Origin of the sequence: Siccirubricoccus sp. G192 (assembly GCF_019084075.1) — a bacterium.
Lineage (GTDB): Bacteria > Pseudomonadota > Alphaproteobacteria > Acetobacterales > Acetobacteraceae > G192.
In genome coordinates this window covers 1,027,501-1,083,705 of the sequence record NZ_JAHREN010000001.1, presented here as the reverse complement: position 1 = coordinate 1,083,705, position 56,205 = coordinate 1,027,501, and the positions used below count along the sequence as shown (strand labels likewise).

Sequence of the window (56,205 nt, the reverse complement as noted above, 5' to 3'; positions counted from 1 at the left end):
TCGGCTCGCAAGCCGTGCAGCAAGCGGCACCCGACGGGCACACGCTGATCTTCACCACGGCGGATACCCATTCGGTCAACCCGGTCGTCTACCGCCGCCTGCCCTATCAGCCGCAGAACTTCGTCCCGGTCTCGGCCGTGGCGCGGCTGGTATTCTCGCTCGTCACGCGGCCCGGCCTGGGTACGCGCAGCGTGCGGGAGTTCGTGGATCTCGCGAAGAGCCGCGCCGCGAACTCGCTCACTTTCGCCTCCTGGGGCATCGCCAGCACCTCGCAGGTGATGATGGAGACCTTCAAGTTCGAGACCGGGACGGAGATGCAGCACGTGCCGTTCCAGGGTGCCGCGCCGGCCGTCACCGCGCTGCTCTCCGACCAGGTGGATTCGATGATGCTGCCGGTCGCGGTGGCGTTGTCGCAGGGCGGCCGCCTGCCCATCCTCGGCGTCGCGACGGCACGGCGCTTCCCGGCCGTGCCGCAGGTGCCCACCCTTACCGAGGAAGGCATCAACCTGACGGGCGATCTCTGGCTCTCCATCCTTGCCCCGCCCGGCACACCGGAGCCGATCGCGGAGCGCATCGCACAGGAGACGCAGGCTTTCGTCCGCAAGCCGGAGGCGCTTGACTTCCTCACCCCCAACGGGCTGATCGCGGACACTGCTGAGCGCAGGCGCTTCATTACCTACCTGCAGGAAGAGGACGCGATCTGGCGTGCCCGCGTCGCGCGGCTGAACGTCCGCCTCGACGACTGACTCTTAACGAGAAGAGAGAACGACATGCGCTCGATCTACCTGGTGCTCGACATGGAGAACGACCTGGTCGCGGAGGAGGGGCCCAACGGCAAGGGCCCGCTCGGCGCGCAGGTCCGTGCCCGCGGCATCATCCCCCGCACCGCCGCCGCCATTGCCAAGGCGCGCGCCGCCGGCGTGCCGATCGGCTATGTCCGCGTCGGCTTCTCCCCCGACTATCGCGAGGCGCCGAGCACCTCGGCGATCTTCAGCGGGGCGAAGCAGCACGGGCTGTTCAAGCTCGGCACCTGGGGGACCGAGGTGCACAAGGACCTGGCGCCGCAGCCCGGTGATTTCGACATCGTGAAGCACCGCGTCAGCCCCTTCTATGCAACGAACCTCGAAGCGATCCTGCGCGCGCACGGCATTCAGCGCATCTTCTGCTCCGGCGTCTCGACCATCGCCGTCGTGCAGGGGACGGTGCGGGATGCGCATGATCGCGACTATGTCGTGACCGTGCTGGAGGATTGCTGCGCCTCCCCGACGGCCGAGGACCATGAGGCGGCGATCCGCGTGCTGCAGCGCTTCGCCACCTTCACCACCTCCGACACGGTGGACTTCTCCGGCTGATCCCGGCGGGGCGCGCCCGATACGGCGCGCCCTGGCCCTTCCACCTTCCGGCGCCTCGGACCTTCGGGTTCGGGGCGTCTTGCGTTTCGGTGGCCCGCCGATCCTCCGCGGTCGTGAATGGAGTTTTCGCGGATGGCATGGTTCATGCGTCTGGACCTCGCACACCGCTAGCCGGTAGCGTCCCGTCGTGCCGCGATGCGGCGCCAAGGATCAACGGCGACAGGACACGGCGATGGGCAGGACGGACACAGTCGAGGCGGCCGACGTGATCGTGGTCGGCGCCGGCAATGCGGCGATGTGCGCGGCACTGTCCGCACAGGAGGCCGGGGCCCGCGTGCTGGTGCTGGAGCGCGCGCCGGAGGGCGACCGCGGCGGCAACAGCGCCCATAGCGGCGGCGCCTTCCGCACCGTCTATGAGGACGCCGAAGACCTGAAGCGCATCATCCCCGACCTCACCGATGCTGAGATCGAGATGACCGATTTCGGCACCTACACGCGCGATACCTTCTTCGACGACTGCATGCGCCTGTCCAACTGGCGCGCCAATGCGGACCTGATTGAGGTGCTGGTGGACCGCAGCCTCGGGACGATGGTCTGGATGCGCGAGAAGGGGGTGCGATTCGTCCCGATCTATGGTCGGCAAGCCTTTAAGGTGGATGGCCGATTCAAGTTCTGGGGCGGCCTGACAGTGGAGGCCGTCGGTGGTGGCCGGGGCCTGATGGACATGCTCTTTGCCTCGGCCGGGAAGCGCGGCATCCGCGTTCTCTACAACTCACGCGCGGTCGGGCTGCTAGCCGGCGATGACGGCATACACGGGGTCGAGGTAATACATGATGGCAAGCGCCGCATACTGCGCGCAAAGGCCATCGTGCTCGGCAGCGGTGGCTTCCATGCGAATGCGGAGTGGCGCGCCCGCTATCTCGGCCCGGACTGGGACCTCGCCAAGCCGCGCGGCACGCGCTTCAACACCGGCGATGGCATCCAGATGGCGCGCGATGCCGGCGCCATGTCCTACGGCCACTGGTCCGGCTGCCACTCCGTCGCCTATGATCGCTGCGCGCCCGAATTCGGCGAACTCGGCCTGGTTGGGCAGCAGAAGAACGGTTTCCCCATGGGAATCATGGTGAACCTGCATGGCGAGCGCTTCTTCAACGAGGGCGCCGACTTCCGCAACTACATCTACGCCACGCTCGGCAAGGCCGTGCTGCAGCAGCCTTCCGGCCTCGCCTGGCAGATCTTCGACCAGCAGGTCGCGCACCTTCTCTCCGATGAGTACCGCATCCGCCAGATCACCAAGGTGCAGGCGGACACGATCGAGGAACTGGCCGAGAAGATGGGCGACCTGGACCGCGAGGGCTTCCTGCGCACGGTGCGCGAGTGGAACGCCGCCGTGCGCACGGATGTGCCCTTCAACCCGAACATCCGCGACGGGCGCGGCACGGCGGGCCTCAAGGTGCCCAAGACGAACTGGGCGAACCCGCTGACCAAGCCGCCCTTCATCGCGATCGGCATCACCTGCGGCGTCACCTGCACCTATGGCGGCATCCGCGTGAATGAGGGCGCGCAGGTGGTCAGCGAGGACGGGCCGGTGATCCCTGGCCTCTTCGCCACCGGCGAGATGGTCGGTGGCCTCTACTACACAGGCTATCCGGGCGGCGCCGGATTGATGTCCGGCTCGGTCTTCGGCCGCCTCGCGGGCAGCGGCGCAGCGGCCCATGCGGCGCGGGCCGGCAACACGGGTAGGGCGTGATGGAGAGCATGGAAGCAGACATCCTCATCGTCGGTGGTGGCGCTGCCGGTTTCGCTTGCGCACTGGAAGCCGCCGAGCGCGGTGCCACGGTGCTCGTGCTGGAGAAGCAGCCCGAGACGGGCGGCTCCTCCGCGATGAGCGGCGGCTGCCTGGCCTTTGCCGGCACCGAAATGCAGCGCGAGCAGGGCATCGAGGACAGCGCCGAGCTGCTGGCCAACGACCTGAAGCAGCTCGGCGGCACGGATGCCGATCCGGCGTTGATCGCCGCTTTTGCCACGCATCAGCTGGAGACCTATGACTGGCTGAAGGCGCATGGCCAGGTGTTCAGTCCGGCGCTGGAAGCCTCCTCCGGCCAGTCGGTGCCGCGCGTGCACACGGTGGATCCGGCCGACATGGTGCGCCTGCTGGCGGCACGCTGCCGCACGACGGGCAAGGTGACCCTGCTAGTGGAAACCGCCGCGCGGCGCCTGCAGCACGATCCGGCGGCCCACCGCGTCACCGGCGTGCTGGCCGAGGGGCGGGATGGACCTATCGACATCCGCGCACGCAACGGTGTTGTCCTGGCCAGCGGCGGCTTCAGCCGCAACCCGGATCTGGTCCGCCAGTTCGCGCCGGATTGCGAGCACGCCGTCTTCGTCGGCGGCGCGGGCAATGTCGGTGACGGGCTGCGCATGGCCTGGGCGCTCGGCGCCGATCTGCGCGACATGGCGCAGATCAAGGGCACCTTCGGCAAGCACCCAACCGATGAGCTGAACAACCACAGCTGCCTCTGTGTCTACAAGGGCGCGATCGCGGTGAACCAGGACGGGCGCCGCTTCGTGGACGAATCCCTCTCCTACAAGCTGCTCGGCGCCGCCTGCCTGCGCCAGCCCTATGGCGCCGCCTTCCAGATCCTGGATGAGCCGATCCTGCGCAGCGGCGACAACGAGGTGCGCATCCTCGACTTCGAGCGCCGCCTGGAGGAGGGCCTGTTCATCCAGGCCGACACGTTGGAGGGACTGGCGCGGCAGATCGAGGTGCCCGAGGAGATGCTGACGAAGACCGTCGCCGACTATAATGCCTATGTTGATTCGGGCGAGGACAGGGAATTCGGCCGGAAGCACCTGGTGCACAACCACGGCGCCCTGCGCCGGATCGAGACGGCGCCCTTCTACGCCTATCCCTCCACCGCCGCTGTCTACGGCACCTATTGTGGCCTGCGGGTGGACCCGGCGATGCATGTCATCGACGTCTTCGGCGAACGCATCGAGGGCCTGCTCGCCGCCGGCGAGGTGGTCGGCGGCTTCCACGGCAATGCCTATATGACCGGCTCCGCGCTGGGGAAGGCGCTGGTCTTCGGGCGCATCGCCGCGCGCACCGCGCTCGGCGCGGCGGCGGGCTGAGGGGCGGGGCGCGATGCAGGTCGTCGTGCTGCTGGCCGGGGTGGTGGACCCGAAATGGCGGCTGGACCGTCTCGGCCTGCGCCCGGGCACGGAACTGGCCGATGAGAGCGGGCTGCCGCGGCGCTTGAGCCCCTTTGACGAGGCGGCGCTGGAGACCGCGCTGAAGCTGCGCGACGCCGACCCGGCGGTGCGCGTCACGGCGGTGCTGCCGGGCGATGTCGGTTCCGACGCGCTGCTGCGCGGCGTTGCGGCGTTCCGGCCGGACCGCGCCTTCCGCTTCGACACCTCCGGCCTGGCGCCGTGGGATCCGCGCGCGGCGGTCAGGCTGCTCGGGCTGGCGGTGGGCGCCGCCTGCGGGTGCCCCGATCTGGTGCTGATGGGGCGGGAGTTCGGCGATTGCGATGATGGCGTGCTGCCCGCCGCCCTGGCCGAGGCGCAGGGCTGGCGCTTCTGCGGTCTCGCCCATGCGGTCGCCATCGCCGATGGCAGGTTCGTCGCGCACCGCATCCGCGGCCCGCGCGAGGAGCTGCTGCGCCTGCCGCCGCCCGCGCTGGTCAGCATCACCAATGACCGCGGCAACCGGCTGCGGCACCCCTTGATGAAGAACGTCATGCTCGCCAAGCGCGGTCCGGTCGAGGTGGTCACGCCGCAAGCGGGGGCGATCCCGCGCGCCGTCGTCGCGCGCTCCCTCGCAGTGGTGCCGCCGCCGCAGCGTGGCGCCGGTGCCTGCCGCATCCTATCCGGCCCGGTCGACGCGCAGGTGGCGGAGCTCGCCGCCTATCTTCGCGCCAGGCGCCAGGCGGCCGCTCCATGATGCGCCGGATCGTCGCCGTCGTGCTGCTCGGCGAGCCGGCCCTGACGGACCCCTTCGGCGCCGTCGCGGCCGCGGCGGAGCTTGCCGGCTCCGGCCGCGCGGAGGCCATCCTGCTTGCGCGTCCGGAAGATGCGGAGGCGGCCGCGGCGCAGGCGGCGCGCGAGGGTGCGGCCGAGATCACCCTCGTCACCGATTCCGGCCTCTCCGACCCGCCGCAGCCAGAGCACTGGCTCGAACTGCTTGCCGGCCTGCTGGCGGAGGACGCGCGGGGGATGCTGCTCCTGCTGCCCGGCGGGGCGGTTGGCGAGGAACTCGCCGCCCGCCTGACCATGCGGCTCGACGCGGTGCCGCTCGGCCGCTGCGGCAGGATCGTGGAGGATGGTGCCCGGCTGATCGCGCATCGCGCCGCCTATGGCGGCCGCGCGGAGCTGGTGCTGGAGACCGGGGCGCCGCGCTGCATCGCCACCATGCGCCGGCCCGCCGCACCACCGAAGCCGGCCGCCGATCCCGTGATCCGGCGCGCCGACCTCGCCATTCCCTTCGCCGCCGATGCACCGCGGCCGGAGGTCCTGCCGGCCGCTGCCGACCGCCCGAAGCGCGTGGACGCCGCCCGGATCGTCGTCTCCGGCGGCCGCGGCATGGGCGGGCCGGAGGGCTTCGCGCTGCTCCGCGAACTCGCCGACATGCTCGGCGCTGCGACCGGTGCCAGCCTGCCGGCGGTGGATGCCGGCTGGGCGAGCGTGTCGCAGCAGGTCGGGCAGTCCGGCGCCTTCGTCGCGCCCGATCTCTATCTGGCCGTCGGTATGTCCGGCACGCCGCAGCACCTCGCCGGCATCGCGCCGCACAGCCGCATCGCGGCGATCAACTCGGATCCCGAGGCAGACATCTTCCGGGTTGCGGAGGTCGGCCTCCTCGCCCCGTGGCAGGAAGTGCTGCCGCGGCTCATTGCAACGCTGCGCGACGGCTGAAGGCGCCGGTCTGCGGGAAGAGGAAGGAAGGAGAATTGGCCATGTCGCAGATCTGCCTGTCGCGTCGCCTGGTGCTGGGTGCAGCCATGAGCCTGGCCCTGCCGGCCGCCCATGCGCGGGCGCAGGACTATCCAAGCCGGCCGATCCGGCTCATCATCGGCTTCCCGCCCGGCGGCTCGAACGACGTGACCGCGCGCATCCTGCAGCCGCGGCTGCAGGAGTTGCTCGGCCAGCCTGTCATCATCGAGAATCGCCCCGGCGCGAACGCCACGCTTGCGGCGGAATTCGTCGCGCGCTCGGCGCCGGACGGCTACACGCTCTACCTCGCCAGCTCCAGCCCGCTGGTCATCGCGCCGCATACCAGCGCGCATGTCTCCTACAACACGGGCAATGACTTTGCCGCCATCACCACCGTCGCAGCCACGCCCTCGGTGCTGGCAGTCGGCCCCGGCACGCAGGCGCGCAACCTGCAGGAGTTCCTGGCCCAGGCGCGGCGCGGACCGGTGAACGTCGCCTCCTCCGGCAGCGGCGGGCTCGCCCATCTCGCCATCGAGATCCTGCGGCGCGAGGTGAGCCAGAACATCACCCATGTGCCCTATCGCGGCGGCGGGCCCGCCGCCACCGACACCTTGAGCGGCAATGTGCATGGGGTGATCGTGGATCTCGCCGCGATCTACGGCCTGATCCGGGAGGGCAAGCTCCGCGCGCTTGCGGTCATGTCGAACGAGCGCACCGCGCTGCTGCCCGACGTGCCGACCTTCACCGAATCCGGCGTGCCCGGCGTGGTGGCGGTGAACTGGGTCGCCGTGCTGGCCCCGGCCCGCACGCCTGCGCCCGTGCTCACGCGGCTGCACGGCGCCCTTACCGATGCGGCGACCGCGGCGCAGACGAGGGAGCGCTTCGCGTCGCAGGGCCTTGAGACAATGACCTTTCCCACGCCGGCGGCGACGCAGGATTTTATCCGCAGCGAGTGGGACCGGTGGGGCGCGGTCGCGCGTGCCTCCGGCGCGCGCGCGGACGAGTAGCTTCGGCGGTCCTGCGGCGTGCCGTGGAACCGAGGACCGCCGCGTCGCGCGACCGCCAGCCTTCTGCGTCGCACGAGAAACGGGCATGTATAGGGGAGATGCTCGCCATGGATTGGCCGGAGCTCGGGCTCGAACTTTATCATGCACGCTGACGGGAGGGAAGCCGACATGCGAAGCAGCGCCGCGACCACGAACGTGAAGAGTCCCGTTTCGGCACCGCCGCTCAGCCGCGCCCTCGCGCGCCTGGTCCTTGACCGGCACCGCCGTGGGCTGCCATCGGAGGTGCTCGCACGGGCGCAACTCCACGCGCTCGACAGCCTTGGCATCGCGGTTGCCGCGCGGCCCGTGCTGCCGATCTGCTGCGAGGTGATTGAGGCCATGTCCTTCGGCGCCGAAGGCGGCGCTAGCGCGGTGATCGGCGGCAGGGAGCGCCTGCCGCCCGCTTCCGCCGCCTTCGTCAATTCCGCGCTGGCCCATGCGCTGGACTATGACGACATCCACGACGTGGCGCGGCTGCATCCCACCACTGTTACGCTTTATGCCACGCTCGCCGTCGGCGGCCCTGCCCGCGCGGATACGGCGCGCCCGCTCTCCGCCATAGCGCTCGGCAACGAGGTGATGTGCCGCCTCGGCGAGGCCTGCTCTCCCGGCGGCGAGGGGCCCGGCTCCGACTGGTTCCTCACCCAGCTCTTCGGCTATCTCGGTGGCTGCGTCGCGGCCTGCATCGCGCTGGACATGGACGAGGAGCGGATCGTCTCTGCGCTCGGCCTCGCCTACATGCAACTCGCCGGCGGCAAGGAGGCCGGCTTCGGGGTCGGCTCCACCGCACGCTCCATCTATCCGGCCTTTGCCGCGATGGGCGGAGTGCAGGCGGCATTGCTCGCGCGCGCCGGCGTCAGCGGGCCGGAGACGGCGCTCGACGGCGCTGCGGGCATGTTCCGCATCTATCTCGGCGCTGATCCCGGCCCCGTCACGCGCGCCGTCCTGCTCGATCGCCCCGGTTGGACCTGGCTCGCCACCGAGGTGAAGCCCTGGCCTTGCTGCCGCCTTTCCCATCCCTACGTCGCCGCGGCGCTGGCACTGCGGGAAAAGCTGGGCGGGCCGCCAAGGAGCGGGCGCATCACCGTCGCGGTGAATGCCTCCGCGGCGAAGCTCTGCCGCCCGCTGGAAGGGCGGCGCGTGCCGGATACGCTGCAGGATGCCAAGTACAGCATCCCCTTCATGGTTGCCTTCACGCTCGCCCATGGACGCGTGGATCTCGGGACGCTTGGCCCTCAGGTGACGCGCGATGCCGAGGCGCTCGCCCTCGCGCAGCGCGTGGACATCATGGAGACCATGCCCGACAAGCCCGGCCACCCGCCGGCGGAGATCACGGCGGAAGGGCCCGGTGGCTCCGTGACCGTCCGCCGCACCGCCGCGCCCGTGCTGGATGCGGAAGGCGTGCGGACCAAGTTCCTGGACTGCATGCATCATGCCGGCCACGGCGCCGATGCCGCGTTGATCTGGGACCGCCTGCTCGGCACGCTCCAGCAGGGCACGGCAGAGGAGCTTCTGGCCGCGCTGCCGCGCAGCAGGGAATGAGCCGGACTGTCTCAGCGCGGGCGGATCGGGATCGGCGCGGAATCCCCGGCGGTCCCGAAATGCGAGGCAAGGAAGTCCACCAGCGCCCGGACCTTCGGCGGGGTGAACTTGGTGCGGAGGTAGACGGCGTAGAAGGTCTGCTCGTCCGTCTCCCAGTCCGGCAGGAGCCGCACCAGGTCCCCCCTGCGGCAGGCGCCCTCGGCGAGCACATCGAGCACGTAGATCAACCCGGCGCCATGCGACGAGGCCTGCAGCAGCGCATCGGTGCTGTTGAAGAAGAGATTGCCTTCCGGCCGCACCGCATGATGCGCCTCGCCCTTGCGGAAGTTCCAGATGCGCAGGTCGCCGCTGGGTGATCCGGCGAAGCCCAGGCACTGCCTGGGCACGATCTCCGCCGGCGAGGCCGGCTCGCCATGCTCCTGCAGGAAGGAGGGTGCGGCGCACAGGATGTAGCGCGCGCGGTAGATCAGGCGGGCGACGAGTTCCCCGGATTCGACGGCCTGCATCCGGATCGCCACGTCCACACCGCGCTTGATGAGGTTGTCCACCTCGTTGTTGAGGCTGGCGATGACGCGCAGATCCGGATGCAGCCGGCTGAACTTCGCCAGCGCGGGGCCGAGCACCAGGTGGCCGACGGCGATCGGCGTCTCCAGCCGCAGCACGCCACGCTCCCGCTCGGTCAGGACGGATTCCGCCTCGCTGATCTGCTCCAGGATGGAGCGGCAGCGCTCGTAATAGCGCGCTCCCTCCTCGGTCAGCCGAACATAGCGGGTCGAGCGCTGCAGCAGGATAACCCCGAGATGGTCCTCGAGCCTGCGTATGAGGGTGGTGACCGAGGCATTTGCGATGCCGAGTTGGGTGGCGGCGCGCGACATGCTGCCGGTATCCGCCGTCCGCACGAAGGCCTCCATTGCCAGGAGCCGGTCCATGGCACTGCTTTCTCCACGCCCCCGCTCCGGCGTGAGGCGGGTGGCAGTTTCAGCCTTCCAGCAGCCACGGACAAGAGCATGGCCCAGCAAGGGCGCAATCAGGACGGCACTGTGAACTTGGCAGAGGGTTGACGCGCTAGCTCCGGCCGGTTCTGTCAGGCTTCGCGCCCGCGACGCTTGGTTTGGCCGCCCGGGCAGCGGCGGGTAGGCTCCGGGCCTGCTGAATACTGGCCAGGGTCTCGGGAATGGAATGCGTCTGCTGCGGTTCGTCCGCTGTCACTGAGCGGCCGGACTGCACCGCCCAGGGCTATCGGCGGTTCCGCTGCCGCGATTGCGGGAAGCAGTTCAACGAGCGGAGCGCCGGCCTGCTGAACCGGGCGCAGTACCCGAGCGACGTCATCGCGCTGGTGGTGCTGTGGCGGCTGCGCTACCGCCTGACCCTACGCGACCTCAGCGAGATGTTCCTCCAGCGCGGGATCGTCTTCAGCCATGAAGCTGTGCGCGACTGGGAAGCGAAGCTTGCGCCCATCCTGGCCGGCGAACTCCGGCAGCGGCGGCACGGCAGGGGCGGCCCCCGCAGCCGTCGCTGGCATATCGACGCAACCTACCTGAAGGTGCGGGGACGTTGGTGCTATTTGTATCGCGCCATCGATCGCAATGGTGACCTCGTGGACACGATGCTGAGCGAGCACCGGGACATGGCGGCGGCCCAGGCCTTCTTCCGCTCGGCACAGTCGGCCACCGGCCAAGTCCCCAACCAGGTGACCACGGACGGGCACGGCTCCTACCCGCGAGCCATCCGCAGCACTCTCGGCCGGCGGGTTGTCCATCGCACCAGCGCTTACAAGAACAATAGACTGGAACAAGATCATCGCGGCGTGAAAGGCCGGATCCGATGTATGCGCGGCTTCAAGAGCTTCGATTCAGCGGAGCGGTTCTGCCGCAGCTATGACGAACTCCGCAACTTCCTCCGCCTCCAGAGCCGCCACAACCAGCACGTCCCCGCCAATCGCCGCCGCCTGCTTCACCTCCGTCGTGCCACTGCTGTGCGCGCCATCCTCGAGGCAGCGTAGGCGGAACTCGCCCTCCAACTCGGGAGGTCAGGGTTGGCGTGAGTGCTGACAGAACCGACGAGGCCACCGTAGTGGTCGATGTGGCCATGGCTGACGATCAGCGCCTGGATCCTGGACGGGTCCGCCCTCAACAATCCCATGTTGTTGATGATCGCCGGCGAGGTGTAGCCGAAGTCAAGCAGGATCGTCCGCTGCTCCTGCTCGCATTGCGATTCCAGGAAGAGCGACAAGCCCCATTGATTGTGCAGGACGTTGCGTGCGTCAGAGCTGCGGCCCGGCCCCGGTCCCTCGTGAACGACACCGTTGACTGTGCTCGACGGCAGAAACTGGTCATGCTGCTGATCGATCAACACGCGGATCGAGAGCCTGTCGATTGTTGGCACGGCAATCGGCGCCGCACTCGCGATCCCCACGCAAGTGAGACCGGACGCAGCAGCACCGGCGATGGCTGCTGAAGTCCTGAGAAGATCACGACGGCGCAGCGACGATGTCATGGGAAGCTCCTGTTGGATGAGGGCGCAGGCACCTTCTCTTCGATATGGAGGATGCACTCGGGTCGAATGCCGCCGCACCAGCTCGGCGGCAGCGGGATCGGCAGGGTGCCGGCGATGCGCCGGGCGTCGCCCTGCGTTACAGCGCCAGGTTCATCCGAAGGCGCTTCGGCTGCGCTGTCGGGCCGGCAGCGCCGATGGTGAACGCCACAGGGACGAAGAGCCGCGTCGCCTCAATGCCCAGCCTCACCGCCCGGAACGGCCTCATGTCGGGCTCCAGCCATCAGGTGCCGCGGCGGAGCTTGCTGAGCCGCTCCATCGCTGCCCACGCCCACAGCAAGCCCAGGACTGGTTCGAGCCTGCGCATGATGGCCATGGCAGCCTTCTCCCGGGGATGACAGCGAAGGCCCGACGCGTGGCATTGGCGGCTTTGCCGCGGATGCCAGAGACGATGAGAGATAGCGTCCGCCTATTGGGACTGGGCGGCAAGGCAATTCGAAGACCGGTCTCCCGGGTGGTTGCTGCCCCGGTAGATGGCCTGCCCAGCGGGGCCGGACCTTACCGCTGCGTGTACGCCGATCAAGCTCCCGATCCGTCTACGCCTGCACCGTCCGAATGCGTCTCCGGCAGCGCCTTGGCCGGGCCGAGGGCGAGGCGTCGGCGCTCCGCGATGCCTTGGGATACAAGCGGGCCCAGATGGCCGGGGAGCGGCAGGCGGCCGAGGCGGAGCGGGAGGCTGCTCGGGGCTGAACTGGCAGGGGCCCACCAGCAGGCCCTCGAGCTATTAGAGGCGGAGGTGGAGATGCCAGTTATCCGGGTCCGTCCTTCTCGCAGGCAGACCAAGCTTAACCGCCTGTCCGAAATCCAGGGACCACCTCAGCCCGGGACCACCTATCTTCCGTTCGATACCTGGCTGGATGAGGGCCACCTGCCGGACCACATGAAGGCGGTGCCGGAATAGGGGTAGGCTAGGGTGAATGATCAGGACATGCCGTCAGCGAAGCCCAGGCTCTCCGCTGTGGAGCGGCGGGCGCGGGACGCAGATCGGCTGGCGGCGCTGCGCCTGCGGATGGCCATCGGCCGAGTGCTGGAAGAGAGAGGGACCGAAGCCGCCGCCGAGACGGTCGGCGCAATCCTTGGGATTCCAGCGCACGAGGTGGAGAAGCTGCTGATCCGGCGCCAATGGCGTGAAGGCGACGTGCGGCTCCTGGAAACCGCTGCCGCCCGCTTGGGGGTGCCGGCCACCACCGCGCAGCAGATTGGGCCGGAGAGGCCGGAGGGGGGGCCCATGACGGCTCGGGACGAGGTCACGGTCCGGGACAGGCTGCGGCGGGCCCTGCTGACCTTCCAGGCCGGCCAGGGGCATCTGCTGGCGACCCATCGCCAGCTGAAGGGCCTTTCGGCAGCCGAAGCCGAGGCGTTCTGGGCCGGCCCTGGCCTGCGGATGGAGAAGGGCCTGCACGCCGCCGCGGCGGAGGTGGATGCCGCGTTCAAGGCGTTCTCCGCGGCCGGACTGGTGGCGGACGCCACCGATCGGCATCAGGTCACCGAGGCACGCCGGCATCTTGCGGACGGCGGATGATCGGTTGCGATTGCTGGAAGGTCCAGGCCGGGTTCGGTCCACCCCCGGGCGCTGGTGGTGGCCTATGCTCCTCCAGCAGGTCGGGGCTCTTGTTCCGCGGCGCGTTGACCGGGTTCGAACACCATCGAGGACCCGACTGAATCGACAACCGGCGATAAGCCGATGACCGGGGCGCTCCGGGGCCGGACACGCATGACGTGGGGGCCGGGTGGGGCGGGCCTCTGCTCGACCGCAGGGGCCCGTCCCACCTTGGCTGCCTTCGGCCCTAGCCTTCTGCGGAAACAGCGCGAAGCTGCTGGCCACCCTGCTTCCGGCTGGGCTGCTGGATCTCCACCTCGTCCCGGCGGACAGTCTCCTGCACCGTCTCGACGTGCTGGGTGCGCTCGGTCCGAACGACGATCTCCTCCCGCAGGCGGACCCGCTTCTCGACCACCGGGACCTCGGCCGTCTCAATCACCTCCACCGTCATCTCGGTTAGGATGTCGCCGGTGACCTTGTCGTTTGCCGGCCGGCGGCGCTCCACGACCACCTTCTCGCTTTGCAGGGTGACCTGCTCCTCGGCCTGGGTCTCGACGACATAGCGGCGGATCCGTGCCGTGCCGCGGTTCTCCGTGCGCTTGCTGACCTCAAGCACCTCCTCGCCAAGCGGGATCACCTCCTCCATGCCGGAAGGCCCTCTGGCGGCGACAGAGCTGCCGGCCTGCTGCATGCTCTGCAGCGCGCCCATCCAGGGCCACATGAACATATCCGTCAGTGCTGATGCTGATGCCGGCGCCAGTGCCGGAGCACGCCGCCCAGTATTGCTGGTCACTTCGGCAGCCCCCGTCGCCAGGCGAGTGACCTGACGCGCGGTTTCGGCGGCGGCCTGCACCGGCGCCAGTGCCGCGTCGGCAACCTGCCGCGCCGCCTCGCGGGTGCGGCGTTCGGCGGCCTGGCTCTGCTCGACCCGCAGCTCGGCCTGCCGGGCCAGGAACTCGGCCTCTTCACGCTCCTGCCGAGCTTTGGCCCGCCGCTCCTCCGCCTCGTCCTGCTTCGCCTGCTCGGCCTCGGCGAGGCCCGCTTCCATCTTCTCGGCGACGTTCTGCACCTGCTCCTCGCTCAACGCCCGCTGCACCGCCGGCAGAAGCTCGCGCTTATCGTCGCGCGCATGCTGCCGGAAGGTCTTCTGCAGATCCTTCAGCCGCTCGGGGAAGCTTTCGTCGTTCTTCGGCAACGCATCGAGCTCGCCGAGCTTCGTCCGCAGCTCCTTGTTGTCCCGGATTGCGTCGGCGACAAGTTCCTTGGTCTCGGCATTCCGCCTGAGGACGGGAAAGAGGTGCTGCTCCTCGAGGCTGGCATGGAGCTCGAGCTCGGCCTTCAGCTCGGCAAACAGCTTCTCCCGGGTCTTCACCGCGCCATCCGAGGTTTCGGACAGCTTGGCGAACAGCTCGTTCGCCTTGGCGGGGCCGGACTGCATCAGGGTTCGGAGGTTCATCGTGAATTCCTTGGCTGCCACGAAGCAAGCTCCGTGGCGATTTGAAGTGATATCGACATGAAAATGGGGAACTGGCGCCCGCACCCGGCAGCTCACGAGGAGCTTGGGAAATCCGGTTCTGGGGAAAAGCTTTGCCGTGCTGCAACATGCAAGCGCATGAGCAAGTGCGAAGTTGCACCGCAGCAAACGGAACGACCACGCCACTGAACTGCGAAAGTGCCAACGACCGCCCCATAAGAGTCTTGTGGCCGCGGCCGTCGTGCCATTCCGGGAGGTTCCAGGCACGGCCTTGCTGCGCCCGCGCTACAAGCACGGGCGCCTTTCGTGCGGTACGCCGCACTGAGATGATCCCGCCCGGCTAGAGCGCGCCCATCCACTGCGTGCTGATCTGTGGCTCGAGAACCGGCCCGGCGAAGCCGGACAGGTCCAGCGTCGAGCGGATCCCGACCGAGGCAAGATCCGCCGTGAGCCAGCGTTCGGCCGCGCTATGGCCAAGCGCTCGCATCTCCTGGAGAAAGGCCCAGCTGGGGTCCTGGTGGCTGCCGATCTTGAGCGCGCGGAACTCCTCCTCAGCCCCGATCACGTGCAGCCGGGCATCCCGCAGACGGGCCAGAACACCTGGCGCGGAGGGCAGATCGGCCAGCAGGCGCTGCGCCAGCGCGAGCGATCGCAGCTCCTGCCGCAGGGCTGAGCCGAAGGTCATCTCCTCAGTCCGCTCGAGCACGGCGGCAGCGCTGGTGGGCAGCTCAGGCCGCTCGTGCCACCCATCAATGCCACGGCATTGCCGATCACGGCGTCGGCCCAGCTATGGGCCGCAGTCGGTGGCATGATCAGGCAGATCATCCCATCCGTTCGTCGGGGCGAAGGGTGACACCACCCCTCGCCGTCTCCGATCAGGCCGCGCGCGCGAACTTCGTCTGCCCGAGGGCCGCCGTCGTGCGCTGCGTCAGCGGGGCATAGACCTGCTCGGTGACTTTCAGAGCAGCCTGTTGCAGCTTCGTGCCCTCGCCGAGAGCCAACTCGACCGATGCGCGGGCGAGGTTCGCCTGGACCGCCATGGCGTCCTTCAGGCTCCTCGCGCCGGCAAACGCCTTGGCGCCCTCAACGGCATGCTGCGTCAGGCCCTGCATCGCCGCGAAATACTGGCGGCTGAGGTCCTGCATGCCCGTCAGGTAGGCCTGCGTGGACTGCGTCACCGCCTCGAGGTTGCCGCGGCCGAATTCGGTCGCGCCGCTGGTAGCCTTGGAGAATGCCTCAGCCGCTGGCTTCCAGCCGTTCTCCATGAGCCCGCGGACCTGAGCCGTGCTCTCGGCAGCAACCTGCTGGACGGCGGCGATGCCATCCGCTGCCATCCTGGAGGTCGTCGCCGTCCGATCCATCGTGTTCTGAGCCGTCATAGTCGTGATCCTTCGCCAAGAGGCCGGTTCGGCGACCTCACTGGCGCCGAATTGCTGCAATGCAGCATTTCGCAGACCTAAGCTCTCAAACGAACAAAAGCAAGGGATTTGTGCAGTGCAGCAATTCCTCTGCTTGGTCACTCCAGCTCGTGCCAGTCGCTCGCGGTGCGCCCCGCCGGAACGCCCGTTCGTTGGCACGGCGTGCTGGAGGCTGATGGACAGCGTGGCGGCCTTGGGCTTCCACAGAGTAGTTCTATCCGGCCCAAGCTCGGCAGTCGGGTGGGGTAATCTGTCCCTAGTGCAGGGCGGCAGCGACGGAGCGGGTTGGCATGACAGTGGCGGAAGCGGGTGACTTGGTGGTGGACGAGCGCGAGGAGATGCTGCTCACGGCCTTACCAGGCGCGGATGCGGAGGCACTGGGGCGATTGCTGGCCCGTGCGCGGGAGCATGGCCATGTCACACAGGCCGAGGTCGCGGTGGCGCTGCCGCCCGAGCAGATCTCCTCGGACCTGATCGAGCATGCGATGAGCCTACTCACCCAGTTCGGGATCGAGGTGGTCGAGGCTGGCGACGAGGAGGATGAGCCTCCCTCCCCCGCAGTCGGAGAGGACAGCCTTGGCGGTAACTTGCGGGGTGATCACGCCCGCACCGACGACCCCACCAAGCTGTACCTTCGCGAGATGGGCACCCATGCCCTGCTGTCGCGCGAGGGCGAAGTTGCGATTGCCAAGCGAATGGAGACGGCGCGCGAGATGATGATTGGCGGCCTCTGCGAACTGCCGACGACCTTCGAAGCCCTCCTGCGCTGGCATGGGGATCTCAAGGCCGGAAAGATGCTGCTGCGAGACATCATCGACCTCGAGGCAACTCTCGGCGCAGATACGGTTGCCGATGCGGCCGGTGACGAGCCTCTCGAGGAAGAGGCCCCCGAGGGCGCTACCCAAGAGCAAGAGTCGAACACCCTCCCAACGGCGCTGGAGGAGAGGCTGCGCCCCGAGGCGCTCGCAGCCTTCGAGATGATCGCCGCTGCGCACGGCCGCCTCCGCGAGCTTCAGGCCCGGCGCATGCGGGCATATGCCGGGGGCGGGACACTTTCGGCCGCGGAGGAGGCCGCCTACGCCGCGCGCCGTGACGAGTTGGTCGCGCTGGTCGGAGGTGTCCGCCTGCACGCCAACCGGGTCTTGGATCTTGTTGAGCGGGTAAGAGTACTGAACAAGCGCCTGACCACGGCCGAGGGGCGCCTGCTCCGACTGGCCGAGGCGGCTGGCGTGAAGCGTGAGGACTTCCTCGCCGTCTATCGGAGCGTCGAGACCGCATCGGGCTGGCTCGATGTCGCCAGAGCGCGGCGGGGCAAAGGCTGGCAGACGTTCGCGGTGCGCGGCGCCGTCGAAATCAAGGAGCTGCGGGCTGGGATTGTCGAGGTCGCGGAGACGGCGGGCCTGCCGCTCGCGGAGTTCCGTGGCATCCAGGCGACGGTCTCCAGGGGCGAGCGCGATATGGTGCAGGCCAAGGGGGAGATGATCGAGGCCAATCTGCGGCTCGTCGCCGCTATCGCCAAGAGATACCGGAACCGCGGTCTACAGTTCCTGGATCTTGTCCAGGAGGGCAACATTGGTCTGATGCGGGCGGTGGACAAGTTCGACTACCGCCGGGGCTTCAAGTTCTCGACTTACGCGACCTGGTGGATCCGGCAGGCCATGACCCGGGGCATCGCCGATCAGGCGCGCACCATCCGTGTGCCGGTCCATATGACGGAGTCGGCCAACAAGCTGGTACGTAGCGGTCGTCAGATGCTCAACGATCTGGGCCGGGAGCCGACCGATGAGGAACTCGCAGCGCGCCTCGGCATGAGCCTACAAAAGGTGCAGCAGTTGCTGATGATCGCCAAGGAGCCGGTCAGCCTGGAGACACCGATGGGCGAGGAGGGGGACACCCAGCTTGGTGACCTCATCGAGGACAGGACCGCTGTCATGCCTCTGGATGTTGCCATCCAGTCCAGCCTTCGTGATGCAACCGCCCAGATACTTTCGTGCCTGAGCGCACGTGAGGAGCGGGTCGTGCGCATGCGGTTCGGCATCGGCATGAACACCGACCATACCCTTGAAGAGGTCGGGCAGCAGTTCAGTGTGACGCGCGAGCGCATCCGCCAGATCGAGGCCAAGGCGTTGCGCAAACTTAAGCATCCGGGCCGCGCGCGGGTGCTTCGCAGCTTCCTCGAGTAGAGCGGCTCCCGCCAGGCCACCACATCAAGGCCAACTCGAGATCGAAGGCTATTCATCTGGATATGGTATTGGGATGTAGAGCAGCCGGCTGCGCTTGGTTTGTCGAAGTTAGTGGATCCGTTTTCGATGGAATGGCCGGAACGGGACTGCGCATTCGGATGGGTACACGTGCCCCATCTACTCCGGCAAACCTGCCCCCCGCAATGCCGCGATATGTCGGGATGTGAAACTCTCATCCGTAAACAGGGCCGAGATCCGGTCCGCGAAGACGCGGGCGCCGGACGGGTTCGCGGCCATGTATCGTATGGCCGCTGCACGGGCCTCCTGATGCCGTCCAAGGCTTTGGAGCGCCGTGACGACAACGCGATGACCGGTCGCCCTGTCGGGCATCAGCGGAATAGCCATCTGACCGGCTTTGAGGGCGTCCTCAAAGCGGTCCGCCTGCAGATAGGCAATCCCAAGACCCGAGAAGAAGTACGTCAGTTCCGGGTCAAGGGGGCTGAGCCGGATTGCCCGCTCGAAGAGCGCAATGGCTCGATCCGTCTGCGCGACATAGGTCAGTATCCAAGCCGCGCTCCCCAGAACCTGAGCCGAGTTCGGGTTTATGGAAAACGCGCGCTCAATCGCTGTGAGCGCACGGTCATAATCGTGAGCCAAAGAGGCAATTGCGTGCGCAGCGCAGCGCAGCGTCGCCGGATCGTCACGGGTATCCGCGAGCGCCTCGCGCGCGAGACGGATGGCCGTCTCTCGTTCGCCCGGCTCTCCCCATCCCTGGATGCCTCGCTTTTCCATGCTGAATGCCGCAAAGGCTTTGGCCATGGAAAACGAGGGATCGAGCAGGAGCGCGCGCTCCAGAAGCAGCAGCGCTTGGTCGCTGTCCTGCTGGGTGTTGGCGTAGTGGTGTGGCAGCGCCTGCAGATACAAGTCATAGGCGTCGAGGTTCTCGGTGGGCTTATGCTGGGCCCGTTCGATCTCGGCCAGACGGAGGCTCGGCTCAATAGCGCCGGCGACGGCTTCCGTGACCTGGTCCTGCAGGGCGAAGACGTCCGCGACGTGGCCGTCGAAGCGTTCGGCCCAGACCGTGTGGCCGATCTGGGCCTCGATGAGCTGGCAGCCGATCCGCACCTGCCCGCCTGCTTTGCGCACGCTGCCCTGGAGCACATATCGGACACCCAGCTCCCGGCCGACTTGGCGAATGTCGACGGCGCGGCCTTTGTAGGTGAAGGCGCTGTTGCGGGCGATGACGAAGAGCGAGCGGATGCGTGACAGCGCCGTGGTGATCTCCTCCACCATGCCATCCGCAAAATACTCCTGCTCGGCGTCACCGCTCATGTTCTGGAATGGCAGGACCACCAGGGAGGGCCGGTCCGCCGGTGGCGCAAGCGCTGCCGGAATAGACGATGCCGGTTGGGCTTCTGCGACTGGCGGCGTGGTTCCCAAGGCCACCGCCGCATCCAGCAGGTAGCCGCGCCGCGGTACGCTGCGTAGCAGGCGCCCGGCCTCGTCCCCGATCGCGCGCCGTGCTTCACGCACCGCCTGGAACAGGCTGTCCTCGGTTACGTGCACGCCTGGCCAGACGGCGTCGAGCAGAGCGTCCTTGCTCATGGTCTGACCCGGGTTGCGGGCCAGCACCACCAATAAGTTGAAGGGCTTGGGCGCCAGCGGGATCTCTACGCCTTTCAGATCGCGCAGGCAGCCGCGCGCACTGTCGAGCACGACGTCGGCAAAGTGCAGAACCTGGCCTGCTACCGTCTCAGTCATTTGGCCTACCAGCCGATCGCCATTTCCTCAGCCAAGCATACACAGGATATCCGCGCGCCTTCAGCAAGCCATCAGGACACCTCTGAGCCCTGTACGCAATGGTGCCAGCGCGGCCGGCGCAGCGTCGGCCGTGTCACGACCCAGGAGGCCACCATGAGCCAGGCCCAGACCGTGCCGACCCGGTTCACTGCAGTGCCGACCGACTGTCCGGCAGACGCCAGTCCCTGGTGCGCCGCGTGGGCCCGCCTTTTGCAAGCCTTTGTCTTGCCCCCGACACCGCGACGGATGGCGACGGGCAGCACCCGGCTGAACCCGCACATGCTCCGTGATATCGGCCTCCTCCCCGAGGAGACGCCACATGCGCCGGTATGGGGTCATGGCGGGATCATGTGGCGCCCGTGAGCCGCTTCGGGTACCGCCCAGAGCTACCCGAGCTTATGGCGGCAACCCCGTCCGGATGACCCTACCTGGGGCCGAGCAACACTGGATCCGAAGGATGGATGCCATGAAGAACGGCGATGCACTGCTTGAACAAACCCGCATTTTCGCGGCCGAGCTGGCGGCACAGCGCTCTGAACGCCAGCGCAGCCGCCAGCTCAACCCGGTAGACTTCGAGCGGCTGCGTGAGATCGGCTTCCATGAGGCGTGCATCCCAATCGCCCATGGAGGTCTGTGGGAGGGCCCGCGCCGCTCCGCACGTATCCTCGCCGAGGCCTATCGAGCCCTGGCTGGCGGCGATCCCTCGCTCGCGCTCGCGGCCTCGATGCATCCTGCCGTGCTCTCCTTCTGGCGGGACGCCGAGGTGCAACCTGACCAGCCCGGTGCGGAGGTCTGGGAAGCGCAGCGCCGGGATGTCTTCGTGACCGCGCTCGACGGTGCTTGGTGGGGCACGATCACCTCGGAGCCCGGTAGTGGCGGCGACATCGGCAACACCCGCGCGGTGGCACGGCGCGATGCGGCCGCCGCTGGTGGCTGGCGCATCACGGGCGAGAAGCACTTCGGCTCCGGCTCTGGCGTCACCTCCTGCATGATCACGACCGCGCTGCCAGAGGGTGAGGCGGAGCCCGCCTGGTTCGTCTTCGACATGCGGGGCGTGCCGTGGGACGGCTCCACCGGCATGGCACTGCGCGCTGAATGGGACGGGCACGGTATGGCGGCCACCAACAGCCATAGCTTCACTTTCCGCGATTTCCCGGCAGCGCAAATGGCCTGGCCGGGGCATTGGCGCCAGGTAATTGAAGGCCACGGCGGCAGTTCCACGATCCTCTTCGTCGCGGTCATCCTTGGTGTGGTGGATGCAGCCATGGCCTACATGGACAGCCAACTTCGCGCTCGCGGCGCGCCAGCTTCAACACTGCCCGCCTTTGAAAAAGTGGAGTGGGTAATGGCCCAGCGCGAGGCGTGGCTAGCGCAGCAAGCCTATGATGGCGCCCTGCATACGCTGGAACGCCATGGCCGGTCGCGGCGCGATGCGCAGATGGCTAAGGCCAATCTGGCCACGCTGGCGGAGTCGATCATGACGCGGCTCTGCCGCATCGCCGGGGGCGGAGCCTACGCCCGCCATTCGCCGCTCGGCTTCTGGTTCGAGGACGTGCGCGCCGCTGGCTTCCTGCGGCCGCCCTGGTCCGTAGCGCTTGAGGGCCTCTACGCGATCGGCTGGGAGGCCACGGCGGCTGTGGTGCCGAACGGATCTTTGCAGGTGGCTCCGAGCGCTGCCGATGCCATGCCCGCTTCACCGCGGAAGGCCGCCCACGACCTGTTAGTCTCGGCTCGGGTATGAATCGGGAAAATGATGCGCATCGCTGTCGTTTCGGCAAGTAGCATGACTTGGGTCACATTACGCGCGTGGGAGGGCGGCTGGGGATGTCGACGCCGCACCACCCAGCCCTCTACGCGGTTCTAGAATCCCACCGCACCGGCACGCCGGGGCCCGCTTGAGACTTGCGCTTTGGCAGATAAGGAGAAGCACGATGGAAAAGACGGCTCATTGTCTCTGCGGCAGATTTTGCGCCATCGTCACCGCCGATCCGCAGCGCGTGACCATTTGCCACTGCGAGGCCTGCCAGCGCCGCTCCGGCATTCCCCTGACCTGCAACGCTCACTACCGGACCTCCGACGTCCGCCTCGAAGGAGCGCACAAAATCTATGTGCGGGACGGCCAGGAGGGACGAAAGGTCCGCCACCACTTCTGTCCCGAATGCGGGACGACGGTCTATACAACCGGCGAGAAATTCCCCGACCTCTGCATGGTGGTCGTGGGCGCCTTCGCGGATCCGACCTATCCGGCGCCCACGGTCTCCGTCTTCGAGGAGACTAAACACCACTGGGTCGTGCTATCATCCGGAATGGAGCACTATCCCCAGGGTCGCCCGCCCAAGTGGACCCCACCTCTGAAGAATGTGGGAGCGGCTGTTGCCGCTGATCGAGGTGGTGTGCGTATTCCAGGTGATCGCGGGCACTGATTCCACGGGATCGTGGGCAGGGTTTCCACGGCAAGGCGGGCAGCGATTCCACGGGATCGCGGGCACCTGAGAGGGGGTGCCGGGGCTGGTCTGGCGACAGTCTGAGCGGGCTAAGGCGGCCTCGTCCCTGACGAGGTCTGCTGGATGCCAACCGAGAGATTGTCGATGCGCCGGATCCGCGATGTGTTGCGACTGAAGTACGAGGCCCGGTTGAGCGAGCGCGCCATGACCGCGGCGCTGGGCGTCAGCAAGGGAGCGATCGGGTCGTACCTGAGCCGAGCCCGAGCGGCCGGGCTGTCCTGGCCGTTGCCGGAGGGGCTGACCGACACGGAACTCGAGCGACGGCTGTTCCCTGGCCCGCCGGCGGCCGAGACGGTCGCCAGCCGGCCGGTGCCGGACTGGGCTGAGGTGGAGCGGGAGCTGCGGCGGCGCGGCGTGACGCGGGCACTGCTGTGGCAAGAGTACCGGGCGCGGCATCCGGACGGCTTCGGCTACTCCTGGTTCTGCGAGGCCTATGAGGCCTGGAAATCCCGCCTGTCGCCGCGCATGCGCCAGAGCCATGTCGGCGGCGAGAAGGTCTTCGTCGACTTCGCCGGCGACACCATCGGTGTCACCGACCCCGACAGCGGCGTGGTGTGGCAGGCCCGGCTGTTCGTGGCGACCATGGGCGCCTCCAACCTGGTCTTCGCGGAGGCCCGCGCCAGCGAGGGGCTGGCGGACTGGATCGGCGCGCATGTCAGCCTGTTCGCGGCCCTCGGCGGCGTGCCGAAGTTCGTGGTCTGCGACAACCTGAAGTCGGCGGTGATCAGGGCCGATAGGTACGAGCCCGGGCTGAACCGCTCCTACCTGGAACTCGCCGAGCACTACGGCACCACCATCCTGCCGGCGCGGCCGGGCAAGCCGCGTGACAAGGCGAAGGTCGAGCAATCGGTGCTGCTGGCCGAGCGCTGGATCCTGGCCCGGCTGCGGAACGCCCGCTTCTTCTCGTTGACCGAACTGAACGGCGCGATCACCACGCTGACCGCCGACCTGAACGCCCGGATTATGCGCGGCTTCGGCGCCAGCCGGGCGGAGCTGTTCGCCGCGCTCGACGCGCCGGTGCTGCGCGGCCTGCCGGAGCGCGCCTACGCCTTCGCCCAGTGGAAACGCTGCCGGGTCGGGCCGGACTACCACGTCGAGGTCGAGGGCCACTGGTACTCGGTGCCGTTCCGGCTGATCCGGCAGGTGCTGGACGTGCGGGTGGCCGAGGGCACGGTGGAGGCCTTCCACCGCGGCGAGCGGGTGGCCAGCCATCCGCGGGCCCGCCAGCGGCGCGGGCATAGCACTGTGCCCGAGCACATGCCGAGCGCGCACCGCCGGCACGCCCAGTGGACGCCGGCCCGGCTGCTGGAGGAGGCGGCCCGGATCGGCCCCGCGACGGTAGTGCTATGCGAGACGGTCATGGCGGCGCGCCCGCATCCCGAGCAGGGCTTCCGCACCTGCCTCGGCATCCTGGCCCTGGCCAGGACCTATGGAGCCGCCCGGCTCGACGCCGCCTGCGGGCGCGGCGTCAGCATCCGGGCGCGCTCGGTGGCCTCGATCCGCTCCATTCTGCAGAACGGCCTCGAGCGGGCCTTTCTGGACGAGGAGCCGGAGCGGCGGCCTCCCCCGCTGCACGGCAACATCCGTGGCGGGGGCTACTTCCACTGACCCGCGGCAGAGAGGACCCCATGCTCGCCCACCCCACACAGGAGCAACTGATCGCGCTCGGCCTGACCGGCATGGCCAAGGCGCTGGACGACCAGCGACGATCGCCCGACATCGCCGCGCTCGGCTTCGAGGAGCGGCTCGGCCTGCTGGTCGACCGCGAGGCCGCCGAGCGCGAGAGCCGGCGCCTGGCAACGCGGCTGAAGTTCGCCGCGCTGCGGCACGACGCCAGCATTGAGGACGTCGACCTGCGCGCCCCTCGCGGCCTCGACCGGGCGCTGTTCCAGCGGCTGGCCGCCGGCGACTGGCTCGACCGCCACGAGGGTGTCCTGATCACCGGCCCGACCGGTGTCGGGAAAAGCTGGCTGGCCTGCGCCCTCGGCCACAAGGCCTGCCGTGACGGCCGGCGTGTGCTCTACCATCGCATCCCGCGGCTGTTCGAGGCTATGGCCCTGGCTCGTGGCGATGGCCGCCATGCCCGCATGCTCAAGGCGCTGGCCCGCGTCGACCTTCTGATCCTGGACGACTGGGGCCTGTCCGTCCTCTCCCAGGCCGAGCGGGAGGACGTGCTCGAGATCCTGGAGGACCGCCATGGCCGCGGCTCCACCATCGTCACCAGCCAGGTGCCGATCGAAGCGTGGCACGAGGTGATCGGCAGCCCAACCCTCGCGGATGCCATCCTGGACCGCCTGGTCCACAACGCACACCGGATCGAGCTGAAGGGGGAGAGCATGCGGAAACTGCGCGCCAAGCGGGCGCCGGCCAGCGAAACGCTTGACGCCGGGCAGCGGGCCTGACTCCATTACCACGTCGGCAGATCAGCCTGCCCGCGATGCCGTGGAACTCGCGCCCACGATCGCGTGGAACGGCTGCCCACGATGCGTGGAATACGCAAGGTGGTGCGCCCGCATGGCAAGACGAAGCACCACGACCTGCGCCACACGATTGAGGCGATCATCTGGCAGCACCGGAACGGAGCGGGCACCTGAGCGGCTGGAACATCTCCTGGTGGTGAAATCCTGACGGATGGTACCCATTGATCCTCCCAGCGGCTCCCCTCCGGGCGAGGTCTGACGAATGGACCACAGGATTGTGGCGGTCTCGAACCACCCCGAGTTCGCGCCAGTCGTCGCCACATGGCTGATTGAGGCCTTTGAGAACCCGAACAGCCGAACGGTCGAAGAGATGACGGCGCTGATTCTGGCGCCGCCGGTCGGTCCCGAAGAGACGTTCGTCTTGTTAGATCGGGACAGGCCGGTCGGGACTGCCAGCCTGGCGCACAAGGATCTGGAGACGCGTCCTGACCTTACGCCCTGGCTCGCCGGGGTCTTCGTCCAGCCTGCTTTTCGTGGGCGGGGGTATGCGACCACGCTGGTGCGGCGGGTGGAGGCGTTCGCATCGGTCGCCTCCGCACCGGCCCTGTGGCTCTACACCTGGACGGCCGAACCGCTGTACGCACGTCTCGGCTGGCAGCGGGTAAGTTTGGAAATGGATCCAAAAAGGGGACGTGAGGTCGTGCTGATGACACGACGTCTGCCCAGTGGGTACCAAGCGTCTGACTTCGACCACTAGGGGCGGCGCAGGAGTGCAGCATCGCGCCAGGTATGGTTTTCCTGGATGGCATAACATCCGGGCGCACCAGAAGGCGGCCAGTGCAGCAGGACTGGCGCGCCGTCGCCACATGCTACGAGAAGACCGCTTGTGCGTTCCTCGGTGTCCTCTGCTTGGCGGCAACAATGGATTGGCTCAAGGTCGCCAAAGCCACGCAGATTGGCGCGCCCACCGCAAGGGTGGGAGGGGGAAGCACATGCCCAACGAAGGCGCGCTCATCGATGCCGTCGTGGTCGGAGCCGGGCAAGCTGGCCTCGGCGTCAGCCGTAAGCGGCCGTTTGAGGCCCGTCTTCCCGCGATGTGGGTGAATGTGCTGGGTCAGTCTGGAGCAGCAGGCTTCCGGGTGACGTTATGGATAGCGTTAAGGACGACGCGAAGGGTGTCGGTTATCGGCGGGTCGAAGTTCTGACGGGGCCTGGCCGGCGGCGGAGTTGGTCTGACGACGAGAAAGCGAGGATCGTCGCTGAGACGGCGGAGTCCGGCGCGAAGGTGACCGAGGTTGCCCGTCGTTGGCAGGTAAGCCCGCAGCAGGTCTTCGATTGGCGCCGGCAAGCGCGTCGTGCGCTGGCGGAGGCCACTGCGCCGGTGACACCGAGCTTCGTGCCGGTCGTCTCCGGACCACCGGCCCCAACTCTTGAAGCGGGGGGTGCAACGGTGCGCCAGGCGCCCTCGATCGAGTTGCAGCTGGCCGGCGTGGTGCTGCGCATTGCGCCTGACACCGATGAGGCTCTGCTGACGACGGTGCTGCGCGCGATCCGGGCCTCGGCGGCATGATCGCGCTGCCGGCCGGTGTGCGGATCCTGCTGGCGAGCAAGCCGGTGGATTTCCGGAAGGGCGCCCACTCCCTGGCAGCGCTGGCAGCCGCGGAACTCGGCACCGATCCATTCTCGGGCGTGGTGCTGGTGTTCCGCTCGAAGCGATCCGACCGGGTGAAGATCCTGACCTGGGATGACAGCGGCCTGGTGCTGATCTGGAAGCAGCTGGAGGCAAACACCTTTCGCTGGCCGCCGATCGTGGATGGCACGCTGCGCCTGACCGCGGTCGAGTTCGCCGCGCTGTTCTCCGGGATCGATTGGCGACGCGTGCAGGCGACACGGGAGATTCCCAAACCGAGCGTGCCCGCATAGAATCGGCGGTACGATGCGCGCCGCGGACAACGACACGCCGACACTGCCGGAGGATCCCGCAGCACTGCGCGCGCTGCTGGTCGAGACACGGGTGCTGGTCGACACGCTGACTGCCGAGCGCAACACGCTGTCATCCAGATGCGGCAGCGTGACCGCCGAACGCGACGCGCTGGTCGAGCGGAACGAGCGTCTCCGCCACCTGCTGCTGAAGCTGCAGCGCCGGCAGTTCGGGCGGAAGTCGGAGCAGCTGACCGACGAGCAACTGCAGTTCGCCTTCGAGGAGATCGAGGCGACGCTGGCCGAGAATGCCGCGGAGGCGGGCAAGCAGTCGCCGGCGACCCGCGAGCAGCAGAAGCAACGCCGCCGGGCCAGCCGCGGCCGCCTGCCCGCGCACCTGCCGGAGATTGAGCAGGTGCTGGCGCCGGAGGCGACGACCTGCCCCTGCTGCCAGGGCCCGCTGGTCGAGATCGGCAGCGACACCGCCAGGCGGCTCGATTTGGCACGTTGATACCCTCCTCAATCTCGTGGGTAGGTCGAGAGATTAATGTGGCGAAGTTCTCCCCGAATAAGCTGCCGGAGCGCATCGATGGTCGCGGGTTCGTCGGGGAACAGATGGAGTTGGTACTTCGATCCGCGAGTGACGGTGATTCGCCCCGTGCGGATCCGGTGGTGGATCCATGCCTCCGAAACGCCGACCGCTTCGGCAAGCTGCGGTATTGTCAGCGCCCCCTCTACCCGGCGGCGCAGTTCCGGCCGGTATCGGATGCCCTGGGCGAGACGCAGCTTGCGGACCGTGTTCACCAGGACAGGTCGACCGTGGGCCAGGCGGTAGCCGCGCTCATTGAGAGTCGCGGCGATTTCGGCGTCAGCGGCTCCGGACCTCGCCATCGTCGCTACGCACCTCTCGATCTCGGCGATGCCGGACAGTTCGCGCAGGGCATGCCCGCCGGTGTCGGCAACCAGGTCGCTCCAGTCGCCGCCACTCCAGACGATCCGGACATTCACCCGGTCTGCTGCCGTGCGCTCCAGGACGACTTTCTCGATGAGGCACCGCAGCAGCGCCTTGCGCTGCGCAGGCGCGAGGCCAGGGTCTGCCCAGAGTGGCGGAAGGCTCTGCTGGATTTCCAGCAACTGCATTCGCAGCGTGGACGACGCAGCGCTGGCCGAGACCTTAGCGCCCTGGGATTCGAGGTCCATCCGATCATGGGCCGCCAGTGCTGCCTCAGCTGCGCGCAACTCGCTGAGGGCGGCCTCCCAGCGACGCTCCAACTCCGAGGCGACGAGGCGATTGTCCGGATCCACCTTGTCGAACTGGCGTTCCGCCAGGAGCGCGCGGTAACGGAGCCGTTCGATCTGCTGCGCGGCTGCGCGCCTGAGCGCGGCCTCGTTCTCGCGCCGCGTCGCCTCCGCCCGTTCGAATGCGTCCACCTCGGCCGGCGCCACGGCCTCGAGGAACGCCGAAGCCACCAGCGCATCCACCGGCGCCACGAGTACGTTCTGGCAGCGCGGCAGGCCCTGGTCGTTCTCGAGACTACGGCAGATGTAGCGCGCCCGGTTGTGGTACTGCACGGTCATCTTGCGGCCGCAGATCCCGCAGTGGACGAGGCCGTGCAGGAGGGCTGCACCGTCGCGCGGCACGCCCCGCGTCCCCTTGCGACAGTAGTCAGCGTAATTATCTTGCAGCGTGGCCACGATCGCCTCGTGCGTCTCCCAGCTAATGTAGGCAGGAAATCGATCCCGGACGACGACGCGCCATTCGGCTCGCGGGCGCGTGCGGGCCTTGGCGCGACCGCCGTCGGGCGGGCGCACCGCAGCTGTACGCCCGTAGACGAACGCGCCCGCGTAGGCCGGCTGCCGCAAGATACTGCAGATCGCATGCTTGGTCGGTGCGCGCCAGCAGAGGCCACCCTGGGGCCCCTCGCGCCTGGGCAGGGCGAGTTGGCGGGCCAGCAGCACCCGAAGTACCGCCTGGGCCGACCGGCGATCGAGGAAAGTGGAGAATACCAGCCGGATGCGATCCGCCACCTCGCGGTCGGGCGTGATGACGACCACCCCCGTGGGGTCGCGTTCGAGGCCGACCGGCAGCGGCAGCGCCAGGTCGCCACGGCCGGCTTTGGCGAGCAGCCCAGCGGTGAGCCGGCCACGAAGCGTGTGCATCTCCACCTCAGAGATCGTGCCCTTGAGGCCAAGCAGCAATCGGCCATTGCCGGTGGAGGGATCGTAGACCCCGTCCCTGTCGGCGATGAGGCAACGGCGGTACCCGCACAGATCGAGCAGGGGGTACCAATCGGAGCAGTTCCGGGTCAGTCGGGTGACCTCGTAGGAGAGCACGATGCCGACCTCGCCCAGGCCTACGCGGGCGAGCAATTCCTTGAAACCCGAGCGGTTGGCCGCGGTCGTGCCGCTCTCGCCTATGTCCTGGTCGATCACCTCGACATCCGCCTCGCGCCAACCGAGATCAACGGCGCGTTGGCGCAGCGCGTACTGCAGGCGTAGGCTCTCCCCGTTGCTCAGCACCTGGTGCGGCGTGGATTGGCGGACATAGATCAGGGCGCGCCGTGACAGGTGCGCCGGCGTGATCAGATCGGAGTGCATCACTCATCTCCCGCAGCGCCGATGCGAGCGCGGCAAGGGCGTACTCGCGTCGGGCGTCCGACAGGCGGGACCAGACTTCTCCGGGACGGATGCGCATGCCAGCGCCTCCCTGATCTCTCGGACGCGGGCAAGGAGAGAGGCCACGGCGTCGCCCGTGAGCTTGCTCCGCGGCGCATCAGCAGCGACGCGGAGACTCGTGCTGGAGATCGGGATCATCAGCAGCGCTTTGCCACCGTGCCTCACGTAAACGTGGCCACGGGTGAGGCGCGAGCCGGTCATGGAAACCAGCGGTAACTCCTTGCCGAACAGCGGATGACGCGGGTCGGTGACGCGCACCGAAACGTCCTCCGCCTCCGCAGCGCCCACCGCATCGGCAGGGGCATCAAGAGATGTTGTCGCTGGAGGTCGAGCCCATCAAGTGGAAGGTGATCCAGACCGTCCGCGAACGGTTCTCCTGCCGTGCTTGCGAGACCATCACCCAGCCACCGGCCCCCTTCCACCCCATCGCCCGCGGTCGCGCCGGGCCGAACCTGCTGGCGATGATCCTCGAGGCCAAGTTCGGCCAGCACCTGCCGCTGAACCGCCAGAGCGAAGCCTATGCCTTGCAGGGCGTCGAGCTCAGCGTCTCGACCATCGCCGGCTGGGTCGGGGCCTGCACCGCCAACCTGGAGCCGCTGGTGGCCCTGATCGATGCCCATGTGCTGGCGGCCGAGCGGCTGCACGGCGACGACACCACCGTCCCGGTGCTGGCCAAGGGCAAGACAATCACGGGGCGGGTCTGGACCTATGTCCGGGACGACCGGCCCTTTGGTGGTCGGGCGCCCACGGCCGCGATGTTCCGCTACTCGCGGGACCGGACGGCCGAGCACCCGAACCGGCACCTGGCCGGCTACGCCGGTATCCTGCAGGCTGACGCCTATGCCGGATACAACGCCCTGTACGAGGCGGATCGACAACCCGGGCCCATCACCGAGGCGGCGTGTTGGGCCCATGGCAGGCGCAAGCTGTTCGAGTTGGCTGAACTGCAGCGCGCGCCGCTGGCCATCGAGGCGGTGCGACGGATCGATGCCATCTTTGACGCCGAGCGCGCCATCAACGGCCTGCCAGCCGAGGCGCGGCTCGCTGTCCGCCAGCAGCACATCGCGCCGCTGGTCACCGAACTCGAAACCTGGATGCGCGAGAGCCGCAGCAAGCTGTCCCGCCACAACCCGGTCGCCAAGGCCATGGACTACATGCTGACGCGCTGGGAGGCCTTCACCCGGTTCCTGCATGACGGCCGGATCTGCCTCAGCAACAACGCCGCCGAGCGCGCCCTGCGTGGTATCGCCCTCGGAAGGAAATCATGGCTGTTCGCCGGCAGTGATCGAGGCGGCGACCGGGCCGCGGCCATGATCTCGCTCATCTACACCGCCAAGCTGAACGGGGTCGACCCGCGCGCCTGGCTCGCCGAGGTGCTGGCCAGGATAGCCGATCATCCCGCCTCGAGGCTGGATGAGCTACTCCCCCTGGAACTGGGCCCAGGCGAGGGAGAGAAAGGCAGCGGCATGACCAGCAACAGCATCGCCCGGCTCAAGATCACCCTCGATGAGGTCAAGCCCGCAGTGCTGCGCCGGCTCGAGGTGCCGCTGACCATCCGGCTTGATCGCCTGCACCTGGTGCTGCAGGCCGCCATGGGCTGGACCAACAGCCATCTCTACGAGATCCGGGCCCGCGACGTGGGCTGGGGTGTGCCCGACCCGGACTGGGGAGGGTTCTGTCAGCACTCACGCCAACCCTGACCTCCCGAGTTGGAGGGCGAGTTCCGCCTACGCTGCCTCGAGGATGGCGCGCACAGCAGTGGCACGACGGAGGTGAAGCAGGCGGCGGCGATTGGCGGGGACGTGCTGGTTGTGGCGGCTCTGGAGGCGGAGGAAGTTGCGGAGTTCGTCATAGCTGCGGCAGAACCGCTCCGCTGAATCGAAGCTCTTGAAGCCGCGCATACATCGGATCCGGCCTTTCACGCCGCGATGATCTTGTTCCAGTCTATTGTTCTTGTAAGCGCTGGTGCGATGGACAACCCGCCGGCCGAGAGTGCTGCGGATGGCTCGCGGGTAGGAGCCGTGCCCGTCCGTGGTCACCTGGTTGGGGACTTGGCCGGTGGCCGACTGTGCCGAGCGGAAGAAGGCCTGGGCCGCCGCCATGTCCCGGTGCTCGCTCAGCATCGTGTCCACGTGGGTTTGGGTTTGCCCCGTCTCGGTGGACATCCACGAAGCTTTCGCGTGAGGTGTCCCCCAATGCCCAAAACCCATCCTGCGTACGCGCCGGAGTTCCGGCGCCAAATGGTCGAGCTGGTCCGTGCCGGACGCGACCCGGCCGACCTTGCCCGCGAGTTCGAACCCTCCGCCCAGGCCATTCGGAACTGGGTGGCTTCTGCCGACCGGCAGGAGGGTCGGCGTGAGGTGAAACCTGCCCCCGCCGAGACCGGCCTGAATGCCACCGAGCGCGAGGAGCTCGCGCGGCTCAGGCGCGAGAACAAGCAGCTGCGCCAGGAGCGCGACATTCTCTCTCGAGCGGCGGCCTGGTTTGCCCGCGAGACCGGGACGATCCCGTCCGGGTCTTCGAGTTCATGAAGGCAAACCAGGCCTCCTTCCCGATCGCCCGGATGGCCCGCCTGCTCGGCGTCTCGCGCGCCGGCTACTACGCTTGGCTCGGTCGGCCTCTGTCGGCCCGTGCCGAGGAGGATGCGGCGCTGCTGCGGCGGATCCGCACCGTGCACGCGACCTCGCGCCAGACCTACGCCGCGCTTACGGTGCATGCCGCCCTGCGCTCTGCCGGTATCCGGCACGGCCGCAAGCGCATTGCACGGCTCATGCGCAGCACCGGGCTGGTCGGTGCCAGCCATCGCCGCGGCGGACCGGTGACAACCCGCCGTGACGACAGCAGCAGGCCGGCGCCGGACCTGGTCGACCGCAACTTCACGGCCAGCGGTCCCAACCAGCTATGGGTCGCAGACATCACGTTCATTCCCACGGCAGCCGGCTTCCTCTACCTCGCCGTCGTGCTCGATGTCTGGAGCCGCAAGGTCGTTGGCTGGGCTACCGCCAACCATCTCCGCACCGAGCTGGTGCTCGATGCGCTCGACATGGCCGTCGGCCAACGCCGGCCGCGCGGCGTCATTCACCACTCGGATCAGGGGTCGCAAGGTGGATTCAAGTGGTCGTCGCAACACCAAGGCGGAGGGTGGTTGCGATGGCGGGTCGGCGGCGTTCGGATCGGGCTTTGCGGGCGAAGTCTCCTTCGCCAGGCCGCCCGGGAGTAGCCCGGCGTGAGGACCAGCGGCGCTTCTGGACGTTGATTGCGGCGGGACAGTCGAGCTGGGACGCGGCGATCGGCGTGGGGGTGTCGGAGGCGGTTGGGTCCCGCTGGTTTCGGGAGGCGGGCGGGATGCCACCATCGACGCTCGGGCGGTCGTCAAAGCCGCCTTCGGGACGATACCTGTTGTTTGCGGAGCGCGAGGAGATTGCGCTGCTGCGAGCCCAGGGCTGTGGAGTGCGAGAGGTTGCCCGGCGGCTGCGACGGGCGGCATCGACGGTCTCGCGCGAGCTACGGCGCAATGCGGCCACGCGCAGCGGCAACCTGGAGTACAGGGCCACGACGGCGCAGTGGCATGCTGAGCGGGCGGCGCGGCGTCCGAAGCCGGCGAAGCTGGTGACGCACCCGGCGCTGAGGGCGTATGTGCAAGATCGGCTGGCGGGTGCCGTGGTCTCTCCAGGCGGGGCTACGGTGCCCGGACCGGCGGTGCCGTGGAAGGGCCGGCGGCATGGACCGAGGCAGCCTCGGCGCTGGGCGAGAGGATGGAGCCCGCAGCAGATCTCGCGGCGGCTGCGGCTCGACTTTCCTGGCGATGGTGCGATGCGGATCAGCCATGAGGCCATCTACCAGTCGCTCTACGTCCAGGGCCGCGGCGCGCTGCGCCGCGAGCTGACGGCCTGCCTGCGAACCGGGCGGGCGCTGCGCGTGCCGCGGGCGCGGAGCCGGGGGCGCGGCAAGTCGCATGTCGCGCCCGAGGTGCTGATCAGCCAGCGCCCGGCGGAGGCGGACGACCGGGCCGTGCCGGGGCATTGGGAGGGAGACCTCATCCTTGGCCTTGGCAGCTCAGCAATCGGCACCCTGGTGGAGCGCACGACGCGGTTCACGATGCTGCTGCACCTGCCCCGCATGCCGGGTCATGGAGAGGGAACGCGCGTCAAGAACGGCCCGGCGCTGGCCGGGCATGGGGCGGAAGCGGTGCGCGACGCCATCACCCGCATGATCACCACCCTGCCGGAGGCGCTGCGCCGGTCGCTGACCTGGGACCAGGGGGCGGAGATGAGCGAGCACGCCCGGCTGCGGATCGACACCGGCGTGCAGGTGTACTTCTGCGAGCCGCACAGCCCGTGGCAGCGTGGCACGAACGAGAACACCAACGGGCTGCTGCGGCAGTACTTCCCGAAGGGGACTGACCTGAGCGCGCACGGCGCCGATGACCTCGCGGCCGTGGCTGCGGCGCTCAATGGCAGGCCTCGCAAGACGCTCGGCTGGAGAACGCCAGCCGAAGCGCTTGACGAGGCGCTGCGATCGGCTCAGGCAGGCGTTGCGACGACCAGTTGAGCCTGGGCAATATACGTCCCTGGCGTTCGGCAAGCGCTGCAGAGAAGCCGGCATCCGGCCGTCCATGGGTTCCGTCGGCGACGCCTATGACAATGCCCTGTGCGAGAGCTTCTTCGCCATCCTGGAATGCGAGTTGCTCGCGCGACGCCGCTTCGCCTCCCACGCCGAAGCGCGCATGGCAACCTTCAGCTTCATCGAGGCCTGGTACAACCCAGCCAGGCTCCATTCATCGCTGGGCTACCGATCGCCCATGACCTACGAAAAAGAGGAGCATCAAGCCGCCACAGCAGACCCGTAATCAACCAAGCCCATCAACTGTCCACCAGAGCGGGACAAACCCACCTCGGGACTGCGGTATGCCAAAGCCAGCGAGGCGAGCGCGGCGGTGACGAAGAGCGTCGTCACCGTCTCCTCGAAAAGCATCGCCATGACCCAGATGGTCAGCGGCGTTACCGCCAGCGCCAGCAGGCCGAACGGCGCCAGCCAGGGCGGGGGCGGCTCAGGGTCCGCCGCGGTATGCGCCAGGACGATCCCGGCGGTGAGCCAGAAGGCGGCAGCATTCAGCAGCTTCATTGCCGGCTCGCCGCCCAGCACATGCGCCCAGGCGAAGAGCCAACCCGCCCCGCGTGGCGTCAGCGCCCGGTCGAACACAGCCGGGTCGAAGTGCCAGTAACCGTGCCAGTCGACCCAACGCACGACGATGAGGTGATTGGAGAGCGCATCGTAGCCGCTCTCCGGCATGGCCGCGTGTAGCGTCGCCAACAGCAGCGCCGCCAGCAGCAGGACCACCGTGGCGCGGCCGGAGCCTGGCGCAGGCCGCGCGGCGAGCGCGAACCATAAGTCCTTGGCCAGGCGTGCGAGATCACGATGCACGGCGACCAACGCCAGCGCGGAGAGGCCAAGATAGACAGGCGCGAAATTCACGCGCAGGTGCATCATCGGCTGCAGTACGGCAACCATGATCGCCAGCCCCGACGCGGAGCGGAGCGCGAGCGCCAGGGGCACGGGGTGCACCGGCGCGCCGAAGGCCAATATCCCCAGCGCGAGAGTCGTTGCCCCAGTCACCAGCAGCATAGCGACCGCGCCGAGGCCGAACATCGTCACCAGCGCAGCGAGCACCATCAGCACGACGAGCCGCCAGCTTCGCCGCGCCGCCCAATTGAGCGCCACAGCCGCGACCGTGCCGGCGACCACCAGCACCAGGAGCTGGCGCCGCTCGTGAAGCGCCACGCCGTGCTCCAGGAGCCCGAACAGCAGCGCCGCCACGCCCAGCAGGCATGCGCCGGTCACCAGCAGGCTGCGCCAGGCTGGTGCTTGCGCGTCGGCAGGCACGGTTTGGGTCGGCAACGGCATGGGCGGCCTGGGGGTCTCGCTCGAGAGGGCGCGAGGATCGCCCGCCGCGCGGCAGCCTTTATATCGGATCGGCCGACGAGCGGAACTCGGATCGCCGGCTCGAACTGGGCAATGGCGCCCATAATCTGCAGCATCGGCATCCCGCTTGGGCCCCCGGGGTGTCGATCGGGTCGCCGGGCGAGCAGAAAAGAGCCCCCCGGCTCCCGGATTCATTGGATCACCTGCAGCAGGTGGGCGAGCGAGCGCGCCATCCGGGCCATCCGGCCCGACACCATCGTCTACACGCTCGGCGACAGGCGCGATCCGACGGTGTGTGTCTGAAGGCAGCCGCCACTGCACAGCATTGCCCGCTGGGCGGGAAAGGCTTCAGCGGGGCCGGCGGCGTGGGCGGCCTCCATGCTACCGCGATCGCGGTGGGCGGCGGGCTTTTCACCGGACCGGCAGGCCGCGAAACCGCTTTGCGGATGCGCCGAAATCTGGGTGGCACACGCGGCGCGTAGAAGGTCTCCAGCGGCCGACCAAGAACGGTTTCGGGCCGACGTTTCAGGAGAGTGGGACATGACACGCATCGCACTTGCAGCCCTGTTGGCGACCGGCTTGGCGGCCGGCGCCGCCCAGGCCCAGGCCCCGTCCAGCGGCGGCGGCAATATCGTGGGGGGCGGCCTCGGCGCCACGATCACCGGCGGCGGCGACAACATGAGCATCCAGTACAGCCAGCCCGGCGCCGGTGGCGGCGGGGCGGGCCTGGGGCAGGCCGGGCGGCTCGCCCGCTTCGGCAGCAACCAGGGCGACGGGGCGCAGGTGGAGTACCTGATGTCCTCGCCCGCCGGGGCCGGCCGCGAGGCCTGGATGACCGGCGGCGGCGAGGACGCCCAGGTGGTCTACGCCCGACCCCGCTGACCGACCGAGAGGCCGGCGCGGTCCCGGGCGCAGGCCGAGGAGCATCCCGACCCTCCGCTCGATGTTGTATCGCCCGCACCGCCGCGGGACCGAGGCCCGGCTAGGCGTCTCGTTCCCCTGGCAGCAGTCCGGCCTTGCGGGCGCGGGCGATGATGTGGGCCACCGAGCCGGGCCGCCAGCGGCTGCCGCCGCGCGGCGTCGGCTCGCGGATCGCCTCCAGCCGGGCACCGACCTGCCGCAGCGTCGCGGCCGGGTCCGAGCGCAGGATGCCCGCCACCACCGCCAGGAGCCGGTCCGGAGCCCGCGCCCGGGGCGCCGGGGCCAGCAGCTGCGCCTCGGCCAGGCCCCTCCGCCACGAAGCGCCGCACCGCCCGCAGCAGGCGTTCCTCGCTCCAGGCCGGCTCGCCCGCGGCGCGGCGCGCGTTCAGGTAGCGCACCACCTCCTCCCAGGCATGGCCATCCGCCCGCAGCCGGCGCACGCTGGGCAGCCAGCGGTCGGCCGCGCTGATCAGCCGCCGCAGAGAGGCCGCCCGCCGGGCCTCCGAGAGCTTCTGGATCACCGCCGGGTCGCGCGCCCGCAGGCCGGGGTTGCCGGCGCGCTGGCCGCGGGCCGCCGCCGCCCGCATGCCGCTCCGGGTCCGCTCGCGGATCAGGGCGCGCTCGAGCTGGGCTGCGGCGCCGAGCACCTGCAAGGTGAAGAGCCCCTGCGGATTGGACGTATCCACCGGATCCTTGAGGCTGCGGAAGAAGGCCCCCCTCCTCTGCAGGCCCTCGATCACCGCGAGCAGGTGCGAGAGCGAGCGGGCCAGGCGATCGAGCGAGACCACGACCAGGGTGTCGCCGGGCTGCACCCGGGCCAGGGCCTGCGCCAGCACGGGGCGGTCGCGGTCGCCGCCGGAGGCGTGTTCCTGCAGCACCGTGTGGCAGCCGGCCGCCCGGAGTTCGTCGAGCTGGCGGTGGGTCACCTGGTCTTCGGTGGACACCCTGGCATAGCCGATCAGCGCCATGCGGCGGCGGGCTTGGCCGGGAATGCAAGCAATCTGGGCTCCACTGCGGGCCTCCGCTCCGGAGCCGCATCGATACCCGCCTCTGTCAAATTCGGCAAGATGCGACGAAAGGACCCTTTGGGTTTCCGTTTCTGTCCCTTTAGCGGCCACGATTAGGCGCGAATCAAGTCGAGCAGTTCCTCCTCGCTCAGCCGCGCGCTAACTTCTGTTCCCTCGAGGAGTTCAGATGCGAGGTCGCGCTTATCGCGATGCAGTTGCACGATCCGTTCCTCAATGCTGTCCTGCATGATCAGCCGATAGATGGTGACCGGGCGATCCTGGCCGATGCGGTGAGCCCGGTCGGAGGCCTGATCCTCGACTGCTGGGTTCCACCAAGGATCAAGATGGATCACGTAATCCGCCGCGGTCAGGTTCAGCCCAGTGCCGCCCGCCTTGAGGCTGATCAGGAAGAGTTCCGCCGCGCCAGCCTGAAACGCCGCAACACGCCGCTCCCGCTCGGTAGCGGGCGTGCTACCGTCCAGGTACTGATACGTAATTCCGCGCGCATCCAGCGCCGTCCGGATGAGTTGCAGGTGGCCGACGAACTGGCTGAAGACCAAGGCTCGGTGGCGGTTGCGGCTCAGCTCCTCGACGAGGTCGAGGAACGCCGTCAGCTTGCCACTTGGCACACTGGCTGAAGGATCGATCAGGGCCGGATTGCAGCAGGCCCGGCGCAGTCTGGTGATCGCCGCCAGGATGTGGATCTTCCGCTGTCCTGCGGCGGCATCGAGCGAGCTAAGCGACTCTACTGTCTTCTGGCGGAGGGCTTCATAGAAGGCACGCTCCTCGTCACCCATCTCGACCGTCAGGGTTTGCTCGATGCGAGGTGGCAGCTCGCTCAGCACCGCCGCCTTTGTTCTCCGCAGCATGAAAGGTCGCACGAGCATCTTCAGCGCCTGGCGTGCGGCAGGATCGCGGTCCCGCTCGATCGGCCCTGCAAAGCGCCGCTGAAAGCCTTCGCGCGACCCGAGCAGGCCAGGGTTGACGAAGTTGAACAGGCTCCACAACTCGTCGAGGTAGTTCTCGACCGGCGTGCCCGTCAGTGCCAGGCGAAACCCGGCCTGCAGCTGCAAGCTGGCCTGCGCACGTTTGGTCTCCGCATTCTTGATCGCCTGCGCCTCATCCAGCACGGCCATCTGCCAGGTCCTGGCGCCGAGCAGCTGCGCTTCCTGGTGCAAGAGGCCATAGCTGCACACGAGCACGTCGCGAGGGCCGAGCCCGGCGACGAGTTCATGGCGGTCAGCGGCGGAGGAGAAACGGTGCACGGTCAGGGTCGGTGCGAAGCGTGCGATCTCGGCCGCCCAGTTCGAGCAGACCGAGGTCGGCGCCACCACAAGGCAAGGGCCCTCGGCCGCTTGGTTCAGCATCACGGCGATTGCCTGGATCGTCTTGCCCAGGCCCATATCGTCGGCCAGGCAGGCGCCGGCGCCCCAGCGGGCCAGCCGTGACAACCACACGAAGCCCTCGACCTGGTAATCGCGCAGCTCCCCTTGCAGGGTTGAAGGCAGCTTCGGGGTCCAGCCCTCGGCGGCCTGAATAGATGCGAGATGGCGCTGCCAGGCCGCATCAGCCTCGACCATGCCAGCCTCCGCCAGCAGGTCGCCGATGGCTGGGGCACCAAGTGCATGCAGCCGGCGCCCGTGGCGGTCGGGCTCCGACACGGCAGCAAGACGCCGCAACTGGCTCTGGAAATGCCGGGTCAGCGCCACGAAGCGGCCGTCGTCCAGCGGCACGAACCGCCCCTGGGCACGATCAAGGCGGTCGAGAAGGAAGCGCATGTCGAGGACCTGGTCCTCTCCCACGGCGACGGTGCCATCAATGCCGAACCAGTCCCTGCCCCGACTGATCTTGAGCTTCAGCTTGTCTGGCGCAATCGGGCTGACCGTCAGTTTCTGCCCTTCCGGCCACTCGATCATCGACGGTCCGGCATAGGTGTGCAACTCGGTCAGCAGTTCGAGGCCGCTCTCCAGGTCGTCGAGAACCACCTCATGGGCACCGGTGCCGCTCCGGTCCCGCAGCGTCGGACAGGCTTCAATGAGGGCCGCGCGCTCAGCCTGCTCGCGCTCCAGGTTCCGGTTGGCCCGCTGCTGCTTGCCGCCAATCATGGCCAGCACCGACCGGCCGCCCAGGCCGGCGACATAGGCCGGTCCTTCCGGGCCAAAAGGCCGGACCATGAGCGTGACATGCAGCGTAGCCCCTTGGGGAACAAGCTGCACGACCGGGTTCGACACCCCCTCCACGGCGGGCCGTTCGATGTCGGCGATCTCCGCGCGGATCGGCAAGGACACGTTCTCGCGCTGCAGCAGGGCCACGACCTGGTCCCGAGCGTGCCGTGGCACGACTAGGCCTCGCCCGCCCAGAAGCTCCTGCACTGCCAGCATCTGCTGCGAGAATTCGATCACACGGTAACGCGTCGGAGTCTCGGCCTCGACGAAGACGGTTGGCTCCTCCGCGCTGTGGGAAAGCGCAATACGGTAGCCACCGCGCTGCTCCGTGATGAGCAACTCCAGAGGATAGCGCACAAGCTCGATGGGCTGGGCCGGCCGGCGTGCGTCAAAAACGACCGGATGCCCGACGAGGGCGGGGAGTGTACGGACAGGATCAAAATAGTAGTGCTCCTCGCCGTACCAACCGGCCGTCTCCTTGCGAATGGTGCGCAGCACCCGGCGATCGTGCTCGGTCAGGTAATCAAGCCGGGGATCCTGCTCATGAAGTCGCTTCATGGCGACGGCGCGACCAGCCGTCCAGCCGTCCTTCCCCTTGGCCGACTGCTCCGCAACCTCGACGCTCGATGTCTCGGGATCGATGAACCAGACCAGGCGCTTGGCTTTCCTGGCCGGCTGCGGCGCCGTCGGTTTGAACCTCCCGATCGTCAGGAAGGTGTCGAGGCTCTCCAGGGCGCGCTCCCATGGCTGGCGCGTCTGGACGAGCCGGGTAAACACCACGCCAACGCTCGGCTCGGCATCGGCGAGAAACGCCTCGTACGGGCCCGGGGCCGCTGCCACCTCGGCCAGAATCTCGGCGTAGATCCGCGCGATGAGAGGCAGGTCGGTCTTCAGACGCTCGAACCGGAACGCCAGATCCTTGTGATGCTTGCGCGCGAGCTCGGCATCGAGGGCGTACTCGGCAAGCGCAACACAGGCCGCGGAAAGCGGCTCCTCCGGCATCACCATCCGCAAGCTGGTCAGCATCTCGCGCGCTCTCGCCTCAAGCCCCTGGACCAACCAGAGCAGGGCCTGTAGCGCCCGAAAGCCGCCGGCATAGGGGGTGAGGTCATAGGGCACTGCGTCGAGCCCGACCTGCATCTCGGCTTGAAGCCCGGGGTCGTTCGCGCGCAGCAGCGCCATCAGGAAGAACAGCCCGTTGCTGCCGGTCAGGAAGACCTTCCGGCGGTTGGCATGCTTTCGGAATAGCTTGATTGATTCCCGAAAGTGAAGAATGGCCTCGTCATTGTGGCCGCTCAGGAAATCGAGTGAGCCCTTCAGCGCCTGCCGGGTGAACTCCTCAGCCCCCCTCGATCTCGTCGATTCTGCGCCGAACGTCCTCCAGATGTCCGGCAAGCAGGTCATACTGCAGCAACGCCCACCGAAAGGCGGCAAAATCCTCCCTCCCCTGCTGCGCCCGGTAATGGCCGACCAGTTCCGGCAGGTCGGAACCGGGGAGGCCAGATTGCAGGAGCGAAGACAGCTTGATGCTGAAGATCGCATACTGGATGGCAAGGCCGCGGCTTGCGAGCCATGCCGTCGTGACCGGAGTCCGCAGGAAGAGCCGCTCGAGCAGGTGCGGGCCGCGGGCAGGCGAGAAATCCTTGTTGTAGCGGTCCAGCTGAGTGCTGAACTCGGCATCGTCGTTCGTATAGATCGCCAGCCTGAAGCGCCGTAGCGCGTCGGGGTCCGCCTGCATGCTGTAGCTGTATTGGTAAGGGCTGCGGGTCTGCGCCGGGAAGGCTTTGCGGGCCGCATCGGCCAGCATGGCGCCCTCCGGGCTGGCCATCGCGTCCACCGCCACAGGATGCAGAAGTTCCGGTACGCAGGAGAGATCCTCGGTCAGGAGACCTTGCCTGGCGAGCTCGTCGAGCTCCGGGTTGAGCGTCCGCGCTGTCCAGGCCTTGCCATCCGGGGCACGGATACCGGTCGTCGTGAGGCAGCCAAGAAAGGCGCCCTTGCCGGTGGGCGTGAACACCAGGCTCTTCAGGCGGAGAATGGTCTTCGGGACCGCGGCCAGACGCGCGTACCGGTCCCAAAGAGCGGGGGTGGCTTTCGGTGTGGCGACAGGTTTCATTGCACGTACGAAGGGTGGTTAGGTCGACGCCGTCGCTGACCATGTTCTTCGCCAAGCAGCCCGGCACTCCGGGCGCGGTCGAGCAGAGCCTTGACCGAGGAGAGGGCCCACGCCTCCCCACTCCGTGGGCGTACGCCCATGCGCGAAAGTTCGGCCCCAACCTCAGCCAGGGAGGCTTTCGGTCGGCCACGCAGGAAGGAGGCGGCCAGCTCCATCGCCCGCCTCGCCTTCGAGTCACGCCGAGGCCGGCGGGCTGCGCCCTCGAGCAGGGTGGGCTCGGCCAGCCCCTCCTCCACGAAAAGTCGGACCGAGCGCACCAGCCGGTCGCGGGTGAAGCGCCGCTGGCCCGGCGGCAGCCGCTCGTTCACCGCCGCGGTGACCGCCTCCCAGGATCTGGTCGGGCGCAGCAGGCGCACGGTGCCGAGCCACTCGTCGGCCCCGGGCAGCAGGTCAGCCAGGCGGGTGCGCTCGCGCGAGGCGGCGAGCTTGCCCAGCACGACCGGGTCACGGGTCCTGAGGCCGGGGTTGCCCCCGACCCTCCCCTGGGCTCGTGCCGAGGCCAGCCCTGCCTTGGTGCGCTCGACGATCAGCGCCCGCTCGAACTGGGCGATGGCGCCCATGATCTGCAGCACCAGCATGCCGCTCGGGCCGGAAGTGTCGATCGGGTCGCCGAGCGAGCGGAAGTGGGCCCCTGTCTCCCGGACGCGCTCGATCACCTGCAGCAGGTGAGCCAGCGAGCGGGCCAGGCGGTCGATGCGGACGACCACCAGGGTGTCGCCGCGGCCAAGCCGATCGAGAAGACGAGCCAGCTCCGGCCGGGCTCGGCTGGTGCCGGAGGCCTTCTCTTCGAAGATCTCGCTGCAGCCCGCAGCGCGCAGCGCCCGGAGTTGCGGCTCCAGGTCCTGCCCGGCCGTGGATACCCGCGCGTAGCCGATCAATGCAGGCATTACGCCTTCCCCAAGGCCGTCACGGTATCTCCAGTCCCTTGCCGTGCCGGCGCAATACCATGGCCAACTCCGTGCCCAATGCGAGGAGTGGCGTCGTGGAGACAACCCCGAGGGCCGGATGCCTCTCAGCCCGCCGGAACAGCGCAGCACAGAGCTCGTCCGGGTTGTGCCGTGAGGTATAGGCGATGCCGTCCGGCGCGTCTGGGTGGTCGAAGAGTGCGTCGGCCCAGAGGCCACACGGACCGTAGGGTCCTGTCGCTATCGAGGCGTCTGTGCCGAGTTCCTGCAGATGCGGTCCCTGCAGGTGCACGAGCCGAAGGGTAGTGGCCGGCCGAAGCAACGAGAGCGAGCGGACGGTGACCTCCCTAAACGCGACCAGGCGCCGTTGTGGGCTGCGCAGCAGGGTCTCGGCGACAGCCGCATTGAGGCTCAGACCGGCGTAGAGCACACCAAAGCGTCCGCTTGCCGGGTCGAAGCGGCCGGTTGCCGGCCTGCCCTCTCCCGGCCCGAAGAAAGCGGGTGCGTGTTCGCTCCGGTGGACGCGGAAGAACGGCTCGCCGGCCGGCGTGACCTCAAGAACCGGCAGGCGGATATCACGCAGCCAGGGGGGGGCGGTGGCGGCGCCGCACCGCTTGGACCCCGGCCATTCATCCGAAGGCGTCGGTCTCGGCCTGCCGCAGGAGGCGCCGCACAGCCGCGAGCCCCTCCCCTCCCCCGCTGCGCAGAACGGTTAGCGGGGTGGCGCCGCCGAGCGCGTCATCGGCGGCGAGCAGGACATCGAGTGTGGCCCAGGGTCCAGCCGCCGCCATGGCCTGGACCATCTCGGGCAATCCGACGACAACGCCGCCGGGGCCTGCCTCGTCGAACTGGCAGGCCGGATAGCGCCAGTCATCGCCGATCCGCACCGCGAGGAGCGCACCGGCTCGGCGGCGCTTGTCGACGGCCTGGCGCGTGATGCCGAGCAGCCTGCCTGCCTCCTCGGCGCCGAGCGCCCCGCCCGCCATCTCGACGAGGTCACGCTTTGCCGTGGCGCCACGGGCCAGCGCATCGGAGAGCGGGTCGAGGCTGGCGACGGCATCACCCACCGCTTTCGGGTCGCCAAGCGCCCGGGCGATCGTGCCGACGTCACTTGGCGCGGCGAGCGCGTCGGCGAGGCGGCCCGGGTCGGCCTGGGCGGCGATACGCTCGAGTGCGGCAACCGAACGCTGGAGGAAAGCACGACGAACGGCATCCTCGGGCAAAGGCGCTCGGCTGCGGTGGCTCGAGGCAGCGGCATGGCCGGGCATGGGCAGGGCTTTCAATGGCACAATGTGGTTTACAAGATATGCAGTCGTAAGGCTCAAGGGAAGTGGTCAACCAACTGGTCCCGCTTTGCCTTTATACAACATAGGAAAGCTGCCTCCAAACGACCGTTTGTCGTGCGTGGCGGACCCGGACAGCGCCGATCCTGGCCGGAAGCCGACAGGCGGCTTTCGGAGAGTGAAGAAGCAGGCCTTGGTTCCTCGTCCGTTGCGCCGCCGGGTTCAACCCTGACGCGGCTGTTCGATGAGGGTGGGCGTCCGGGATCGGACCCTGCGGCGCGCGGCTGCCTCGATGCTCGCCCGCGCCGCATCAGGCCGGCGCGAACAGTTCCTCGACGTCCGCCTCGGTAAGCTGCAGCGCGCTGCCGTGCGCGGCGTCCAACACCGCGGCGACTAGGGCGCGCTTGCGATCCTTCAATACCTGCATCTTCTCCTCGATGGTGCCGAGCGCGACCAAACGATGCACGAAGACGTGCCGATCCTGGCCAATGCGGTGCGCGCGGTCGGTCGCCTGGTCCTCCACCGCCGGGTTCCACCAGGGATCGTAATGGATCACCGTGTCGGCGGCGGTGAGGTTCAGCCCGACGCCGCCGGCCTTCAGGCTGATCAGGAACACCGGCACTGCGCCGGCCTGGAAGCGGCGCACCGGCGTGCTGCGGTCCGCGGTGTCGCCGGTCAGCAGCACGTAGGGCGTGCCGGCCTGCTTCAGCTGCGCCTCGATCAGCGTCAGCATCGAGGTGAACTGCGAGAACACCAGCACCCGCCGCCCCTCGCCGAGCAGCACCTCAAGCAGTTCCAGTAGCCGGTCGAGCTTCGCGGACCCAGCCTTCTTCGCCGAAGCCATCTTCAGGAGCCGTGGGTCGCAGCAAGCCTGCCGCATCTTCAAGAGCGCATCGAGGATGATGATGCCGGACCGCGCCAGCCCGCGCTCGGCGATCGCGGCCTGCACCTTGGTGTGCATGGCGACGCGGATCGCCTCGTAGACGGCGCGCTGCGGCGGCTCCAGCTCGACCGGCTCCACGATCTCGGTCTTCGGCGGTAGTTCCTTCGCCACTTCCTCCTTGGTCCGCCGCAGCAGGAAGGGGCGCACGCGTCGCGCCAGGACCGACTGCCGCTCGGTGTCGCCGTGTTTCTCGATGGGCGTGCGGTAGCGTCTGCGGAAGGCCGAGGGGCTGCCGAGGAAGCCAGGCGAGAGAAAGTCGAACAGCGACCACAGCTCGCCGAGATGGTTCTGCAGCGGCGTGCCGGACAGGCAGAGCCGCTGCCGTGCCTTGAGCCGCAGCGCCTGGCGCGTGGTCTCGGCGTTCGGGTTCTTGATGGTCTGTGCCTCGTCCAGCACCACCACGTGCCAGTCCTGCGCGGTCAGCACCTCCTGGTCGCGGCCGAGCAAGGGGTAGGTGGTGATGACCAGATCATGGCGGGGGATGTCGGCGAAACGCTGCTTGCGCGATGGGCCATGCAGCGACAGTGCGCTGAGCGAGGGCGCGAAGCGCTCCGCCTCGCGCAGCCAGTTCGGCACCAGGCTGGTCGGGCAGACCACCAGCGCCGGCCGGTCCAGCCGTCCCGCGGCCTGCTCCACCACAAGATGTGCCAGGGTCTGCACCGTCTTGCCGAGACCCATGTCATCGGCCAGCACGCCACCGAGCCCAGCGCCGCGCAGGAACTGCAGCCAGCCGACGCCCTGCGCCTGGTAGGGCCGCAGCGTGCCGGCAAAACTCTCAGGTAGTGGCACCGGCGGGATGGCACCGCCGGCCTCGCGCAGCTGCCGCCCGAGCTGCCGCAGTGCCTCGCCCCCCTGCAGCGCGAGGCCCGACCGTTCCTCCAGCCAGGCGAGGTCGGCGGCCTCGGTGCGCATGAAGCCAAAGCGCCCGCCTGCGCCCTCGCCCTCCGCCCCGGTGCGGCCGGCGAACAGCTCGACCAGCGCGGCCAGGATCGGCACCACCTGCCGCGCCGGCAGCGTCAGCAGCCTTCCATCCGGCAGCGGCAGCAGCACCGGCGCGTCGTCCTCCGTCTCCTCTGCCTCGGCCGCAATCAGCTCCGTCGCCTCGCCGCTGGCGATCAGACGGACCAGGGCCGGCACCAGGTCGACCGCCTGGCCCTCGACCATCACGCCGAGATGCAGCTCGAACCAGTCGATGCCCGAGCCTTCCTCGATCCGCCCGGTGATGCCGCCCTCCGGCTCGACAAGGCGGATCGGGAAGTCGGCGGCGACCTCCACCGTCCAGCCCTCAGCGCGCAGGTCCGGGATGTCATCGAGCAGGATGTCGAGCCAGTCGGCCTCGTCCGGTTCGGTGCCCAGCAGGAAGTCGTCGCTCCGCCGCCCGAAAGCCGCCGCGCCGGCATAGCCGAGCAACTGCTGCGCGACCTCGCGGGCCGGCAGGAAGCCGATCTCTTCCAGCCGCTCCAGCGCCGCCCGCTCGCCTGCCGTGTCGCGCTGCACGCGGTAGGGCCGGCCCTGCCGCACCACGATGGGGGCGGAAGCGCGGTCTGAGGCCGCCACCGTGACGGGGCCGTAGCCGAACGCAAGCCGGGCCACCGGCACCTCGCGCGGCAGGTCGGGCAGGAAGGCGAAGCCGCGATGATGCGCGGTCAGGTCGAAGGGCAGCGGCGCCAGCATGAGCCTCAGATGTGGCTGTACCGGGCCGCGCAGCGTCTCGGGCTCCGGCAGCTCCGCCGGCACCGGCAGGGACGGCGCCTTCGCCCGGCGCGTCAGCTCGGCCGCCACCTTCGGGGCGAGCGCCAGCGGCACCGGCGGCGCGGCCAGGAGGCGCCCGGCGAGGAGTGCCGGAAGCCCGGTCTCCACCGGTCCTGCCAGGCCCGCCGTCGGATCGACATACCAGGGCTCGGGCAGGCCGACGGCGATCGGGGCCTGGCCAAGCGCTCGGTCCGGATCGTCCGCGGTCGGGTCCAGTTCCAGCGTTGCGCGCTGGGAGCCGTCCTCCTGCACCGCCCAGGCGATGCGGCCGGGGCGCGGCAGACCCTCCGCCAGGGTGGGACCTTCGAGCCTATCCCAGCGCGCGCGCCCGGTCGCCAGCACGCGGCGCAGCAGGTCGGCCGGCTCCTCGTCGGCCGAGATCAACCCGGTGGCCGGCCCGCGCCGCGCCACCCGAGCCAGGATGATGCGATCGGCGGTCCGCAGGTGCCGCGGTGGCGCCTCCGGTCGGTAGCCTTGCAGGGGATAGCCGATGCCGGGCGTGCCGTCCTTGCGCAGCCGTGCCGAGACACAAGCGAGGCCGAGCGTCGGCGTACCGCGCGGCGCCTCGGCGCGCGCCAGCACGTAGAACATCCGCTGCTGGCCCTGCGGCGCGGCGCGGTCGGCGGCGCCGTCCTCCTCGGGGTCGAGGGTGCCGAGCCAGGCCGCCAGATCGGCGGGAAGTGCCGGATCGACCGGCGGCGGGCCCGGTGGCAGGGCCGAAAGGTCGGGCTGGCCCGGCGGCGATGCCGCGCGCCGCCGCGGCGGTGGTGCCGGCTCGGTCGGGGCGGCAGGCTGTTCCTGCCGGTGCCGCAGCGCCAGCAGCACGGCGACGACATGCTTGCAGTTCTGCCGCGTCCCACAGGTGCACCGGCCGTGGAAGGCGTTGCCCGGGCTGCGGGGATCAAACAGCTCGATGCTCGGACTATACGATCCGCTGGGGAGATCCATGACGACGGCGCTGATCCGGCGACCGTCGTTGGACACCATGATCGAGCGCACGCGGCCCAGTTCCGCCAGACGCCGGCCGGAGTCGAAGCTGGTCCGCCGCGACACCGTCCGCAGGATCGCGGCGTCATCGGGCAGCAGACCGGCAGTGACGATCGGGGAGGGAGAGGGGGCGGGGGCACGACGGGAGGACATCGCCGTCAATGTGGCGACCTGCACCGGCCGGAACCAGTCCGAACTGCCGCCGGCCGGGACATGGCTGCCGTGAGGCTCCGCCCCGCGCGGTCCGCTAGAGCAGATCGCCGAAGGGGCCGAGAGGCCCGGAGGTGTAGGCGCTGGGCGTTCGGAGATCTCGTTTCCGTCTATCACGGTCAGAAGAGTCGGCCGAAGCGATATCCCCTCTCGGGAGGGTCGGCAACGACGCGGCCCGTCCGGCATGGGCGCACAGCGGTCGGACCGGATGGCCCCCCCCTATACTCCTCGCTCCCCTGGCAGCAGTCCGGCCTTGCGGGCACGGGCGACGATGTAGGCCACCGAGCCGGGGCGCCAGCGGCTGCCGCCGCGCGGGGTCGGCTCGCGGATCGCCTCCAGCCGGGCACCGACCTGCCGCAGCGTCGCCGTCGGGTCCGAGCGCAGGATGCCCGCCACCACCGCCAGGAGCCGGTCCGGCGCCCGCGCCCGGGGCGCCGGGGCCAGCAGCTGCGCCTCGGCCAGCCCCTCCGCCACGAAGCGCCGCACCGCCCACAGCAGGCGTTCCTCGCTCCAGGCCCGCTCGCCCGCGGCGCGCCGCGCATTCAGGTAGCGCACCACCTCCTCCCAGGCATGGCCATCCGCCCGCAGCCGGCGCGCGCTGGGCAGCCAGCGGTCGGCCGCGGCGATCAGCTGCCGCAGATAGGCGGCCCGCCGAGCCTCCGAGAGCTTCTGGATCGCCGCCGGGTCGCGCGCCCGCAGGCCGGGGTTGCCGGCGCGCTGGCCGCGGGCGGCGGCCGCCCGCATGCCGCTCCGGGTCCGCTCGCGGATCAGGGCGCGCTCGAGCTGCGCCGCGGCGCCGAGCACCTGCAGGGTGAAGAGCCCCTGCGGATTGGCGGTATCCACCGGGTCCTTGAGGCTGCGGAAGAAGGCCCCCCTCCCCTGCAGGCCCTCGATCACCGCGAGCAGGTGGGAGAGCGAGCGGGCCAGGCGGTCGAGCGAGACCACGACCAGGGTATCGCCGGCCTGCACCCGGGCCAGGGCCTGCGCCAGCATGGGGCGGTCGCGGTCGCCGCCGGAGGCGTGTTCCTGCAGCACCGCCTGACAGCCGGCCGCCTGGAGCTCATCGAGCTGGCGATGGGTCACCTGGTCCTCGGTGGAGACCCTGGCATAGCCGATCAGCGCCATGGAGCGGCGGGCCGGGCCAGGGCAAGCGGCAGGCTGGGTGACAAAGCAGCCCTCAGTTCCGGAACAGCGTCGATACCGACCTTGTCAAATCGGACAAGATGCGATGAAATGATGGTTTCGGGATATGGTGCCGGCGACTGGCGTTCGCCTTGAACAGCAAGAGGGGCGCCCCTGGAGGTAGAGGGGACTTGCCCCAACCTCACCCCACCTCAAGGGACCCGGCCGGCCGGTCCCTACAATAACGCTGTTCCAAGCGGATCTCGAACAGCGGCCATTGGTCGATGGGGAGCCCGCACAGTGGCCTGGAGCCCTCAGAAACTCGGGCGCCCCCCGATAACCTCGTCAGCATCCATCTCATCGATGATCACCAACCACATGATGTGCTGGCTCCAGCCTTCCCGCACGGCCCGGGCTTGGATCGCCGTCATCTCCTCCACGGTCAAGTGAGCCCCTGCCCTCTGCCCCACTCCGTCAACGGAATGAGCAGGGCCGCCAACGCCAGATCAGGGTGGCGCTGCATGTTCCGGACGAAAGGGGCGTCCGCGACCACGACGCCCCGGGTCCCCATTGCGACGGCGAACGCCAGATATAGGGTATCGTAAGTCGAGTGGTCGACGGCCAGACCGATGTCGAGTGCAATGTCGTGCAGGTCAAGGTCGCCGGTTTGGGTCGGCTCGACCTGGGCCCGGAGCAGCGCCAGCCCTTGCCTCGCCTCATCCGGCGTCCACTTGCCCTTGCGGACCTGGAGCCAGCAGATGTTGCAGGCCTCATTGAGCCAAAAGTCCGGCACTAGGAGCTCCTCATCCCCGACCGCCAGCGCCTGCGCAAGATGGCTGTCCGGCTCCTGCAACACCCACTTCAGGCCGACACTGGCGTCGACGACCAGTGCCACCTCAGGCGCCCGCCTCGCTGGTGAGCCCCCCTGCCCTGCCCTCCCTGGACTCTTGCAGGAGCTCGGCAGCAGACGCCGAAGCGCGGCCCGCAGTCCGGCACCGGGAATTCGGCCAGGCGTTTCGCTGCGGCCACGCGTAGCGAGGGCTGGCGGCTGCCGGTCAACGCTGTCCTAAGGATCTCCCGATGCTCCGCCTCGGCCGAGCGGCCGTGTTCGGCAGCCCGGATGCGGAGAGCTCGAACGACGTCATCGTCGAGGTTTCGGACGGTAAGGGTAGCCACGGGCGCCTCCTGCTGCGGATGCTGTCAACGCATACATATAGATAGCGATGGAGGCAGATGGAAGTCGAGGGGCGGCGATCCTCAAAAGCACATCTAAGAGGCAGGGCGAAGGCGCTCGGGCTCGCGATGCGCCCTGGTGCGTAATCGGCGGCCGGTGGTTCTGCGAGGTCGGAGCCGGGAGTAAAGTCCGGTCCAGCAGTTGTCCGGGTAAACAATGCCCTACAAGGCCAACGAGTAAGTGGGGCAAAACCTGTTGCGAGGGTGCGGTTTGCCCTTCCCAGGTGTCGGCTGGTCTGATTCCCTCGGGAGCATGGTCCCGCCTGCCGATCCTGACACGCTGTCGCCGGCCGAGCTGAAGGCGCTGGTCAGCGCCCTGCTCGGCGAGGTGGCGGAGCTCGAGCGGATTGTGGCGGCGCAGCGCGAGGAGATCGCCCGCCTCAAGGGACTGAAGGGTCGGCCCGCGATCAAGCCGAGCGGGATGGAGCAGGCGAGCGAGCCGACGCCGCCGCGCGAGCGCCCCGACCGTCGTGGCCGCGGCAAGGTGGTGCCGCGGGTGGCGGTGGAGGCGCGGGTGCTGCGGGCCACGGTGCCGCCCGGCTCGCGGTTCCAGGGCTACCAGGACTTCCTGGTGCAGGACCTCATCATGCGGACGGAGGCGGTGTGCTACCGGCGCGAGCGCTGGCTGACGCCGGAGGGGCGGCTGGTCGTTGCGCGCTTGCCGGGCGGGGTGGATGGCCATTTCGGCCCCGAACTCCGGCGCTACGTGCTCGCCCAGTACCATCAGGGGCAGACCACCGTGCCGCGGCTGGTGGCGCAGCTGTGGGCGGTTGGGATCGCCATCTCCAAACGGCAGGTCATGCGCCTGCTGATCGCCGGTCAGCAGCCGTTCCTGGACGAGAGCCAGGAGGTGCTGCGAGCCGGACTGGCGAGCGCGGCCTGGATCACGGTTGACGATACGGGCGCGCGGCACCGGGCGGTGAACGGCGCCTGTACGCAGATCGGCAACGCCCACTTCGCCTGGTTCGGCACCACGGCCAGCAAGAGCCGGCTGAACTTCCTGGAGCTGCTGCGGGCCGGGCACGGCGACTACGTGGTGAACGCCGAGGCGCTGGCCTACATGCGCGAGCGCGCCCTGGCCGGGCCGGTGATCGCCCGCCTGGAAGGCCATCCGCAGCGCGTCTTTGCGAACCAGGCGACCTGGGCCGCGCACCTCGAGCGGCTCGGCATCCGCAGCATGGAGGACAGCCTCGCGCCGGCGCGCCTGGCCACCGAAGGCGCGCTCTGGGGTGCCATCAAGGCACATGGCCTGCTGCCGGGGACGGTGATCGTCAGCGGCGATGCCGGCCAGTTCGCCGTCGGCGAGCACGCGCTCTGCTGGGTGCATGCCGAGCGTCTCGTCCACAAGCTCGACACCTTCACCGACCAGCAGCGGACTTCCCAGGCGCGCATCCGCGAGCTGATCTGGTGGTTCTACGCCGACCTGAAGGCGTACCAACCGATCAGCACCAGGCCGCTGTCATCCCAGGTCAGGATCTTCACCCGGTCGGATCGCTTCGAGCGGAACACCAGCACCACGCCCGAGAATGGATCGGTGCCGAGTTCCGCGGCTGCCAGCGCTGCAAGGGAGTGGGCGCCCTTCCGGAAATCCACTGGCTTGCTCGCCAGCAGGATCCGCACACCGGCCGGCAGCGCGATCATGCCGCCGAGGCCCGGATCGCGCGTAGCACCGTCGTCAGCAGATCCTCATCGGTGTCAGGCGCAATGCGCAGCACCACGCCGGCCAGCTGCAACTCGATCGAGGGCGCCTGGCGCACCGTTGCACCCCCCCGCTTCAAGAGTTGGGGCCGGTGGTCCGGAGACGACCGGCACGAAGCTCGGTGTCACCGGCGCAGTGGCCTCCGCCAGCGCACGACGCGCTTGCCGGCGCCAATCGAAGACCTGCTGCGGGCTTACCTGCCAACGACGGGCAACCTCGGTCACCTTCGCACCGAACTCCGCCGTCTCAGCGACGATCCTCGCCTTCTCGTCGTCAGACCAACTCCGCCGCCGGCCAGGCCCCGTCAGAACCTCGACCCGCCGATAACCGACACCCTTGGCGTCGTCCTTAACGCTATCCATAACGTCATCCGGAAGCCTGCTGCTCCAGACTGACCCAGCACATTCACCCACATCGCGGGAAGACGGGCCTCAAACGGCCGCTTACGTTCCAGCGCATGGCCGAAGGCGTAGTCCGCGGTGACGAAATACCAGATGTCGCCACCCGCCCTCACCGTGGCGCCACCGGTCGATTTCGCCAGCATCCAGGTGTCGTAGGTCCAGTGCACCGTGTTGGGCGTGCACTTCGTCCCGGTGAGGTCGGAAGTGGCGGAGGAGCTGTTGAGGAAAACCTTGTTCTTTTCCCGCGTGATGTCGTTCACCGCCAGCGCCACCGAGGAAGCGCCGCCATCCACCACCGCATCCACGCCCTCGCGGTCGAACCACTGGCGGGTCACGTTGGAGCCGATATCGGGCCGGTTCTGGTTGTCGGCGAAGACGATCTCGATATCGAAGCCACGGTTGCCGAATCGGCCGCCGCCTGGCGGATGCAGGCCAGTTCGGTGGGACCGGTGACATCGCGGTAGGTGCCAGAGAAATCGCATAGCAGGGCGATGCGGATGGTGTTGGCTGCCTGGGCCTTGGCACTGCGCCAGGGTAGTCCTCCCAGCGCGGCACCCGCCCCTGCCTAAAGCAGGGTACGACGAGACGTGTTCATTTTTCCTCCCGCGCGGCATTTGGCGCCGCTTGCGCGGGGAGGTTACATTGCTTCGTCCCCCGGCTTCCAGCGCAGCGTTTCCGGGCCCGATCTCAAATCGAGTGGCGGAATGGGCAGGATTCCGGCTGGGTTCCGTCAGGGCCGCATGCCCTCGGCCGCCTTGCGTCGCTCAGAGGCTCCCGTTCGCTGCGCTGGTTGTATTGGTCAGGCTGCGCATGGTCGCCGCGGCTTTCCGCGTGCGTCTGCGGACGCAGAGAGCCCGTCGGCCGCTGGGGCTGACGGGTTTGGCATTTGGGTTTGCTGAAGTTGGATGCGGGGACAGGATTTGAACCTGTGACCTTCAGGTTATGAGCCTGACGAGCTACCGGGCTGCTCCACCCCGCGTGGGTGGTGGTGGGGTGGCATCGAGGATCCGGCCTGGCGGCCCGGCGGCGACCGACTCTCCCGCACCTTGAGGTGCAGTACCATGGGCGCTGGGGTGTTTCACGGCCGAGTTCGGGATGGGATCGGGTGTATCATCCCCGCGATGGCCACCGGGCCACCAGGCCGGATCCTGGATGCGATGTGGTGCTGGGATTGGTTGGGGTGTGGTGTGCGGCGCGGCTTGGTGCTGCGTGCGGTGCCCGTCTTGCGACGGGCGCTGCGCTGGTGGGATGTGAGCTCTATCGGGCGATTAGGACCGCTCGGCTGCATGGGTTGCCCCACTTCCACCTGCGGCCTATCAACGTGATGGTCTGTCACGGCCCTCGAGGGAGACCTCGTTTCGAGGGGGGTTTCCCGCTTAGATGCCTTCAGCGGTTATCCCGTCCGCACTTAGCTACCCAGCGATGCCACGGGCGTGACAACTGGTACACCAGAGGTGCGTCCATCCCGGTCCTCTCGTACTAGGGACGGATCCTCTCAAGTCTCCTGCACCCACGGCAGATAGGGACCGAACTGTCTCACGACGTTCTAAACCCAGCTCACGTACCGCTTTAATCGGCGAACAGCCGAACCCTTGGGACCTGCTCCAGCCCCGGGATGCGATGAGCCGACATCGAGGTGCCAAACCTCCCCGTCGATGTGGACTCTTGGGGGGAGATCAGCCTGTTATCCCTAGAGTACCTTTTATCCGTTGAGCGATGGCCCTTCCACGCGGGACCACCGGATCACTAAGGCCGACTTTCGTCTCTGTTCGCGCTGTCGCGCTCACAGTCAGGCGGGCTTGTGCCTTTGCACTCGACAGCCGATGTCCGACCGGCTTGAGCCCACCATCGCGCGCCTCCGTTACCATTTGGGAGGCGACCGCCCCAGTCAAACTGCCCACCACGCAGGGTCCTGACCCGGGCTTACCGGGCTCAGTTAGACGCCAGAAAGGCACAGGGTGGTATTTCAAGGGTGGCTCCACCAGAGCTGGCGCCCCGGCTTCAAAGCCTCCCACCTATCCTACACAGTCCCTTCCTGGCGCCACTGCGAAGTTGCAGTAAAGGTTCATAGGGTCTTTCCGTCTGACCGCGGGTACCCCGCATCTTCACGGGGAATTCAATTTCGCTGAGTCGATGCTGGAGACAGCGGGGAGGTCGTTACGCCATTCGTGCAGGTCGGAACTTACCCGACAAGGAATTTCCGCTACCTTAGGACCGTTATAGTTACGGCCGCCGTTTACCGGGGCTTCGGTTCGAGGCTTGCACCTCTCCCCTTGACCTTCCGGCACCGGGCAGGCGTCAGACCCTATACGTCATCTCGCGATTTCGCAGAGCCCTGTGTTTTTACTAAACAGTCGCCACCCCCCTGGTTTGTGTCACCCCACCCTGGTTGCCCAAAATGGGGTCTCGCTTATCCCGAAGTTACGCGAGCAATTTGCCTAGTTCCTTCAGCATCGTTCTCTCAAGCGCCTTGGTATGCTCTACCAGTCCACCTGTGTCGGTTTCGGGTACGGTCCATAATGCCAGAGCTATTTCCCGGACCGATCCAACCGCCCCCCCCAATCCAATAAGGAGAGACAGAACTTCACGGTCGTCACTTCTGGCGGGCCCAGGAATGTTCACCTGGTTTCCATCGGCTACGGCTCTCGCCCTCGCCTTAGGGGCCGGCTCACCCTGCGCGGATTAGCCTTGCGCAGGAACCCTTGGACTTTCGGCGGGAGGGTTTCTCACCCTCCTTGTCGCTACTCATGTCCGCATTCGCACTTCCGATACCTCCAGCACCCCTCGCAGGGCACCTTCACAGGCTTACGGAACGCTCCGCTACCGCGTGCAAATCCGCTAGGATTTTGCACACCCACAGCTTCGGCAGATGGCTTGAGCCCCGTTACATTTTCGCCGCGGGACAGCTATTAGACCAGTGAGCTATTACGCTTTCTTTAAAGGATGGCTGCTTCTAAGCCAACCTCCTGGTTGTTATGGCCGTCCTACATGCTTTCCCACTTAGCCATCATTTGGGGGCCTTAGCTGGTGGTCTGGGCTGTTTCCCTCTCGACAATGGACCTTAGCACCCACTGTCTGTCTGCCACCCTGCACTCGCCGGCATTCGGAGTTCGGTAGGGTTTGGTAGGGCTTTGGGCCCCCCCTAGCCCTTCCGGTGCTCTACCTCCGGCGGTGAACGGATGACGATCTACCTCAATAGATTTCGCGGAGAACCAGCTATTTCCGAGTTTGATTGGCCTTTCACCCCTAGCCACAGCTCATCCCCGACTTTTTCAACAGGCGTGGGTTCGGCCCTCCAGTGGGTGTTACCCCACCTTCAGCCTGGCCATGGCTAGATCACTCGGTTTCGGGTCTTCTGCCAGCAACTGGGCGCCCTGTTCGGACTCGCTTTCGCTGCGCCTACACCTCACGGCTTAAGCTCGCTGCAAACAGAAACTCGCGGACCCATTATACAAAAGGTACGCCGTCACTCCACAAGGGAGCTCCGACTGCTTGTAGGCGTTCGGTTTCAGGTCTCTTTCACTCCCCTTGTCGGGGTGCTTTTCACCTTTCCCTCACGGTACTTGTGCACTATCGGTCGCCAAGGAGTATTTAGGCTTGGAGGGTGGTCCCCCCCACGTTCAGACAGGGTTTCACGTGCCCCGCCCTACTCAAGGATCCATCAGAACACTACGCCTACGGGGCTATCACCCACTCTGGCCGGCCTTTCCAGGCCGTTTGGCTTCTTCCTGATGAACCACTGGCCTACTCCGCTTTCGCTCGCCACTACTCGCGGAATCTCTGTTGATGTCTTTTCCTCCGGGTACTGAGATGTTTCAGTTCCCCGGGTTCGCCTCCCGCACCTATGGATTCAGTGCGGGATACCCCGAAGGGTGGGTTTCCCCATTCGGACATCCGCGGATCAACGATCGCTCGCATCTCCCCGCGGCTTTTCGCAGCGTGCCACGTCCTTCATCGCCTCTTGGCGCCAAGGCATCCACCGAACGCCCTTGTCTCGCTCGACATCATTCACCACCGCCCGCACGCAGGACCAAACCGCGCCCTGCAGCCCGTGACGGGGCCGCTGATAGCCAAGCCAAAGCACACACACTCACACTTCAACCAATCCCAGATTCACCT

Annotated in this window: 50 protein-coding genes, 1 tRNA gene, 2 rRNA genes and 3 pseudogenes (1 of these 56 only partly in view); 29 read left to right on the top strand and 27 right to left on the bottom strand. The window is 68.3% G+C overall.

Annotated elements, in window-relative coordinates:
• From KSF81_RS05185 to KSF81_RS05150, 8 genes are all read left to right on the top strand, one after another.
• Positions 1–746, top strand: the 3' portion of a protein-coding gene (locus KSF81_RS05185; RefSeq protein ID WP_217378070.1) for a tripartite tricarboxylate transporter substrate binding protein. 241 nt of this gene lie to the left of the window's left edge; the window shows 746 of its 987 coding nt (coding positions 242–987); its start codon lies off the left edge, out of view; it ends in the stop codon at positions 744–746.
• A gap of 24 nt (positions 747–770) precedes the next feature.
• Entirely contained in the window at positions 771–1,352 is a 582-nt protein-coding gene (locus KSF81_RS05180; protein WP_217378069.1) for a cysteine hydrolase family protein, read from the top strand.
• 187 nt (positions 1,353–1,539) lie between these two features.
• A complete protein-coding gene (tcuA, locus tag KSF81_RS05175; protein WP_309139478.1) occupies positions 1,540–3,102 on the top strand; it encodes an FAD-dependent tricarballylate dehydrogenase TcuA in 1,563 nt (520 codons plus the stop codon).
• 8 nt (positions 3,103–3,110) lie between these two features.
• Positions 3,111–4,484 carry an FAD-dependent oxidoreductase gene (locus tag KSF81_RS05170; protein ID WP_217378067.1) on the top strand — a complete coding sequence of 458 codons (1,374 nt, stop codon included), beginning with the start codon at positions 3,111–3,113 and terminating at the stop codon, positions 4,482–4,484.
• A gap of 13 nt (positions 4,485–4,497) precedes the next feature.
• The gene (locus tag KSF81_RS05165) at positions 4,498–5,298 is read left to right on the top strand and encodes a hypothetical protein (RefSeq protein WP_217378066.1); all 801 of its coding nucleotides are present in this window, start codon (positions 4,498–4,500) and stop codon (positions 5,296–5,298) included.
• Positions 5,295–6,266 (top strand): electron transfer flavoprotein subunit alpha/FixB family protein, encoded by a 972-nt coding sequence (locus tag KSF81_RS05160; protein ID WP_217378065.1) that lies wholly within the window; start codon positions 5,295–5,297, stop codon positions 6,264–6,266. Before KSF81_RS05165 ends, KSF81_RS05160 begins: the two co-directional genes overlap by 4 nt.
• A gap of 41 nt (positions 6,267–6,307) precedes the next feature.
• A complete protein-coding gene (locus KSF81_RS05155) occupies positions 6,308–7,291 on the top strand; it encodes a tripartite tricarboxylate transporter substrate binding protein (RefSeq protein WP_217378064.1) in 984 nt (327 codons plus the stop codon).
• Between the two features lie 168 nt (positions 7,292–7,459).
• Positions 7,460–8,872 (top strand): MmgE/PrpD family protein, encoded by a 1,413-nt coding sequence (locus KSF81_RS05150; protein ID WP_217378063.1) that lies wholly within the window; start codon positions 7,460–7,462, stop codon positions 8,870–8,872.
• An 11-nt stretch (positions 8,873–8,883) separates the two neighbouring features.
• On the opposite strand, the gene KSF81_RS05145 is transcribed toward KSF81_RS05150, so the two are convergent.
• A complete protein-coding gene (locus KSF81_RS05145) occupies positions 8,884–9,801 on the bottom strand; it encodes a LysR family transcriptional regulator (protein ID WP_217378062.1) in 918 nt (305 codons plus the stop codon).
• 245 nt (positions 9,802–10,046) lie between these two features.
• On the opposite strand from KSF81_RS05145, the gene KSF81_RS05140 reads away from it, so the two are divergent.
• On the top strand, positions 10,047–10,874 hold the full coding sequence (locus KSF81_RS05140; RefSeq protein ID WP_217378061.1) for an IS6 family transposase: 828 nt from the start codon (positions 10,047–10,049) through the stop codon (positions 10,872–10,874).
• On the opposite strand, the gene KSF81_RS05135 is transcribed toward KSF81_RS05140, so the two are convergent.
• Entirely contained in the window at positions 10,826–11,368 is a 543-nt protein-coding gene (locus KSF81_RS05135) for an MBL fold metallo-hydrolase (protein ID WP_217378060.1), read from the bottom strand. The genes KSF81_RS05140 and KSF81_RS05135 overlap by 49 nt on opposite strands.
• Positions 11,369–12,521: 1,153 nt before the next feature.
• On the opposite strand from KSF81_RS05135, the gene KSF81_RS05130 reads away from it, so the two are divergent.
• On the top strand, positions 12,522–12,947 hold the full coding sequence (locus KSF81_RS05130) for a hypothetical protein (RefSeq protein WP_217378059.1): 426 nt from the start codon (positions 12,522–12,524) through the stop codon (positions 12,945–12,947).
• 265 nt (positions 12,948–13,212) lie between these two features.
• Here the strand turns inward: KSF81_RS05130 and KSF81_RS05125 are convergent, their stop codons facing one another.
• From KSF81_RS05125 to KSF81_RS05115, 3 genes are all read right to left on the bottom strand, one after another.
• On the bottom strand, positions 13,213–14,625 hold the full coding sequence (locus tag KSF81_RS05125; protein WP_217378058.1) for a DUF2382 domain-containing protein: 1,413 nt from the start codon (positions 14,623–14,625) through the stop codon (positions 13,213–13,215).
• A gap of 154 nt (positions 14,626–14,779) precedes the next feature.
• Positions 14,780–15,124, bottom strand: a complete 345-nt coding sequence (locus KSF81_RS05120) for a hypothetical protein (protein WP_217378057.1) — start codon at positions 15,122–15,124, stop codon at positions 14,780–14,782.
• A gap of 190 nt (positions 15,125–15,314) precedes the next feature.
• Positions 15,315–15,818, bottom strand: a complete 504-nt coding sequence (locus KSF81_RS05115; RefSeq protein WP_217378056.1) for a phasin family protein — start codon at positions 15,816–15,818, stop codon at positions 15,315–15,317.
• A 329-nt stretch (positions 15,819–16,147) separates the two neighbouring features.
• Between KSF81_RS05115 and rpoD the strand changes: the two genes are divergently transcribed.
• Positions 16,148–18,040 carry an RNA polymerase sigma factor RpoD gene (rpoD, locus tag KSF81_RS05110; protein WP_217378055.1) on the top strand — a complete coding sequence of 631 codons (1,893 nt, stop codon included), beginning with the start codon at positions 16,148–16,150 and terminating at the stop codon, positions 18,038–18,040.
• 177 nt (positions 18,041–18,217) lie between these two features.
• On the opposite strand, the gene KSF81_RS05105 is transcribed toward rpoD, so the two are convergent.
• Entirely contained in the window at positions 18,218–19,801 is a 1,584-nt protein-coding gene (locus KSF81_RS05105) for a winged helix-turn-helix domain-containing protein (RefSeq protein ID WP_217378054.1), read from the bottom strand.
• A 505-nt stretch (positions 19,802–20,306) separates the two neighbouring features.
• Between KSF81_RS05105 and KSF81_RS05100 the strand changes: the two genes are divergently transcribed.
• From KSF81_RS05100 to KSF81_RS05050, 10 genes and pseudogenes are all read left to right on the top strand, one after another.
• The gene (locus KSF81_RS05100) at positions 20,307–21,581 is read left to right on the top strand and encodes an acyl-CoA dehydrogenase family protein (RefSeq protein WP_217378053.1); all 1,275 of its coding nucleotides are present in this window, start codon (positions 20,307–20,309) and stop codon (positions 21,579–21,581) included.
• A 190-nt stretch (positions 21,582–21,771) separates the two neighbouring features.
• Entirely contained in the window at positions 21,772–22,263 is a 492-nt protein-coding gene (locus tag KSF81_RS05095; RefSeq protein WP_217378052.1) for a GFA family protein, read from the top strand.
• 144 nt (positions 22,264–22,407) lie between these two features.
• Positions 22,408–23,952 carry an IS21 family transposase gene (istA, locus tag KSF81_RS05090; RefSeq protein ID WP_217378051.1) on the top strand — a complete coding sequence of 515 codons (1,545 nt, stop codon included), beginning with the start codon at positions 22,408–22,410 and terminating at the stop codon, positions 23,950–23,952.
• A gap of 20 nt (positions 23,953–23,972) precedes the next feature.
• On the top strand, positions 23,973–24,746 hold the full coding sequence (gene istB / locus KSF81_RS05085) for an IS21-like element helper ATPase IstB (RefSeq protein ID WP_217378050.1): 774 nt from the start codon (positions 23,973–23,975) through the stop codon (positions 24,744–24,746).
• A gap of 280 nt (positions 24,747–25,026) precedes the next feature.
• Positions 25,027–25,521, top strand: a complete 495-nt coding sequence (locus tag KSF81_RS05075) for a GNAT family N-acetyltransferase (protein ID WP_217378048.1) — start codon at positions 25,027–25,029, stop codon at positions 25,519–25,521.
• A 92-nt stretch (positions 25,522–25,613) separates the two neighbouring features.
• A pseudogene (locus KSF81_RS05070) lies at positions 25,614–25,700 on the top strand (IS5/IS1182 family transposase); the annotation flags it as partial.
• A gap of 56 nt (positions 25,701–25,756) precedes the next feature.
• Positions 25,757–25,969, top strand: a complete 213-nt coding sequence (locus KSF81_RS05065) for a hypothetical protein (RefSeq protein WP_217381867.1) — start codon at positions 25,757–25,759, stop codon at positions 25,967–25,969.
• Positions 25,912–26,334, top strand: coding sequence for an IS66-like element accessory protein TnpA (gene tnpA / locus KSF81_RS05060; RefSeq protein WP_217378047.1), 423 nt, complete (start codon positions 25,912–25,914; stop codon positions 26,332–26,334). Before KSF81_RS05065 ends, tnpA (KSF81_RS05060) begins: the two co-directional genes overlap by 58 nt.
• A complete protein-coding gene (gene tnpB / locus KSF81_RS05055) occupies positions 26,331–26,687 on the top strand; it encodes an IS66 family insertion sequence element accessory protein TnpB (RefSeq protein WP_217378046.1) in 357 nt (118 codons plus the stop codon). Before tnpA (KSF81_RS05060) ends, tnpB (KSF81_RS05055) begins: the two co-directional genes overlap by 4 nt.
• A 13-nt stretch (positions 26,688–26,700) precedes the next feature.
• Positions 26,701–27,195, top strand: a complete 495-nt coding sequence (locus tag KSF81_RS05050; RefSeq protein WP_217378045.1) for a hypothetical protein — start codon at positions 26,701–26,703, stop codon at positions 27,193–27,195.
• Positions 27,196–27,203: 8 nt separating this feature from the next.
• Here the strand turns inward: KSF81_RS05050 and KSF81_RS05045 are convergent, their stop codons facing one another.
• Entirely contained in the window at positions 27,204–29,282 is a 2,079-nt protein-coding gene (locus KSF81_RS05045; RefSeq protein ID WP_217378044.1) for a recombinase family protein, read from the bottom strand.
• 395 nt (positions 29,283–29,677) lie between these two features.
• Between KSF81_RS05045 and tnpC the strand changes: the two are divergent.
• Both tnpC and KSF81_RS05035 read left to right on the top strand, forming a co-directional pair.
• Positions 29,678–30,830: pseudogene (gene tnpC / locus KSF81_RS05040) on the top strand (IS66 family transposase); the annotation flags it as partial.
• Complete coding sequence (locus tag KSF81_RS05035; protein ID WP_254453370.1) at positions 30,827–31,060, top strand: plasmid pRiA4b ORF-3 family protein; 234 nt, start codon at positions 30,827–30,829, stop codon at positions 31,058–31,060. The pseudogene tnpC and the gene KSF81_RS05035, both read left to right, overlap by 4 nt.
• A gap of 27 nt (positions 31,061–31,087) precedes the next feature.
• Here the strand turns inward: KSF81_RS05035 and KSF81_RS05030 are convergent, their stop codons facing one another.
• The gene (locus tag KSF81_RS05030; RefSeq protein WP_217378043.1) at positions 31,088–31,525 is read right to left on the bottom strand and encodes a DDE-type integrase/transposase/recombinase; all 438 of its coding nucleotides are present in this window, start codon (positions 31,523–31,525) and stop codon (positions 31,088–31,090) included.
• Positions 31,526–31,555: 30 nt separating this feature from the next.
• On the opposite strand from KSF81_RS05030, the gene KSF81_RS05025 reads away from it, so the two are divergent.
• The 4 genes and pseudogenes from KSF81_RS05025 to KSF81_RS05010 form a co-directional block, all read left to right on the top strand.
• Positions 31,556–31,891: a transposase gene (locus KSF81_RS05025; protein ID WP_256444243.1), complete on the top strand. Its 336-nt coding sequence runs from the start codon at positions 31,556–31,558 to the stop codon at positions 31,889–31,891.
• Positions 31,888–32,580, top strand: coding sequence for an IS3 family transposase (locus KSF81_RS05020; RefSeq protein WP_254453369.1), 693 nt, complete (start codon positions 31,888–31,890; stop codon positions 32,578–32,580). The genes KSF81_RS05025 and KSF81_RS05020 overlap by 4 nt, the downstream gene beginning before the upstream one ends.
• Positions 32,511–33,911 (top strand): IS30 family transposase, encoded by a 1,401-nt coding sequence (locus tag KSF81_RS05015; RefSeq protein ID WP_217378041.1) that lies wholly within the window; start codon positions 32,511–32,513, stop codon positions 33,909–33,911. Before KSF81_RS05020 ends, KSF81_RS05015 begins: the two co-directional genes overlap by 70 nt.
• A 4-nt stretch (positions 33,912–33,915) precedes the next feature.
• A pseudogene (locus KSF81_RS05010) lies at positions 33,916–34,209 on the top strand (transposase); the annotation flags it as partial.
• On the opposite strand, the gene KSF81_RS05005 reads toward KSF81_RS05010, so the two are convergent.
• The gene (locus tag KSF81_RS05005; RefSeq protein WP_217378040.1) at positions 34,185–35,264 is read right to left on the bottom strand and encodes a hypothetical protein; all 1,080 of its coding nucleotides are present in this window, start codon (positions 35,262–35,264) and stop codon (positions 34,185–34,187) included. The pseudogene KSF81_RS05010 and the gene KSF81_RS05005 sit on opposite strands and share 25 nt — an antisense overlap.
• Before the next feature lie 558 nt (positions 35,265–35,822).
• Here KSF81_RS05005 and KSF81_RS05000 point away from each other — a divergent pair.
• Entirely contained in the window at positions 35,823–36,164 is a 342-nt protein-coding gene (locus tag KSF81_RS05000) for a hypothetical protein (RefSeq protein WP_217378039.1), read from the top strand.
• On the opposite strand, the gene KSF81_RS04995 is transcribed toward KSF81_RS05000, so the two are convergent.
• The 7 genes from KSF81_RS04995 to KSF81_RS04965 all read right to left on the bottom strand — a co-directional run bounded on the left by KSF81_RS04995 (position 36,146) and on the right by KSF81_RS04965 (position 47,382).
• Entirely contained in the window at positions 36,146–37,171 is a 1,026-nt protein-coding gene (locus KSF81_RS04995) for a recombinase family protein (RefSeq protein WP_309139477.1), read from the bottom strand. The two genes, KSF81_RS05000 and KSF81_RS04995, sit on opposite strands and share 19 nt — an antisense overlap.
• Before the next feature lie 152 nt (positions 37,172–37,323).
• Positions 37,324–40,770 (bottom strand): DEAD/DEAH box helicase, encoded by a 3,447-nt coding sequence (locus tag KSF81_RS04990; RefSeq protein WP_217378038.1) that lies wholly within the window; start codon positions 40,768–40,770, stop codon positions 37,324–37,326.
• Positions 40,715–41,392 carry a hypothetical protein gene (locus KSF81_RS04985; protein ID WP_217378037.1) on the bottom strand — a complete coding sequence of 226 codons (678 nt, stop codon included), beginning with the start codon at positions 41,390–41,392 and terminating at the stop codon, positions 40,715–40,717. Before KSF81_RS04985 ends, KSF81_RS04990 begins: the two co-directional genes overlap by 56 nt.
• A gap of 95 nt (positions 41,393–41,487) precedes the next feature.
• The gene (locus KSF81_RS04980; protein ID WP_217378036.1) at positions 41,488–42,438 is read right to left on the bottom strand and encodes a recombinase family protein; all 951 of its coding nucleotides are present in this window, start codon (positions 42,436–42,438) and stop codon (positions 41,488–41,490) included.
• Between the two features lie 19 nt (positions 42,439–42,457).
• The gene (locus KSF81_RS04975; RefSeq protein ID WP_254453872.1) at positions 42,458–43,024 is read right to left on the bottom strand and encodes an RES family NAD+ phosphorylase; all 567 of its coding nucleotides are present in this window, start codon (positions 43,022–43,024) and stop codon (positions 42,458–42,460) included.
• 61 nt (positions 43,025–43,085) lie between these two features.
• Entirely contained in the window at positions 43,086–43,724 is a 639-nt protein-coding gene (locus KSF81_RS04970; protein WP_217378035.1) for a helix-turn-helix domain-containing protein, read from the bottom strand.
• 325 nt (positions 43,725–44,049) lie between these two features.
• Complete coding sequence (locus KSF81_RS04965; RefSeq protein WP_217378034.1) at positions 44,050–47,382, bottom strand: DEAD/DEAH box helicase; 3,333 nt, start codon at positions 47,380–47,382, stop codon at positions 44,050–44,052.
• On the opposite strand from KSF81_RS04965, the gene KSF81_RS04960 reads away from it, so the two are divergent.
• Positions 47,381–47,647 carry a hypothetical protein gene (locus tag KSF81_RS04960; RefSeq protein WP_217378033.1) on the top strand — a complete coding sequence of 89 codons (267 nt, stop codon included), beginning with the start codon at positions 47,381–47,383 and terminating at the stop codon, positions 47,645–47,647. The two genes, KSF81_RS04965 and KSF81_RS04960, sit on opposite strands and share 2 nt — an antisense overlap.
• 203 nt (positions 47,648–47,850) lie before the next feature.
• Here the strand turns inward: KSF81_RS04960 and KSF81_RS04955 are convergent, their stop codons facing one another.
• The 11 genes from KSF81_RS04955 to KSF81_RS04915 all read right to left on the bottom strand — a co-directional run bounded on the left by KSF81_RS04955 (position 47,851) and on the right by KSF81_RS04915 (position 56,090).
• Complete coding sequence (locus KSF81_RS04955; RefSeq protein ID WP_217378032.1) at positions 47,851–48,756, bottom strand: recombinase family protein; 906 nt, start codon at positions 48,754–48,756, stop codon at positions 47,851–47,853.
• A 311-nt stretch (positions 48,757–49,067) separates the two neighbouring features.
• The gene (locus tag KSF81_RS30870) at positions 49,068–49,199 is read right to left on the bottom strand and encodes a hypothetical protein (protein ID WP_256444242.1); all 132 of its coding nucleotides are present in this window, start codon (positions 49,197–49,199) and stop codon (positions 49,068–49,070) included.
• A complete protein-coding gene (locus KSF81_RS04950) occupies positions 49,196–49,648 on the bottom strand; it encodes a type II toxin-antitoxin system VapC family toxin (RefSeq protein WP_217378031.1) in 453 nt (150 codons plus the stop codon). Before KSF81_RS04950 ends, KSF81_RS30870 begins: the two co-directional genes overlap by 4 nt.
• Entirely contained in the window at positions 49,615–49,929 is a 315-nt protein-coding gene (locus KSF81_RS31885; RefSeq protein WP_375293302.1) for a FitA-like ribbon-helix-helix domain-containing protein, read from the bottom strand. The genes KSF81_RS04950 and KSF81_RS31885 overlap by 34 nt, the downstream gene beginning before the upstream one ends.
• The gene (locus tag KSF81_RS31880) at positions 49,895–51,331 is read right to left on the bottom strand and encodes a hypothetical protein (protein WP_217378030.1); all 1,437 of its coding nucleotides are present in this window, start codon (positions 51,329–51,331) and stop codon (positions 49,895–49,897) included. Before KSF81_RS31880 ends, KSF81_RS31885 begins: the two co-directional genes overlap by 35 nt.
• Before the next feature lie 68 nt (positions 51,332–51,399).
• On the bottom strand, positions 51,400–51,627 hold the full coding sequence (gene tnpB, locus KSF81_RS31875) for an IS66 family insertion sequence element accessory protein TnpB (protein ID WP_217378029.1): 228 nt from the start codon (positions 51,625–51,627) through the stop codon (positions 51,400–51,402).
• A gap of 54 nt (positions 51,628–51,681) precedes the next feature.
• Entirely contained in the window at positions 51,682–52,047 is a 366-nt protein-coding gene (gene tnpA / locus KSF81_RS31870; protein ID WP_217378028.1) for an IS66-like element accessory protein TnpA, read from the bottom strand.
• Positions 51,990–52,568 carry an ABC transporter substrate-binding protein gene (locus tag KSF81_RS04930; RefSeq protein WP_254453367.1) on the bottom strand — a complete coding sequence of 193 codons (579 nt, stop codon included), beginning with the start codon at positions 52,566–52,568 and terminating at the stop codon, positions 51,990–51,992. Before KSF81_RS04930 ends, tnpA (KSF81_RS31870) begins: the two co-directional genes overlap by 58 nt.
• Positions 52,569–52,988: 420 nt before the next feature.
• A tRNA-Met gene (locus KSF81_RS04925) sits at positions 52,989–53,065 on the bottom strand.
• Positions 53,066–53,104: 39 nt separating this feature from the next.
• Positions 53,105–53,219, bottom strand: a 5S ribosomal RNA gene (gene rrf / locus KSF81_RS04920).
• A 114-nt stretch (positions 53,220–53,333) separates the two neighbouring features.
• Positions 53,334–56,090 (bottom strand): 23S ribosomal RNA (locus tag KSF81_RS04915).
• Positions 56,091–56,205: the final 115 nt, after the last annotated feature.

What these genes read in the sequence shown, in the direction of transcription:
- tnpB (WP_217378029.1), bottom strand. Translation starts at nt 51,627, where the DNA reads ATGATCGCGCTGCCGGCCGGTGTGCGGATCCTGCTGGCGAGCAAGCCA.
- KSF81_RS05105 (WP_217378054.1), bottom strand. Translation starts at nt 19,801, where the DNA reads ATGACTGAGACGGTAGCAGGCCAGGTTCTGCACTTTGCCGACGTCGTG.
- tnpA (WP_217378047.1), top strand. Translation starts at nt 25,912, where the DNA reads ATGGATAGCGTTAAGGACGACGCGAAGGGTGTCGGTTATCGGCGGGTC.
- tnpB (WP_217378046.1), top strand. Translation starts at nt 26,331, where the DNA reads ATGATCGCGCTGCCGGCCGGTGTGCGGATCCTGCTGGCGAGCAAGCCG.
- KSF81_RS05000 (WP_217378039.1), top strand. Translation starts at nt 35,823, where the DNA reads ATGACACGCATCGCACTTGCAGCCCTGTTGGCGACCGGCTTGGCGGCC.
- KSF81_RS04980 (WP_217378036.1), bottom strand. Translation starts at nt 42,438, where the DNA reads ATGCCTGCATTGATCGGCTACGCGCGGGTATCCACGGCCGGGCAGGAC.
- KSF81_RS05165 (WP_217378066.1), top strand. Translation starts at nt 4,498, where the DNA reads ATGCAGGTCGTCGTGCTGCTGGCCGGGGTGGTGGACCCGAAATGGCGG.
- KSF81_RS05005 (WP_217378040.1), bottom strand. Translation starts at nt 35,264, where the DNA reads ATGCCGTTGCCGACCCAAACCGTGCCTGCCGACGCGCAAGCACCAGCC.
- KSF81_RS05145 (WP_217378062.1), bottom strand. Translation starts at nt 9,801, where the DNA reads ATGGACCGGCTCCTGGCAATGGAGGCCTTCGTGCGGACGGCGGATACC.
- KSF81_RS05045 (WP_217378044.1), bottom strand. Translation starts at nt 29,282, where the DNA reads ATGCACTCCGATCTGATCACGCCGGCGCACCTGTCACGGCGCGCCCTG.
- KSF81_RS04930 (WP_254453367.1), bottom strand. Translation starts at nt 52,568, where the DNA reads ATGCGATTTCTCTGGCACCTACCGCGATGTCACCGGTCCCACCGAACT.
- KSF81_RS05095 (WP_217378052.1), top strand. Translation starts at nt 21,772, where the DNA reads ATGGAAAAGACGGCTCATTGTCTCTGCGGCAGATTTTGCGCCATCGTC.
- KSF81_RS05120 (WP_217378057.1), bottom strand. Translation starts at nt 15,124, where the DNA reads ATGACCTTCGGCTCAGCCCTGCGGCAGGAGCTGCGATCGCTCGCGCTG.
- tnpA (WP_217378028.1), bottom strand. Translation starts at nt 52,047, where the DNA reads ATGGATAGCGTTAAGGACGACGCCAAGGGTGTCGGTTATCGGCGGGTC.
- KSF81_RS05115 (WP_217378056.1), bottom strand. Translation starts at nt 15,818, where the DNA reads ATGACGGCTCAGAACACGATGGATCGGACGGCGACGACCTCCAGGATG.
- KSF81_RS05020 (WP_254453369.1), top strand. Translation starts at nt 31,888, where the DNA reads ATGAAGGCAAACCAGGCCTCCTTCCCGATCGCCCGGATGGCCCGCCTG.
- KSF81_RS05050 (WP_217378045.1), top strand. Translation starts at nt 26,701, where the DNA reads ATGCGCGCCGCGGACAACGACACGCCGACACTGCCGGAGGATCCCGCA.
- KSF81_RS04965 (WP_217378034.1), bottom strand. Translation starts at nt 47,382, where the DNA reads ATGGATCTCCCCAGCGGATCGTATAGTCCGAGCATCGAGCTGTTTGAT.
- KSF81_RS05140 (WP_217378061.1), top strand. Translation starts at nt 10,047, where the DNA reads ATGGAATGCGTCTGCTGCGGTTCGTCCGCTGTCACTGAGCGGCCGGAC.
- KSF81_RS05065 (WP_217381867.1), top strand. Translation starts at nt 25,757, where the DNA reads ATGCCCAACGAAGGCGCGCTCATCGATGCCGTCGTGGTCGGAGCCGGG.
- KSF81_RS04970 (WP_217378035.1), bottom strand. Translation starts at nt 43,724, where the DNA reads ATGCCCGGCCATGCCGCTGCCTCGAGCCACCGCAGCCGAGCGCCTTTG.
- KSF81_RS05030 (WP_217378043.1), bottom strand. Translation starts at nt 31,525, where the DNA reads ATGTCCACCGAGACGGGGCAAACCCAAACCCACGTGGACACGATGCTG.
- KSF81_RS05035 (WP_254453370.1), top strand. Translation starts at nt 30,827, where the DNA reads ATGACCAGCAACAGCATCGCCCGGCTCAAGATCACCCTCGATGAGGTC.
- KSF81_RS05180 (WP_217378069.1), top strand. Translation starts at nt 771, where the DNA reads ATGCGCTCGATCTACCTGGTGCTCGACATGGAGAACGACCTGGTCGCG.
- KSF81_RS05075 (WP_217378048.1), top strand. Translation starts at nt 25,027, where the DNA reads ATGGACCACAGGATTGTGGCGGTCTCGAACCACCCCGAGTTCGCGCCA.
- KSF81_RS05150 (WP_217378063.1), top strand. Translation starts at nt 7,460, where the DNA reads ATGCGAAGCAGCGCCGCGACCACGAACGTGAAGAGTCCCGTTTCGGCA.
- KSF81_RS04960 (WP_217378033.1), top strand. Translation starts at nt 47,381, where the DNA reads ATGACGACGGCGCTGATCCGGCGACCGTCGTTGGACACCATGATCGAG.
- KSF81_RS05135 (WP_217378060.1), bottom strand. Translation starts at nt 11,368, where the DNA reads ATGACATCGTCGCTGCGCCGTCGTGATCTTCTCAGGACTTCAGCAGCC.
- rpoD (WP_217378055.1), top strand. Translation starts at nt 16,148, where the DNA reads ATGACAGTGGCGGAAGCGGGTGACTTGGTGGTGGACGAGCGCGAGGAG.
- KSF81_RS05100 (WP_217378053.1), top strand. Translation starts at nt 20,307, where the DNA reads ATGAAGAACGGCGATGCACTGCTTGAACAAACCCGCATTTTCGCGGCC.
- istA (WP_217378051.1), top strand. Translation starts at nt 22,408, where the DNA reads ATGCCAACCGAGAGATTGTCGATGCGCCGGATCCGCGATGTGTTGCGA.
- KSF81_RS04955 (WP_217378032.1), bottom strand. Translation starts at nt 48,756, where the DNA reads ATGGCGCTGATCGGCTATGCCAGGGTCTCCACCGAGGACCAGGTGACC.
- KSF81_RS05015 (WP_217378041.1), top strand. Translation starts at nt 32,511, where the DNA reads ATGGCGGGTCGGCGGCGTTCGGATCGGGCTTTGCGGGCGAAGTCTCCT.
- KSF81_RS05160 (WP_217378065.1), top strand. Translation starts at nt 5,295, where the DNA reads ATGATGCGCCGGATCGTCGCCGTCGTGCTGCTCGGCGAGCCGGCCCTG.
- istB (WP_217378050.1), top strand. Translation starts at nt 23,973, where the DNA reads ATGCTCGCCCACCCCACACAGGAGCAACTGATCGCGCTCGGCCTGACC.
- KSF81_RS05170 (WP_217378067.1), top strand. Translation starts at nt 3,111, where the DNA reads ATGGAAGCAGACATCCTCATCGTCGGTGGTGGCGCTGCCGGTTTCGCT.
- KSF81_RS05025 (WP_256444243.1), top strand. Translation starts at nt 31,556, where the DNA reads ATGCCCAAAACCCATCCTGCGTACGCGCCGGAGTTCCGGCGCCAAATG.
- KSF81_RS04995 (WP_309139477.1), bottom strand. Translation starts at nt 37,171, where the DNA reads ATGGCGCTGATCGGCTATGCCAGGGTGTCCACCGAAGACCAGGTGACC.
- KSF81_RS05155 (WP_217378064.1), top strand. Translation starts at nt 6,308, where the DNA reads ATGTCGCAGATCTGCCTGTCGCGTCGCCTGGTGCTGGGTGCAGCCATG.